43 protein-coding genes and 1 other RNA gene (2 of these 44 only partly in view) are annotated in these 57,671 nt (G+C 71.4%); 26 read left to right on the top strand and 18 right to left on the bottom strand.

Annotation, left to right across the window (positions count from 1 at the left end):
• The 3 genes from SGFS_RS24070 to SGFS_RS24060 form a co-directional block, all read right to left on the bottom strand.
• Positions 1-1,354 carry the 5' portion of a glycosyltransferase family A protein gene (locus SGFS_RS24070; protein WP_286253259.1) on the bottom strand. Its footprint begins 278 nt before the window's first position, so 1,354 of the gene's 1,632 nt are visible here — the first part of the coding sequence; the start codon lies at positions 1,352-1,354; its stop codon lies off the left edge, out of view.
• Between the two features lie 80 nt (positions 1,355-1,434).
• Positions 1,435-2,682, bottom strand: a complete 1,248-nt coding sequence (locus SGFS_RS24065; protein ID WP_286253256.1) for a glycosyltransferase 87 family protein — start codon at positions 2,680-2,682, stop codon at positions 1,435-1,437.
• Between the two features lie 116 nt (positions 2,683-2,798).
• On the bottom strand, positions 2,799-3,320 hold the full coding sequence (locus SGFS_RS24060; RefSeq protein WP_286253254.1) for a MarR family winged helix-turn-helix transcriptional regulator: 522 nt from the start codon (positions 3,318-3,320) through the stop codon (positions 2,799-2,801).
• 128 nt (positions 3,321-3,448) lie between these two features.
• On the opposite strand from SGFS_RS24060, the gene SGFS_RS24055 reads away from it, so the two are divergent.
• Complete coding sequence (locus SGFS_RS24055) at positions 3,449-3,862, top strand: organic hydroperoxide resistance protein (protein ID WP_286253252.1); 414 nt, start codon at positions 3,449-3,451, stop codon at positions 3,860-3,862.
• An 86-nt stretch (positions 3,863-3,948) separates the two neighbouring features.
• On the opposite strand, the gene SGFS_RS24050 is transcribed toward SGFS_RS24055, so the two are convergent.
• From SGFS_RS24050 to SGFS_RS24010, 9 genes are all read right to left on the bottom strand, one after another.
• Positions 3,949-5,601 (bottom strand): hypothetical protein, encoded by a 1,653-nt coding sequence (locus tag SGFS_RS24050; RefSeq protein WP_286253251.1) that lies wholly within the window; start codon positions 5,599-5,601, stop codon positions 3,949-3,951.
• A gap of 46 nt (positions 5,602-5,647) precedes the next feature.
• Positions 5,648-6,946, bottom strand: coding sequence for a hypothetical protein (locus tag SGFS_RS24045; RefSeq protein ID WP_286253250.1), 1,299 nt, complete (start codon positions 6,944-6,946; stop codon positions 5,648-5,650).
• Positions 6,943-9,147 (bottom strand): bifunctional glycosyltransferase/CDP-glycerol:glycerophosphate glycerophosphotransferase, encoded by a 2,205-nt coding sequence (locus SGFS_RS24040; RefSeq protein WP_286253248.1) that lies wholly within the window; start codon positions 9,145-9,147, stop codon positions 6,943-6,945. The genes SGFS_RS24045 and SGFS_RS24040 overlap by 4 nt, the downstream gene beginning before the upstream one ends.
• A gap of 5 nt (positions 9,148-9,152) precedes the next feature.
• Positions 9,153-11,297, bottom strand: coding sequence for a bifunctional glycosyltransferase/CDP-glycerol:glycerophosphate glycerophosphotransferase (locus tag SGFS_RS24035; protein WP_286253246.1), 2,145 nt, complete (start codon positions 11,295-11,297; stop codon positions 9,153-9,155).
• A 224-nt stretch (positions 11,298-11,521) separates the two neighbouring features.
• Entirely contained in the window at positions 11,522-13,813 is a 2,292-nt protein-coding gene (locus tag SGFS_RS24030) for a bifunctional glycosyltransferase/CDP-glycerol:glycerophosphate glycerophosphotransferase (RefSeq protein ID WP_286253245.1), read from the bottom strand.
• A 177-nt stretch (positions 13,814-13,990) separates the two neighbouring features.
• Positions 13,991-14,914 carry a carbohydrate ABC transporter permease gene (locus tag SGFS_RS24025; RefSeq protein ID WP_286253242.1) on the bottom strand — a complete coding sequence of 308 codons (924 nt, stop codon included), beginning with the start codon at positions 14,912-14,914 and terminating at the stop codon, positions 13,991-13,993.
• On the bottom strand, positions 14,911-16,254 hold the full coding sequence (locus SGFS_RS24020) for a carbohydrate ABC transporter permease (RefSeq protein ID WP_286253240.1): 1,344 nt from the start codon (positions 16,252-16,254) through the stop codon (positions 14,911-14,913). The genes SGFS_RS24025 and SGFS_RS24020 overlap by 4 nt, the downstream gene beginning before the upstream one ends.
• Before the next feature lie 9 nt (positions 16,255-16,263).
• Positions 16,264-17,655 (bottom strand): ABC transporter substrate-binding protein, encoded by a 1,392-nt coding sequence (locus SGFS_RS24015; protein WP_286253238.1) that lies wholly within the window; start codon positions 17,653-17,655, stop codon positions 16,264-16,266.
• 491 nt (positions 17,656-18,146) lie between these two features.
• The gene (locus tag SGFS_RS24010; protein ID WP_286253237.1) at positions 18,147-21,821 is read right to left on the bottom strand and encodes an FHA domain-containing protein; all 3,675 of its coding nucleotides are present in this window, start codon (positions 21,819-21,821) and stop codon (positions 18,147-18,149) included.
• Positions 21,822-22,223: 402 nt separating this feature from the next.
• Between SGFS_RS24010 and SGFS_RS24005 the strand changes: the two genes are divergently transcribed.
• From SGFS_RS24005 to SGFS_RS23990, 4 genes are all read left to right on the top strand, one after another.
• A complete protein-coding gene (locus SGFS_RS24005) occupies positions 22,224-23,984 on the top strand; it encodes a serine/threonine-protein kinase (protein ID WP_286253236.1) in 1,761 nt (586 codons plus the stop codon).
• A 161-nt stretch (positions 23,985-24,145) separates the two neighbouring features.
• Complete coding sequence (locus SGFS_RS24000) at positions 24,146-25,381, top strand: serine/threonine-protein kinase (RefSeq protein ID WP_286253235.1); 1,236 nt, start codon at positions 24,146-24,148, stop codon at positions 25,379-25,381.
• 307 nt (positions 25,382-25,688) lie between these two features.
• Positions 25,689-26,795: a peptide chain release factor 2 gene (gene prfB / locus SGFS_RS23995; RefSeq protein WP_286253234.1), complete on the top strand. Its 1,107-nt coding sequence runs from the start codon at positions 25,689-25,691 to the stop codon at positions 26,793-26,795.
• A gap of 324 nt (positions 26,796-27,119) precedes the next feature.
• Positions 27,120-27,953, top strand: a complete 834-nt coding sequence (locus tag SGFS_RS23990) for a hypothetical protein (RefSeq protein ID WP_286253232.1) — start codon at positions 27,120-27,122, stop codon at positions 27,951-27,953.
• Between the two features lie 88 nt (positions 27,954-28,041).
• Here the strand turns inward: SGFS_RS23990 and SGFS_RS23985 are convergent, their stop codons facing one another.
• Entirely contained in the window at positions 28,042-28,233 is a 192-nt protein-coding gene (locus SGFS_RS23985) for a hypothetical protein (RefSeq protein WP_286253231.1), read from the bottom strand.
• A 242-nt stretch (positions 28,234-28,475) separates the two neighbouring features.
• Here SGFS_RS23985 and ftsE point away from each other — a divergent pair, with 242 nt between their 5' ends.
• From ftsE to SGFS_RS23950, 7 genes are all read left to right on the top strand, one after another.
• Complete coding sequence (gene ftsE, locus SGFS_RS23980) at positions 28,476-29,165, top strand: cell division ATP-binding protein FtsE (RefSeq protein ID WP_286253230.1); 690 nt, start codon at positions 28,476-28,478, stop codon at positions 29,163-29,165.
• Positions 29,166-29,218: 53 nt separating this feature from the next.
• On the top strand, positions 29,219-30,130 hold the full coding sequence (ftsX, locus tag SGFS_RS23975) for a permease-like cell division protein FtsX (RefSeq protein WP_286253228.1): 912 nt from the start codon (positions 29,219-29,221) through the stop codon (positions 30,128-30,130).
• A 137-nt stretch (positions 30,131-30,267) separates the two neighbouring features.
• A complete protein-coding gene (locus SGFS_RS23970; protein ID WP_286253226.1) occupies positions 30,268-30,855 on the top strand; it encodes a hypothetical protein in 588 nt (195 codons plus the stop codon).
• Between the two features lie 126 nt (positions 30,856-30,981).
• Entirely contained in the window at positions 30,982-32,172 is a 1,191-nt protein-coding gene (locus SGFS_RS23965; RefSeq protein WP_286253224.1) for a S41 family peptidase, read from the top strand.
• Positions 32,173-32,265: 93 nt separating this feature from the next.
• Positions 32,266-32,805: an SsrA-binding protein SmpB gene (gene smpB / locus SGFS_RS23960; protein WP_286260032.1), complete on the top strand. Its 540-nt coding sequence runs from the start codon at positions 32,266-32,268 to the stop codon at positions 32,803-32,805.
• A gap of 114 nt (positions 32,806-32,919) precedes the next feature.
• Positions 32,920-33,319: a transfer-messenger RNA gene (ssrA, locus tag SGFS_RS23955) on the top strand.
• A 75-nt stretch (positions 33,320-33,394) separates the two neighbouring features.
• Entirely contained in the window at positions 33,395-34,027 is a 633-nt protein-coding gene (locus SGFS_RS23950) for a hypothetical protein (RefSeq protein WP_286253222.1), read from the top strand.
• 113 nt (positions 34,028-34,140) lie between these two features.
• On the opposite strand, the gene SGFS_RS23945 is transcribed toward SGFS_RS23950, so the two are convergent.
• The 3 genes from SGFS_RS23945 to SGFS_RS23935 form a co-directional block, all read right to left on the bottom strand.
• Positions 34,141-35,151 carry a LacI family DNA-binding transcriptional regulator gene (locus SGFS_RS23945; RefSeq protein ID WP_286253220.1) on the bottom strand — a complete coding sequence of 337 codons (1,011 nt, stop codon included), beginning with the start codon at positions 35,149-35,151 and terminating at the stop codon, positions 34,141-34,143.
• Positions 35,151-37,487, bottom strand: coding sequence for an alpha-xylosidase (yicI, locus tag SGFS_RS23940; RefSeq protein ID WP_286253218.1), 2,337 nt, complete (start codon positions 37,485-37,487; stop codon positions 35,151-35,153). Before yicI ends, SGFS_RS23945 begins: the two co-directional genes overlap by 1 nt.
• A 267-nt stretch (positions 37,488-37,754) precedes the next feature.
• Positions 37,755-39,068 carry an MFS transporter gene (locus tag SGFS_RS23935; protein ID WP_286253216.1) on the bottom strand — a complete coding sequence of 438 codons (1,314 nt, stop codon included), beginning with the start codon at positions 39,066-39,068 and terminating at the stop codon, positions 37,755-37,757.
• Positions 39,069-39,187: 119 nt separating this feature from the next.
• On the opposite strand from SGFS_RS23935, the gene SGFS_RS23930 reads away from it, so the two are divergent.
• From SGFS_RS23930 to argG, 6 genes are all read left to right on the top strand, one after another.
• Positions 39,188-40,171 (top strand): LysR family transcriptional regulator, encoded by a 984-nt coding sequence (locus SGFS_RS23930; protein WP_286253214.1) that lies wholly within the window; start codon positions 39,188-39,190, stop codon positions 40,169-40,171.
• A 320-nt stretch (positions 40,172-40,491) separates the two neighbouring features.
• The gene (locus tag SGFS_RS23925) at positions 40,492-41,373 is read left to right on the top strand and encodes a hypothetical protein (RefSeq protein WP_286253212.1); all 882 of its coding nucleotides are present in this window, start codon (positions 40,492-40,494) and stop codon (positions 41,371-41,373) included.
• Entirely contained in the window at positions 41,373-43,622 is a 2,250-nt protein-coding gene (locus tag SGFS_RS23920; protein ID WP_286253211.1) for a glycosyltransferase, read from the top strand. Before SGFS_RS23925 ends, SGFS_RS23920 begins: the two co-directional genes overlap by 1 nt.
• Positions 43,619-44,821, top strand: a complete 1,203-nt coding sequence (locus SGFS_RS23915; RefSeq protein ID WP_286253210.1) for an acyltransferase family protein — start codon at positions 43,619-43,621, stop codon at positions 44,819-44,821. Before SGFS_RS23920 ends, SGFS_RS23915 begins: the two co-directional genes overlap by 4 nt.
• A gap of 129 nt (positions 44,822-44,950) precedes the next feature.
• Complete coding sequence (locus SGFS_RS23910; protein WP_286253209.1) at positions 44,951-45,835, top strand: hypothetical protein; 885 nt, start codon at positions 44,951-44,953, stop codon at positions 45,833-45,835.
• Between the two features lie 161 nt (positions 45,836-45,996).
• Complete coding sequence (argG, locus tag SGFS_RS23905) at positions 45,997-47,451, top strand: argininosuccinate synthase (protein WP_286253208.1); 1,455 nt, start codon at positions 45,997-45,999, stop codon at positions 47,449-47,451.
• Positions 47,452-47,515: 64 nt separating this feature from the next.
• Here the strand turns inward: argG and SGFS_RS23900 are convergent, their stop codons facing one another.
• Positions 47,516-47,962, bottom strand: a complete 447-nt coding sequence (locus SGFS_RS23900; RefSeq protein WP_286253207.1) for a hypothetical protein — start codon at positions 47,960-47,962, stop codon at positions 47,516-47,518.
• On the opposite strand from SGFS_RS23900, the gene SGFS_RS23895 reads away from it, so the two are divergent.
• The gene (locus SGFS_RS23895; RefSeq protein ID WP_286253206.1) at positions 47,961-48,494 is read left to right on the top strand and encodes a DUF6924 domain-containing protein; all 534 of its coding nucleotides are present in this window, start codon (positions 47,961-47,963) and stop codon (positions 48,492-48,494) included. The two genes, SGFS_RS23900 and SGFS_RS23895, sit on opposite strands and share 2 nt — an antisense overlap.
• 24 nt (positions 48,495-48,518) lie before the next feature.
• Here the strand turns inward: SGFS_RS23895 and SGFS_RS23890 are convergent, their stop codons facing one another.
• Positions 48,519-48,764: a hypothetical protein gene (locus tag SGFS_RS23890; RefSeq protein ID WP_286253205.1), complete on the bottom strand. Its 246-nt coding sequence runs from the start codon at positions 48,762-48,764 to the stop codon at positions 48,519-48,521.
• 236 nt (positions 48,765-49,000) lie between these two features.
• Between SGFS_RS23890 and SGFS_RS23885 the strand changes: the two genes are divergently transcribed.
• From SGFS_RS23885 to SGFS_RS23855, 7 genes are all read left to right on the top strand, one after another.
• The gene (locus tag SGFS_RS23885; RefSeq protein ID WP_286253204.1) at positions 49,001-50,392 is read left to right on the top strand and encodes a serine hydrolase domain-containing protein; all 1,392 of its coding nucleotides are present in this window, start codon (positions 49,001-49,003) and stop codon (positions 50,390-50,392) included.
• A gap of 181 nt (positions 50,393-50,573) precedes the next feature.
• Complete coding sequence (locus SGFS_RS23880; protein WP_286253203.1) at positions 50,574-51,956, top strand: nitrate/nitrite transporter; 1,383 nt, start codon at positions 50,574-50,576, stop codon at positions 51,954-51,956.
• A 265-nt stretch (positions 51,957-52,221) separates the two neighbouring features.
• Positions 52,222-53,415: a uroporphyrinogen-III synthase gene (locus SGFS_RS23875; RefSeq protein WP_286253202.1), complete on the top strand. Its 1,194-nt coding sequence runs from the start codon at positions 52,222-52,224 to the stop codon at positions 53,413-53,415.
• 336 nt (positions 53,416-53,751) lie between these two features.
• Positions 53,752-54,417 carry a CGNR zinc finger domain-containing protein gene (locus SGFS_RS23870; RefSeq protein ID WP_286253201.1) on the top strand — a complete coding sequence of 222 codons (666 nt, stop codon included), beginning with the start codon at positions 53,752-53,754 and terminating at the stop codon, positions 54,415-54,417.
• Positions 54,418-54,747: 330 nt separating this feature from the next.
• Positions 54,748-55,323, top strand: coding sequence for a sigma-70 family RNA polymerase sigma factor (locus SGFS_RS23865; RefSeq protein WP_013003188.1), 576 nt, complete (start codon positions 54,748-54,750; stop codon positions 55,321-55,323).
• 29 nt (positions 55,324-55,352) lie between these two features.
• Positions 55,353-56,147, top strand: coding sequence for a zf-HC2 domain-containing protein (locus SGFS_RS23860; RefSeq protein WP_286253194.1), 795 nt, complete (start codon positions 55,353-55,355; stop codon positions 56,145-56,147).
• A gap of 116 nt (positions 56,148-56,263) precedes the next feature.
• Positions 56,264-57,671: the 5' portion of a HelD family protein gene (locus tag SGFS_RS23855; RefSeq protein WP_286253193.1), read on the top strand. The gene runs 890 nt beyond the window's last position; only the first 1,408 of its 2,298 coding nucleotides appear in the window; the start codon lies at positions 56,264-56,266; its stop codon lies off the right edge, out of view.

Below are 57,671 nucleotides of genomic sequence, written 5' to 3'. Positions count from 1 at the left end.
ACCAGGTGTCGAACTCCGGGTCGGCAACCAAGGACGCCGTACGGGCGAACCCGGCCCGCCCCTCCTCCCGGTGCCTGAACTCCACCTCCACCGCCTCCGGGCCCGCGTCCGCCATCCGCCCGTACAGCTCGTGCAGACGCAGCCGAAGGGTCGAGGCCCCGCGCGCGCGGGGGCGCAGTTCCGCGTCGACGGCGACCGGCAGCAGGTGCACGGGCCGGACGAGGAGGTGGCCCAGCTCCACCTCGGGCAGGTCCGGCGACCAGATCGGCGTGCCGTCGCCCGCGCGCGCGTACGGCGGGGTCAGCCGGGCCGGGCGGGCCGCGATCTCCTTGATCCGGGCCAGGTCGCGTGGTTCCTCGGAGGCGAGGAGGACCCGGGCGACGACGCGCCCGGGGGCGGGTGCCGGCACGAAGTCGGGCTCGTCGAACATCGCCAGGTACTTGCGCGTGACGCCCCACCACGCGCGCCGGTAGTCGTCCTCCCGCAGCTCCAGCTCGCGCGCGTACATCCGCAGCGAGTGGTCGAGGAAGCGGGCGCGCGTCGCCCGCGCGAGCCCCTTCTCGCCGGCGCCCAGCAGGATGTCGTACGACAGCCGGTGGGCCTCGATCCGGGCCCGCCAGTTGGCGATGCCGGAGCGGTCGAGGGAGATGGACAGCCGGGTCGCCGCCCGGCGCACGTGCCAGACGTACACCGGGTCGGGGACGAGCGCGATGCGCGGGCCGGCGGCCAGTACGCGCGCGGTGAACACGAAGTCCTCGTACGGGAAGCGGCCCTCGGGGAAGCGGATGCCGTGGGCGCGCAGGAAATCAGCGCGGTACAGCTTGTTGACGCACAGGGTGTCGTGCACGAGCCGGACCCGGCGCGCGGGTCGGGCCACGAGCGCCCGGCGCGCGTACAGCTCGGGCTGCCAGGGGGTCTCGCGCCCCGACGGCAGCTCCCGGCGCAGACACAGCCCGGACGCGACCGGCGCGTCCTGCGCGAGGGCCGCGCCCAGCAGCGCGTCCACGGCACCCGGCGGCAGCAGGTCGTCGCTGTCCAGGAACATCACGTACGGGGCGGAGGCGGCGTCCAGGCCGTCGTTGCGCGGGGTGCCGCAGCCGCCGCTGTTGGTGTGGCGCCGAACCACTCTCAGCCGCGGCTCCTCGGCGGCCAGCCGTTCCAGCAGCTCCGCGCTGCCGTCCGTCGAGCCGTCGTCGACCGCGATCACCTCGCGCACGGCGGACCCCTGCGCGAGTGCCGAACGCACCGCGTCCACGACATGGGCGGCGTCGTCGAACCCGATGACGACGACGCCGACCTGTGCGTGCGGGTGTGCGTGTGCGTGTGCCTGTGCGTGATGGTGATCCAGATCCATTGGACGCCTCGGGCCGAAGAGAGAGGTATGGGGGTTATTTTCTGTCAGTCTCGTAAATCCGTTTGAGTTCGCTTAATCCGTTAAAGGAGACTTCGTGGTTCTGTGGGGAAGATAGTGGGAATCGCGTCGGGGTTCCGTTCGGAAATGTCGGAGTTCGGTGAGGGTTCGGTCGTGGTGGCCCGCCACAGCCGGGCGAACGACAGGCCCGCCGCGGCCGCCAGCAGCCCGTTGCGGGCGAGCATCAGCAGACAGCCGGTCCAGGTGGAGGCGACGACCTCGTCGTACAGGAACGGGTAGACGACCGTGCTGAGCGCCGTCGCCGCGACGAGCAGCGCGGCCACCGGGCGCTGGGTGGTGTGCCGCGAGGTCAGGGACACGGCGGCCAGGCCGAGCAGCCACACCATGTACTGGGGGCTGATCACCCGGCTGGTCACGGTGAAGAGCAGTACGGCGGCGAGCGCGGCGTCGTACGGGGTCGCCGGCGACCAGCGGCGGGCCCGCAGCCGCCACAGCAGGAGCGCGCCGAGGGCGAGAACGGTGAGCGCGAGCGAGGCGGCGGCCACCGACGACACGTACGGGCCGACGAACTCCATGGAGCCGTACCGGTAGCGCACGACGCCCGGCCAGCCCGCCCGCCGTGCGAGTCCCAGCAGCGTGCCGCCGAACGACTCGATCTGCACACCCCGCCCGCCCTGCTGCCGCAGAAAGTCGAACGGATCCCTGAACAGCGCGGTGAGCGCGCCCAGCAGCACGGCCGCCGTGACGGCCGCCGCCGCCCATGTCTGCCGGGTCGTACGCCCCCTCGGGATGCCGATGAGCGCCAGCGCGGGCCACACCTTCACCAGGGCGCCGACCGCCGCGATCGCCCCGCACGCACGCGTGGAGCGCGAAAACGTCAACAGGGCGATGACGGCGAAGGCGGTGACCTGCACGTCGTAGCGCACGAGGGGGAGGAACAGCAGCAGGGGCAGGGCCCCGGTCCACAGGGCCGCTCCGGCGAGGCTGCGGCCCGGGCGCCGTCCCGCGCGCGTGAGGGCGATCGTGATCACCGCGTCGGTGGCGAGGGTGAGGCCGACGAAGGCCTCGAAGTACGTCAGGCCCGGCAGCATCCCGGGCGCGAGCAGCACCGGGCCCGCGCCCGGCGGGTACTGCCAGAGGCGGTCGCCCGAGGGGTACGCGCCGGTCGACAGGACGTCGTGCCAGCGCGCGTACAGCCGGTGCACCTCACTCGCGACCCCGCCCGCGCCGAGCGGACCGAGGTCATTGTGCGCGAGCAGCCACAGCATCAGGGCACGGGTGGTGAGCCAGGCGGCGGTGAGAGGTCTCATCACGGCGGATCGTAAGGCGAGTGAAAGCCATAAATGTGGCGATACGCCGTCAATATCGATCAAACGGCCACGATGGACGGTCGTGCAGCGGCTGTGCGGGCCCGGCGGCGAAACGCCTAGGCGTGGTCGGCGGGCTCGTCCAGTACCGCCGAGTCCAGCGTGGCCGTCAGGCGGTCCAGACGGGTGCGCAGCTCGCGGATCTCGTCGATGTCGAAGCCGGTCGCGGCGACGATCCGGCGCGGTACGGCCAGCGCGCGCTCACGCAGGGTTGTGCCCTCGTGGGTCAGTCGCACCTCCACCGACCGCTCGTCGCGGGTGCTGCGCTCACGCCGAACGAGACCGGCGGCCTCCAGGCGCTTCAGCAGCGGCGACAGCGTGCCCGAGTCGAGCCGCAGATGCTCGCCCAGCTTCTTCACCGGCAGCTCGCCGTGCTCCCACAGCACCAGCATCACCAGGTACTGCGGGTACGTGAGCTCCAGCTCCTTGAGGACCACGCGGTACACGCCGTTGAAGGCGCGCGACGCGGCGTGCAGGGAGAAGCAGATCTGTCGGTCGAGACGGAGGAAGTCCTCGGCGGACAGCTCTCCGGGGATCTGCCCGGACACTTCCTCCGGTGGGTGGGCGGCGCTCGTGGTCATGACTCCAGGGTAGCGCGAGTTCGCCATTTAGTTGTGGGCAATTGAATTGTGTGCTCTACTTGAGTCCGTGAACGGCGGTCGGACCGAACCGCCGGACGTGAGATGACCTGTGAAACGGATGGTTCCCCATGGACGCGCTGTACACCGCTGTCGCCACCGCCACCCACGGCCGCGAGGGCCGCGCCTTCACCAACGACGGCAAGCTGGACCTCGACCTGGCCCTCCCGGTGGAGCTCGGCGGCAACGGCCAGGGCACCAACCCGGAGCAGCTCTTCGCCGCCGGTTACGCGGCCTGTTTCGCCAGCGCCCTCGGCCTCGTCGGCCGCGCGGCGAAGACCGACGTCAGCGAGGCCGCGGTGACCGCCGAGGTCGGCATAGGCAAGCAGGGCGAGGGCTTCGCCCTCAAGGTCACGCTCCGCGTCGAGCTCCCCGACACGGTCGACGAGGCCACCGGCCGCAAGCTCGTCGAGCAGGCCCACCAGGTCTGCCCGTACTCCAACGCGACCCGCAACAACATCCCGGTGGAGCTGGTCGTCGAGTAAGGCGGACGGCTTCGTACGCCCCGCACCCCTCGCTCTTCAGGGGTGCGGGGCTGTCCCGTATGTGCGGCCCCGCCGCGAGGGCGCGATCAGCCCCCACCGGCCCGCGGTGTTCGAACTCGCGCGAGCACTTCCCCCGTCTCGGGGCTCCACGCCACCACCACGGCCTCCTCCGGCACCGGCCGCCACCGCGTGAGCAACAACCACCGCACCCCGTAGCGCCGAGCGATCACCGACCGCTGCGCCCGGGTCGACCCGGGGTCGAGATAAACCCGCACATCCGCGGCCCTCCGCACCCGCTCCCGCTCGTCCACCGCGGGATCCGGCCAAGCCGGCGCCGCCAGATTCACCCCGTACCCCGCGATCGCGTGCCCCGCGTAGTACCCGTCGGTGATCAACACCTCCCCCGGCCGAAAGTGCCGCGCGGCCCACGCGTACGAAGGCCACCGCGGCGGCTGATCGAACCCGACCGGATCCCACACCCGTGGCACCACCGCCCCCGCCTGCACGGTCAGAAACCCCACGCACGCCCCCACGACCGCCGCACACCCCAGCACGCGCCGTGCACGCCCCCACGGCCGGGCCGCCGCCAGCTCCACCGCGACCGCGAACTGCAACGGCACCAACGCCGCCCCCAGCACCCGCCCGTAGGTGTAGTGCCCGCTCACCCACCCGTACGCCACCACCAGGCACTCCAGGGCGAACAACAGCACGAGCGGATCCCGCCGCGACCGCCGCCACCGCGTCCACAGCGCCGGCACCCCCAACACCACCGCCAGCCAGAAGTGCCCGGCCAGCGCCCCGTACAGCCGCCGATGCATCCCGTCGACCGCCGGGTTCCCGGCCAGCGAGAGCACGTCGTAGTACGGCCACGACAGCGCGACCAGACCCGCCGCGCCCCCGGCGAGCGCCCACCGCCCCGCCACGGCCGCCCGCCGAGGGCCCCGCTGCCACCCCGCCACGCACGCCACCGCGCCCGCCCCCGCCGCCACGGCCGTGATCGGATGCACCAGCACGATCAGCCCGTACAGCGCCCCGAGCCCGGCGTACGCCCAGACGCACCCGAGCCCGCTCGGCCCGACGTACCGCACGACCTTCCGTGAAGCGACATCTCCACGCGCGCGTGCGCCCGTCCACCCCCACGCCCAGAACATCAGCCCGATCGCGAACGCCGACGGATACCCCAGGTTCCCCGTCATCGACATCAGCCCGAGATAGCCGCTCCACCAGGCTCGTTCGGTGCCCCACAACAGGGTCATCGACAGAAGCGCGAGGACGGGTGCCCACGGCCGGGGCGTGAGCACGCGCACGAAGCGGCCGATGCCGGTCAGCAGCACCAGCAGGTTCAGCGGACCTGCGAGCTTCACCACCGCCCAGCCGCTCAGCCCGGTCAGCTTGGCGAAGAGGCCCTGGGCGACGGCGTACGGCGAGTAGTACGGGCTGCCGGCGCCCGGCAGGGCCGCCGTCGGATGGGCCGGGTGGAGCAGGTCCCAGCGCAGCCGCTCGACGACCGCCGCGTGCTGCCCGGCGTCGCAGCACAGCGGGACCCGCCAGTACGCCAGCGTCATGACCAGCCAGAACAGCCCGCCGAAGACGACATACGGACTGGGCCGTCGGGCCGGCCAGAAGGTACGGCCACCGCACAGGGCGGTGGCGCCGAGCGCGATCCGCCGCCGTACGAGCTGTACCCCGCGTACACGAGAACCGGCGATATCGCGATCAGTATGGGCTGTCTGAGGCATTTGCCGTCTATTCCCGTACGGGGCAACCGCTTAGCCCGCCATCACCTCATCGAGTGGCCATGGGCTCCGGCTCGGCCTGCTCCGGTACAGCGGCGGAGCCCGCCCCGGGTGGCGTCCCGCTCCGCACCCGCTCCCACAGCAACGGCAGCCCCAGCACCGGCAGCAGCCACGCCAGCACGATCAGCCGGCCGCCCCAGATGGCGAGGTCCGGATGGCCCGCCTGGTTGAGGACACCGGTGCACGCGGCCGCCACCACGAACGCCGCGAACGCCGGCCGCTGCCGCCCCACGCCCCACGCGCCCGCCGCCAGCGCCGCCAGGAACAGCGGCTGCGCGAACTGCCGGCGTGACCACTCCACCCAGAAGTTGAACTCCAGCTGCAGGAACTCCGGCAGCGGCCGGGCACGGTCCGGGTGGGCGAAGTGATGGGTGAGCAGGTCCTGCACGCTCTCACCGGCCGACGGGTAGTGCAGCAGCTTGGCGGCCAGCAGGGTGCACACCACCGCCCAGGCCGCGACCGCGCCGATGGCCCGTACGGCCGGGTCGATCCGCCGCCGCCGTACGGCGATCGCCGCGCACGCCCCCACCAGACACACCCCCAGGAACAGCGCCTGCGAGTGCTTCACCGTGAACAGCAGGACCAAGGCCGTACCCACCAGCGCGGCCCCCGCCCGCACCCGCCCCTCCAATGCCAGCGCGCACCCCCACAGCGCGGCCAGCGTCAGGGCCAGCAGCAGCCCCTCGGTCATGGGCCGCATGGCGGTCGTGCCGCACGGCAGCACGTAGTACAGGGCCTGGCCGGCGAGGGCCGCGGCGGTCGGCGCGCGGACGGCCCGCAGGACCAGAAAGGCCAGGACACCCCCGGCCGCAGCGATCAGCACACTCGCCAGCCACACCCCCCACGTCACCCCGAACACCGTCACGAAGGGCACCAGCAGCACCGGATACCCGGGCCGCGCCTCGAAGATCCGCTGAAATCGGTCGACCGCGAACGGCACGGTGTGCCCGCCGGTCTGCCCGGCCGCCAGCCGCTCGTCGACCTTCTGCCACAGCTCACGACGGCACTCCTTGGCGACCCGCCGGGCCGGGTCCGGGGCGTGGAAGCGGACCACGTCCACGCTCTGGTCGCGCCGAGCGTTCGCGGCCCGGCTCACGCAGTAGTGCTCGATCGTCGCGGCGGCTGCCGCCCGCTTGCCGTCACCGCGCAGACTCAGGGCGTACGACACGTAGTTCTTGGTGTCGGGCGTGGCGCGCCCGGTGACGCCCGCGAGCTGGAGCAGCGCGAAGACACCCGCGAACAGCAGGACCCACGTACGCGCCCGCACGACGACGGTACGGGCGCTCATGACGAGACGAGCGCCGGCGCACGCGCCCCCGCGACAGCGGCCGGCTCCCTCAGCATCAGGGTCCGCACCACCCGCTCCGCCGCCAGCCCGTCGTCGAACTCGCAGTACCGCTCCCGGAACGCGGCCCGCAGCCGCGCCGACTCCGTGTCCCGCCACTGCCCGGAGGCGAACAGCCAGGCCAGCTCCCGGTAGGAGCGCGAGACATGGCCGGGCGCGTCGGCGGTGACGTCGAAGTACGCGCCCCGGCTCGCGGTGAAGACGTCCCAGTCGTCGGCGTGGACGACGATCGGCCGGTCGAGGTTGGCGTAGTCGAACATCAGGGCCGAGTAGTCGGTGACCAGCACGTCCGAGGCGAGCATCACCTCCTCGACATGCGGCTCGTCCGTCACGTCCAGCACCACACCCCGCCGATGCAGCTCGGCCAGCCCGAACCCGCGCGCCGGCCCGTCCGCGAGCGACGGATGCAGCCGTACGGCGAGGGTGTGGCCCTCGCCCAGACTCCGCCCCAGGTCCTCGGCGAACCGGGCCAGGTCGAACCGCTCGACGTACCCGCCGCGCCGGTAGTCGCGGGGCGTGGGCGCGTACAGCACGACCGTGTGCCCCGCCGGGATGCCGAGCCGTTCCCGGATCGCGGCGCCGCTGTCCGGCTTGGCGTTGACGAGGACGTCGTTGCGCGGGGAGCCCGTCCGCGCGGAGGCGAAGTCGCACGGGTACGCGCGGCTCCACACCAGCTCGGAGTGGCGGTTGGCGACGAGGCTGTGGTCCCAGCGGTCGGCCCGGCGCAGCATCCTCGGCACGTCGATCCCGTGCCGGGCGCCGGGCTTGCGCAGCAGATCGGCGGCCATGTACTTGAGCGGGGTGCCCTGGTGGGTGTGGATGTGCACGCTGCCCGGCCGCTTGGTGAGGGCACCCGGCCAGTTGACGTTGTTGACGAAGTACGTCGCCCGTGCTGCCAGCCGCAGATACTCCGGCGACCCCGGCGTCACATGCTCCACCCCCGGCGGCAGCGCCGCCACCCGCTCCGGCCGCACCACCCACACGCCCCGGATGTGCGGCGCGAGATCCCGCGCGGCCTGGTACACGGCCGCCGGGTCCCCGAGCACCCCGCGATGCGAGAACGCCGAGTACAGGGCGAGACCCGGGTCGAGCGGCAGCCGCTCGTGCACGAAGGACAGCCCACGCCCGGCCCGCGCGGCCCCGGCGGCCCGCACCCGCTCCGCACCCGCCCCGAGCGCGGCCCGCCCCCCGGAGGCCCGCTGCCGGAACCGATAGGCGGCCCAACCGCCTTCCAGGACACGGAATTCGGGCGCCACAGGTACCTCCGGGGCGGGCCGGTACTTCCGGAACAGCCCCGCCGTCCGCCGGAAGAACTCCGCCTTGTCCGTCCCCGGCACCCGACCGGGCTTGGCCAGGATGTCCAGGCAGTGCTCGCTCATCTTGTGCCGCACATACGGCCGCCAACGCGCGAGCTCCGGCCGCGAGTCGAGAAACGTGAAGACCCGCTCGTACTGGTCGTGCACGTCGAAGTGCTTACGGCTGGTGGTGGACAGGATGTTCCCCTGCCGCCGCTGCCGGTACGCCACACAGATCCGGTCCAGCGTGGCGACCCGCTCGGCGCTGAACAGCACCGGGAACGTCCACGGCGTGTCCTCGTAGTAGCCCGGCGGGAAGCGGAAGCCGTGCGTCTCGACGAACTCCCGCCGGTAGGCCTTGTTCCACACGACCATCAGCAGTTCGAGGACGCCCGGCCGCTCGGCGACGGTGAAGGTACCGTCCCCGGCCTCCGTGAGCAGATGCGCGAGGGCGTTGCGCCGGGTCCCGCCCCACCAGTACGTACGGGCGTAGTCGAAGACCAGCACATCCGGGTCGTCCGTCTCGTCCAGCCGGTCGGCGAGCGCGCGCAGGGCGCCCGGCGTGAGGGTGTCGTCGCTGTCGAGGAAGAGCAGGAAGTCCCCGCTGGCGTACGGGATCCCGGCGTTGCGGGCGCGGCCGAGGCCCACGTTCTGCGGCAGGTGCAGCACGCGGACGCGCGGGTCGCGGGCGGCGTACGCGTCGAGGATCTCGCCGCTGCCGTCCGGGGAGCAGTCGTCGACGGCGATCACTTCCAGATCGCGGTACGACTGCTCCAGCACCGAGTCGAGGCACTCGCGCAGAAAACCCCGGACCTTGAAGACGGGGACGATGACAGTGAAGCGGGGCACGTCCGTCAGCTCCTTACGAGGGTCGCGGTGGGCCGGGGCGCCGGGGTGCGCTCGGCGAGCGGGACGACGGGCGGCAACGCCTCGGGCGACTGCCCGAGGAACACCCGTCGTACGACCCGCTCGGCGGCCCGCCCGTCGTCGAACTGGCAGAACCGCTCCCGGAACGCGGCCCGCAGCGCGTCGGCCTCCAGGTCGTCGTACGAGCCGTCGCGGAGCAGGTCCGTCAACTCCCGTTCGGTACGGGCCACATGACCGGGCGGCGCGGACGGCAGGTCGAAGGTGACGCCCCGGGTCTCCCGGTAGACGTCCCAGTCGTCGGCGAGGACGACGATCGGCCGGTCGAGGTTGGCGTAGTCGAACATGATGGAGGAGTAGTCGGTGATCAGGGCGTCGGCGGCGAGGCAGAGGTCCTCGGTGGAGCGATGCCGGGTGACGTCGATGACGCGGCTGTCGCTCTTCGGTCTGCCGCCCCGGTCGTAGAAGTAGTGGGCGCGCAGCAGCACCACGAAGTCGTCGTCCAGCGCGTCGCAGAAGGCCTCCAGATCGAGGCGGGCGTCGAAGCCGCCGGCGTGGTCGCGGTGGGTCGGGGCGTAGAGCAGGGCGGTCCTGCCGTCGGGGATGCCCAGCTCGCGCCGGATTCGCGTCACGTCCTCCGCCGTGGCCGTGTAGTAGACGTCGTTGCGCGGATAGCCGTACTCGAGCTGCTCGTACGAGCCGGGGAACGCCCGCTCCCAGGTTTCCGTCGAGTGCCGGTTGGCGGAGAGGTTGAAGTCCCAGCGGTCGACGCGCTTCAGCAGCCCGGTGAAGCTGCCGGACGCGGCGGCCACCACCGGGTACGGGGACTGGTCGACGCCCATGGTCTTCAGCGGGGTGCCGTGCTGGGTCTGCAGGTGGACGCTGCCGGGGCGCTTGACGACGGCGTCGGCGAAGTTGGCGTTGTTGACGAGGTACTTGGCGCTGGCCAGGACCTCCCAGTACCGCCGGGAGCCGATGACGGCGTGGTCGATGCCGGGCGGCAGCTCGCCCACGGCCTCCGGTTCGACGAGCCAGACGCCCCGGATGTGGGGGGCGAGTTCGCGGGCCTTGGCGTGGACGGCGGCCGGGTTGCAGGTGTGGCCGCGGCCCCAGTACGCGCAGTACACGGCGAGGTTGTTGTCGAGGGGGAGGCGGCGCCGGGCGGCGTAGAGGGCGCGTGTGAGGGGCGCGCGGGGCCTGGGCACGGCCGCCATGGCTGTCGTCGCGGCCTGTTTGACGCCGCGCAGGGCCCGGAACGCGGCGTACGAGCCGGTCGCGAGGACGCGGTGCTGGACGCCGACGCTGCCGACGGGCGGTTTAAAGCCGGCCGGGCGGTAGGTCCGGTAGAGGTGGCAGGCGCGGCGGAAGTAGGCGCGGCGGGCGCGGGCGGGCAGCCGCTCGGGGCGGGCGGCGGTGCGCAGCACCATGGCGAAGAGCTGCTCGAACAGGGTCGGCGACAGCCCTTGCTCGGCGGTCGCCCGGGCGAGCACCAGCTCGACCTGGTCGAGGAGTTCGAGCTGATGCGGGCCGGGGGCGGCCAGCCGGCTGCCCTGCCGTCGCACCAGATGCCGTACGCAGACCGAGCGCAGCTCCGCGGCGCTGTCGGCGGCGAGGGTGACCAGGCCGTTCCAGCCGAGGTCGGTGAAGTGGCCGCTGGGGAAGGCCAGGCGGTGCTCGGCGACGAAGTCGCGGCGGTAGGCGGCGCTCCAGGCCGGGAGGTGGACGCCGGTGGGGTGGGGGACCGTGGTGCCGCCCTCCCACCAGTGGGCGCGCTCGTGCGCGAACCGGAGCACGTCGACGCCGGGGGTCTGGCGGAGCCGGGCGTCCAGCTCGGCGAGGGCGCCCGGGGTGAGGGTGTCGTCGCCGTCGAGGAAGAGGAGATAGGTGCCGGTGGCGGCGGCGATACCGGTGTTGCGGGCGGCGCCCAGGCCGCCGGAGGGGGGTGACTGGACGGGGGAGACGCGGGTGTCGCGGTCGGCGTAGGCGGTGGTGAGTGTGCCCGCGGGGGAGTCGGGGGCGTCGTGGACCGGGATCAGTTCGAAGTCGCCGAAGGACTGGGTGAGGATCGAGTCCAGGGCGAGCGGGAGGTGGGCTTCGACGCGGTGGGTGGGGACGATGACACTGAAGCGGGGCATTCTGTCCTTTGGGGTGGCTTGGTCTGTTGTTCGACTGCGGGTCGGTGGGGGCGCCCCGGGCTCTTCAAGGGCGCGGGGAACTGCGCGAGCAACCACGACGAACCCGCGCCCGCCGACGCACGACTGCCCCGAGCTCTCACGCATGACGGGGTCGAAGGGGCAGCGCCCCTGGGGATGGGACGGGTAGGGGCGGCGGGGGCGAGAAAAATGCGGGCCGGAAGCCGCTACGGGCGCAAGGCGTCACGCGCCCACGCGGGCGGCGACTGCCCCGGCACGGTCGCCAGCCCACCCCCCGGCCGCCCGGCGGCAGCCGACGGCACAGGATGCCGGTCGGACAGCGGCACGAACGAAGGCACCCTCAGCTCCCCCAGCACCACCCGCCGTACCACCCGCTCAGCCGCCAACCCGTCGTCGTACGGACAGAACCGCTCCCGAAACGCCGCCCGCAACTGCGCCGACCGCGACCCCCGCCAATGCCCCGTCGCGAAGATGTCGATCAGCTCGTCCTCGTTGCGGGCCACCGCTCCCGGCGGGAACGACCGCAGATCGAAGTACGTCCCCCGCGCCGCCTCGTACGCCTCCCAGTCCTCGTTGTGGATGACGATCGGCCGGTCGAGGTTGGCGTAGTCGAACATCAGGGACGAGTAGTCGGTGATCAGCGCGTCGGAGGCAAGACACAGGTTCTCGACGCTCGGGTGACCCGTCACATCCACCAGCCGCCCGTGGGCCGACTCCGTCAGCGGCGAGTCGTACACATGATGGGCCCGCGCCAGGATCACGAACCGCGGGCCCAGCTGGCGCAGGATCCGCTCCAGGTCCAGATGGGCGCGCTGGGAGTGCCGGTAGTCACGGTGCGTGGGGGCGTACAGCAGGGCCACCGAGCCCTCGGGCACGCCGAGCTGCTCGCGCAGCCGGGCCACGTCCGTCGACGTCGCCCGCACGAACACGTCGTTGCGCGGCGAACCGTACTCGAGGGTCGTGTACGGCGACGGGTACACCCGCTCCCAGACCAGCGTGGAGTGCCGGTTGCCGGACAGCACGAAGTCCCACTGGTCGCTGCCGCGCAGCAACGCCTCGAAGTCCGTGCCGCGCGCGGCCGCCGGCCGGTCCTTCAGGTCCAGGCCCATGCGCTTGAGCGGAGTGCCGTGCCGCGTCTGGAGCAGCACCTGGCCGGTGCGCTTGACGAGGCGGGGATCGAAGTCGGTGTTGCTGACGAGGTACTTGGCGCGGGCCAGCGCCGTGAAGTACGCCATCGAACCGGGCGTCACCCGCCGTGTCGCCACCGGCAGGGTGTGGTGGTGCTCGGGCCGCGCGGCCCAGAACGTGCGGATGCCCGGCGCGTACGTACGGAACGCGTTCTCCAGCGCGGCCGGGCTGCACTCGTACCCCCGCCCGTCGTACGCGGCGAACACCGCCCGGTCGGCGCGCACCGGCAGCAGCCGCTGGAGGCGGTAGTGGAGCCGCAGACCGCCGCCCCGGAGCAGCCGGGCCAGGCCAGCCGCCACCCGCCCGAGACCCCGGCCCAGCCGCGCCCCGGCCCACAGGGCGCGCAGCGTGCGGTGGCTGCCGAGACGCAGCAGCGCGTACCGCATCCGGGCGCGGGCGCGCACCGGTCCGCCGGGGGCGTGATAGCGGGCGCAGTGCGCACGGGCCGCGCGCAGGAACTCGGCGCGGGCGCGCCGCGGGAGCCGGGCGCCGCCCCTGGTGCACACGGAGGCGAGGTGATCGACCATGCGGCGGAACAGCAGGGGCCGCCAGTGGGCGAGTCGGGGGTGGTCCTCGATGTGGGTGAACAGCCGGTCGTACTGCTCGAAGACGTCGAAGTGCCGCCGGTCGGCCATCCCGGTCGCCTCGAGCAGACTGCCGTGGCGGCGCGCCCGGTGGTGCACACAGACCCGGTCGAGCGTGGCGAGCGACTCGGCGGTCAGCAGCACCGGGTACGTCCAGGGCACGTCCTCGTACACCCCGGACGGGAAGCGGAAGGCGTGCCGCTCGACGAACTCCCGGCGGTACGCCTTGTTCCACGCCACCGGGCGGAGCGTCAGCAGGCCGGGGCGGTCGTCGAGGCTGAAGGGGGCCGGGCCCTGCTCGGTGAGCCGGCGGTCGTGTTCGTCACGGACGGTGTCGCCGGACCAGGACGTGCGCGCGAAATCGTGCACGAGCACGTCCGGTTCGCCGCTCTCCTTGACGCGGTCGGCGATCGCCTGCAGCGCCCCCGGCGCGAAGGTGTCGTCGCCGTCGAGGAAGAGGAGGTAGTCGCCGGTCGCGTGCTCCATGCCCGCGTTGCGGGCGGGGCCGGGGCCGGCGTTGCGGGACAGGTGCACGGCCCGTACACGGGAGTCACGGGCCGCGACCTCGTCGGCGATCGCACCGCAGCCGTCCGGCGAGGCGTCGTCGACGACGATCAGTTCGAGATCGGTGAAGGGCTGGGACAGCACGGAGTCCAGGCACTCGTGCAGGTACGCCTGAACCTTGTACGCGGGGACGATGACACTGAACCTGGGCAAGGGGGACATCCATGGGTCGGCGCGGGCATACTGCCCGGAAACGGCCGATGGAGTGATTTGGTTACGCTGCGTGTTCCATACGGGGGATAACCTCACGGTACGGGGGCGCACGGGCGTGAACGCTCAGGCGCGTACGCGAGTGCGCGCCGCTGTTCGCGGCGCGCACCCCCGATCCTCCGCGATGTCCTACTTCACCGCGCCCGCCATCACGCCGGACACGAACTGCTTCTGGAACGCGAAGAACACGGCCAGCGGGATCACCATCGAGATGAACGCGCCGGGCGCCAGGACCTCGATGTTGCTGCCGAACTGCCGTACCTGCTGCTGGAGCGCGACCGTCAGCGGCTGCGAGCCGGAGCTGGAGAAGACCAGCGCGACCAGCATGTCGTTCCACACCCACAGGAACTGGAAGATCCCCAGGGAGGCCAGCGCCGGGGCGCCCAGCGGCAGCACGACCGTCGCGAACAGCCGCAGCTCGCCCGCCCCGTCGAGCCGGGCGGCCTCCAGCAGCTCACGCGGGATCTCCGCGAAGAAGTTCCGCAGCAGGAAGATCGCGAAGGGGAGCCCGAAGCCGACGTGGAAGAGGACGACACCGGTGATGTCACCGAAGATCCCGAGGTCGCCGAAGAGCCCCGAGAGCGGGATCAGCGCCACCTGCACCGGCACCACCAGCAGCCCCACCACGAGCATGAACCACCAGTCGCGGCCCTTGAAGTCCAGCCAGGCGAAGGCGTATCCGGCCATCGCGCCGATCAGGACGACGAGCAGTGTCGCGGGGACCGTGATCCAGATCGTGTTGAACAGCGCGCCGGTGATGTCGTCGTTCTCCAGCAGCGACTCGTAACTCCTGGTGGTGAGTTGGGCGGGCGCGGAGAACACCTTCCACCACCCGGAGTCGGCGATGTCGGTCGGGTCGCGGAACGACGAGACCAGCAGACCGAAGGTGGGCACCAGCCAGAACAGCGCCACGAGGAGCAGGAACACACGCAGCGCCCCGCCGGCCGCGCCGCTCGCGACCCGGGCGGCGAGGGAGCGTTCGGCGCGTACGGGGGCGTCGCGCTCGGGAGTGCGCGGCGCGGGCGCCGGGGCGGGGGGCTCGGTCGTCGTCACCGCTGACGCTCCTTCCTGAGGCGCCGGATGTTGACCCACATCACCGGCAGCACGAGCAGCAGCAGGACCACACCGATCGCGCTGCCGAGGCCGTTGTCGCCCCCACCGCCGTACGACACCAGATACAGCTGGAGGGCCAGGACGTTGGCCTCGTCCTGGCTGGGCTGGGGAGCGATGATGTAGACGAGGTCGAAGACCTTCATCACGTTGATCATCAGCGTGACGAGGACGACGACCAGGACCGGCGCGAGAAGGGGAACGGTCACGCGCCGGAACACCTGCCACTCGTTCGCGCCGTCCACGCGCGCCGCTTCGAGCAGATTGCGGTCGACCCCGGCCAGCCCCGCCGCGATCAGCACCATCGCGAAACCGGCCCACATCCACACGTACGACCCGATGATGGCCGGGGTGACCAGGGTCGGGCCGAGCCAGTCGATGCCGTTGTAGGGCGCCGCGAAGTTCGAGCCGGGGAGTCGGAGTCGCGCTCCCTCGGCCGCTGTGGGCAGCTTGAAGGTGCCGTCGGCGCCGCTGGTCGCGGTGGCGACGACCTCGCCGCCCTTCACCGCCTCGACCTTGACGCCCTCCAGCGCCTTCTCACCCGGGTCGACCGCGCCCTTCTCGCCGCCGCCCCCGAGCTTGAAGTCCAGCCAGACGGTGCCGGTGACGCCGCTCCCGGTGGCCGTCTTCGCGTCCTGCGGGTCGCCCGGCAGCCGATCGGGTGCGATACCGACGAGGGGGAGCAGGGCCGGGGTGCCCGCCCGCACGGTCCCCTCCGTGGTGAACGAACCGCCGCCGGACGCCCGCAGATCACTGACCTGGGCGTTCGGCCGCGCCTTCGGATACACGGACTCGTCGACGAAGACATCGTGCACGGACGTCACGATCGCGTTCGCGACACCCTGGTCCGGATCCTGCTCGTACACCAGCCGGAAGATGATCCCCGCGGCGAGCATCGAGATCGCCATGGGCATGAAGACGATCAGCTTGAACGCCGTTCCCCAGCGCACCCGTTCGGTGAGCACGGCGAAGATCAGCCCGAGCGCGGTGACGAACGCGGGCGCCACGGCGACCCAGATCGCCGTGTTCCGTACGGCGGTGAGCGTGTTGTCGTCGGAGAAGATCTCCGTGTAGTTGTCGAAGCCGACGAAGCCCGAGCCGGGCGCGTCGTACAGGCTCCGCCAGACCGAGTACCCGATCGGGTAGACCACGAGCGCGCCGAGCAGCACCAACGCGGGCAGCAGGAACAGCACCGCCACCCACAGCCGGGTGCCCGTCACGCTCTTGCGCGCTGCGGCCGGGGGCGCGCCCCCGGCCGCTTTCGCCACGGCGGACGACGGCATCGCGGGCCGTCAGCCCTTCCCGTAGGCCTTCGCCGCGTCGGCCTCCAGCTTGCGCTGGGCACCCGCCACGTCGTCGGGGTTCTTCAGGAAGTCCTGCAGATCCTTCCACTCACCCACGCCCTGGGTGCCGCCGAACGCCGCCGGGGCCTGGTCGGACATGTCGAAGCGGAAGTCGTCGCCGGCCGCGAGCAGCGCCTCGGCGATCTCGCGGGTCACGTCGTCCTTGTACGCCCCCGGGTCCAGCCCCATGTTGGGGGAGAGGAAGCCGCCCTGGGCCGCCCAGATCTCCGCCGCGTCGGTCGAGGCCAGGAAGGTCAGCAGGGCCTGGGCGCCCTTGCCGTCCTTCAGCGCCACGGCCGCGTCGCCGCCGGTGACCACCGGGGAGTCGCTGCCGACGGCCGGGAACGGGAAGACCTTGGCGTCGGTACCGAGCTTCGCCTTGGTGTCGCCGTTGATGGTGACGGCCACGAAGTCGCCCTCGAAGACCATGCCGGCCGGGGTGTCGGTGCCGAAGGTCTGCGTGATCGACTTCGGGTACTCGGTCTGCAGCGCGCCGGAGGCGCCACCGGCGATCAGGTCGTCCTTGCCCCACAGCTCGGCGAGCGTGGTGAGGGCCTGCTTCACGGACGGGTCGGTCCACTTGATCTCGTGCGCGGCGAGCTGGTCGTACTTCTCCGGGCCGGCCTGCGACAGATAGACGTTCTCGAACCAGTCGGTGAGGGTCCAGCCGTCGGCGCCGCCGATGGAGACGGCGGGGGCGCCGGAGTCGGAGATGGTCTGGGCGGTCTGGAGGAACTCGTCCCAGGTCTTGGGCTCTTCGCTGATCCCCGCCGCCTCGAAGGTCTGGGTGTTGTACCAGACGAGGGACTTGTTGGCGGCCTTCACATACACGCCGTACTGCTCGCCCTTGTACGCCCCGAGATCCCTCCAGCCCTGCGAGAAGTTCTTCTCCAACTGCGCCTTGGCCTCGCTGCCGAGCGGTTTGACCCAGCCCTTCTCGGCGAACTGGTGCAGCACGCCGACCTGGGGGAGGAACGCGACGTCCGGCGGCTTGCCGCCCTCGATCTTGGTGCCGAGGAAGGTGGAGGTGTTGTTGCCGGTCGGTACGAAGCTCACCTCGGCGCCGGTGCGCTTCTCGAACTCGTCCAGCACCTTCTGGAAGTTGTCCAGTTCCGGGCCGGTGAAGACGGCGGCGACTTCGAGCTTCTGCCCGTCGAGCTTGGGGAGCCGGACGCTGGATCCGGTGTTGGTGCCTCGGTCCTTGCCATCGTTGTCGTCGCCGCCGTCGTCACCGCCGCATGCGGTGAGGGAGAGAGCGAGGACACCCGCGGCGAGGGCGGCGAGGGCTTTGGCGGGCCTGCGTGGGTAAGGGGGTTGGAAGTCGGCGTTGGTCCTGGCCATGGATGTGGCTCGGTGCGTACGAAAAATGCTGCGCATCACTGACCCCGTTCTCCGTGCGTCTCGTCGAACGTTGTGGCGCTGTCCCGTGCGCTCTGGTCTACGCCGGGTGCCCGAACGCGGCAAGAGCGCCTGCGCCGTCAACTCGCTGATCGTGACCGCGTCGTGACCATGCGATGGGGTCGTTCAGGTGCCTGTTCGCCATGGGGATGGCTGGTTGTGGACGGCTTCCGGCTGATGGTCGTTTGCTCGCGCAGTTCCCCGCGCCCCTTACGGGGCCCGTCCTGGCTGCCGGCATTCGCCGCTAGGGGCGGCACGGGTGGGGCGCAGCGGCGCCCCGTGAGCGCCGGGTTGCGCGACTGCGCCCGCTCGGCACGGGCGTCGGGTGCCTGCTCGCCGTGGGATGGCTGGTTGTGGACGGCTTTCGGCCGGTGGCCGTTGCTCGCGCAGTTTCCCGCGCCCCCTGAAGGGCGCGGCCGCCACACAGCCGACCGTCACAGCAGCGACGGCACCCGCACGGCCGAAACCTCCCGCGCCGCCCTCTCCAACGCGCTCGCCAGCAGCGCCAGATCCGTCGGCCCGTTCCCCAGCTCACGCACCGGGCGCCGCGTCGGCGGATCCCCCATCCGGGCCCACTCCAACGGCACGACAGTGGGCCGGAGCGTCGCCGTACGCGGAATACGCCCCGTCACCCGCCCCGCCTGGAACGGCATCCTCCGCCCCTGCTCACCCACGACCAACTCCCCACGCCCGGGGCCGGGTTCGTCCGGCCCCGGCACCGGCGCGCTCAACGACGCCCGCAGCGACACCGCCCGCCCCAGCTCACCCGCCCCGGCACCCCACGCGGAGCCCTCCGCCGCGGCCGCGACGAGATGCACCCCGAGCCGCACGCCCTCCCGGACCACGGCCTCCAACGCCCGCACCACCGACCCGGCGGCAGGCCGTCCCGGCGAACCCAGCGCGGGCGACAGCAAGGCATCGAGATCGTCGACGATCACCACGAGACGCGGCAGCCCGACCGCCCTTTCGGCGCCACCCCGATCCTGCTCGGCACTCCTGCGCCCGGCCCCCGGCCGAAGCCGCACCGTCGCACTGGACGGCGCGTCGATGTCCGCCGCCCCGGCAGCACTCTCACCCACCTGCCCCCCGGCGGAGCCCGACCGCTGGCTCACGAGCCGCCCGGACACCTCCCGCCGGGTGTGCCAGTCGGCGAACCCGGACTCCCCGAGCAACTGCGCCCGCCGCTTGAGCTCGGCACTCAACGACTGCGCGAACTCCCGCATCCGCACCGGGTCGTTGGCCACGAGATGCGTACCGACGTGGGGCAGGTCCGTACAGACCCCCAGCCCGTCCCCGGGCCGCCCGCCCCCACCCGCACTCCCGCCACCACCGCCGCCGTCCCGGCCGTCGACCAGCGCGATCCCGAGCCGGTCGGGCCGCTCGGCGGCGGCCAGCGACGCGGCCACGGATCGCAGCAGCTCCGTACGGCCGCTCCCGGCCGGCCCCTCGATCAGCAGATGCGGGCCCTCGGCGACCAGGTCCACGGAGACCGGCCCGCGCGGCCCGGCGCCGAGCACGGCCCAGGCCCGCCCGCCGACCGCCGACCGGTCGTCGGCCGCGTCCGCCCAACGCGCCATCAGCGACGCGGGGGTGGCCCGCGCCAGCCCCAACTCGTCCAGCAGTCGGGCGGACTGGGGCAGCGGCGCCGACACCCGGGCCTGCCGGTCCCCGGCGGCCCCGTCCGTGCGCAGCGGCGCCAGTGCCCGCGCGAACCGCTCCGCCCAGGCCGCCGACACGGCGTCCAGCGTCGCGACCGTGCCGCCGTTCAGCAGACCGGGGGTCTCGGGCGCCAGGAACGAGGCGAGGTCCTCCGTGCCGGGATGCGTGCGATCGGCCTGCCCGGCCGTCAGGCCGGTACCGGTGTGCGTACGGCTCATGGCCTCGGGGTCCGCCTGCGCCGAACGACCGGCGCCGGGACGGACCACACGTATGGCATCGGCTTCAGGGTGCGAGCGGCTCGCCGGCACCGCCGCGTCGGCCTCGCGCGCGTGCACCTCGCCCCGCGCCTGGCCCCCGGCCCTGGGCTCCGCCGGCACCTGTCCGGGAGCGACCCGCAACAGCCGCAGCGCCGTCGCCACATCACCGCTGAGCAGGGCCACGGCCCCGCACGCTCGGAACGCGGGCGAGGCCTCGCAGGCCGCCGTGTAGGTCTCCGTCACCGGCGAGGCGGGCGACGCGGCCTCCGCCTCGGCGAGGCACACGACATGTATCCCGGCGCCGGGCCCCTCCTGCGCCAGCCGCACCACGGCCTCCCGCACGTCGGCGCCCCCGGGGTCCCCGTCCACGACCACCACCGTGTACGGCCCCGCGAAGCCACCGGCGGCCGGGTCGTCGTCCCGCGCCCAGGAGGGCCGGCGCGACGCCCGCCTGCCGGGCATGTCGGCCGAGTCCGCCGCACCCCGTGTGTCCCCGGTCCCGAGGCCCGCCGACGCCCTGTCCTGCGCGTGGTCCTCGACCCGGCGCAGCAGCTCGTCCAAGCGGGCCGTGGCCTGGTCGCGGTCGTAGGCGAGGAGGAGACGGCAGTCCTGGCCGTGGGCGGGGCGGAGGTGAGGGAGCCAGCCGAGCCAGGACCAGTCGGCCGTGCGCTCCTGGGCGGGGCGGTGGCGGTCCGCGCTGATCAGTACGAGCTCCAGCGTGTCGGGGGCGTGCAGCGCGGCGAGCTGGGCCACCACCGCGCGGGCCAGCCCCAGCAGCCGCGGGCGCGGCCCGGCCAGACCCAGCGCGCCGACCTCGCGCAGTGCCGTGGTCACCGGCACGGCGGGCAGCGTGCCGGAGCCGTCGGGCGCCGCCCGGTCGGTCGTCCCCAGCCGTACCGTCAGCGTCTCCGGGTGCCCCGGGCCCCGCTCCCACAGCCGGGGGCCGGGCCCGAGCGCGGTCAGCAGCAGCGCGGCGGGGTCCGGCCACGTCTCGGGCAGCCGCTGCACGGCGGTCGCCGACACCGAGGAGAGCGCCTCGTACGAGGCGTCGTCATCGTCGTAGTCGTACTCGTACGGGTCGTGCCCCGCGCCCGACTGCTCGCGCCCCCCGGTGAGCCGCCGAGCCCACGCGCCGAACCCCCCGCGTTTCCGCACCCCGCCCGGCACGTCCGTCCCCCGGAGGGGAGTGCCCTTGCGGGTGCCGGAGTCGAGCGCGTTCGGCGGGTCCTCGCCGAGACCGTCGGACCCGTCCCCAGCGCTGCCGGACCCCGCCGCGCGCGACGCCCGCTCGATCCCCGGAGCCCCGCCCTGCCCCGGCACCAACGGCTCCGAACGCCCATGCTCCGAGGCCCCTGAAGAGCCCCCCGCCGAACTCCGCCCGGACGCCACCTGCCGGGGCACACCCCCCGAGCCGGAGCCCACCCCTGTTCCGGACGAGGACGACGGCGCTGAGGACGACGGCGCTGAGGAGGACGGCGGCGCCGAGGAGGACGGCGAAGGCGACGAAGCCCCGCCCGCCACCCGAACATGCCCCTCCCCGTCCGGCGTGGTCCCCACCGCTGCCGAGCCCGAGGACGAGGCCAGCCGGAGCGTCGACTCGCCGATCTGGAGCAACGCGCCCGGGACCAGCCGCACCGGACGGTCCCCCACGCGCGCGCCGTCCAGGGTCGTGCCGTTCGTGGAGCCGAGGTCGGCGACCGAGACGCGGCCGTCGGCGGAGAGGGTGACCGCGCAGTGCAGCCGGGAGACGTCGGGGTCGTCGAGCGGGACGTCCGCGTCGGCGGAGCGGCCGATGTGGATCTTGCCGCCGTGCAGGAGGTGGACGCCGCCCGCGTCGGGGCCCGCCACCACATGCAGCTGGGCCGCGGCCTCGTCGGCCTCCGGGCCCGCCTCGGTGGGGGCGCCCAGGGAGAGCACGGCGCCGTCGATCAGGGGCGGCTCGCCCAGGGTGCAGCGCTGGGTGTCGAGGCGCTCGGCGCCCGCGTACAGCACCACCTGGGTGCCGCCGGGCTCGCGGCCCCGCTCGTGCGAAGAAACGCCGCCCTCGCCGCCCACGGCCGAGGCCAGGCCCGAGGCGACCGCGGCGAGCGCCGTCCCGGCCGGCGCCGTGACCAGCACATCGCAGGCCGTGGCACGGGCTCGCGGCTCCGAGGTCGGTCCCAGCGGGTCTATGACGGTCAGCCGGATCTGCATCGCCGTCAGCGGTCCCTTCCGCGCGGGCACCCGCGACGGCAAGGACGAGACTGCGCGGTCCCCACCGCAGACTTCCCCCACCGCTCACGGGCACGTCGGCCAGTAGTGGAGGCATCCTCCCACCTGCCGCTGACAACGCGCCCGCCGCCCACCGTCAAGTGATCTTGATTGGTCGGCTCTGCCCCCAAAAGTGCCTGACCAGCGTCCGCCAGTTGATCACTTGAGATCGGTCACGTCTGCTTCCGGGCAACCAACCGGTCAAGGACGAGCGTCTCTCCATCGAGCGAACGCGTCCGGGTTCTCGGAGACGACACCCCGGTCCTGCGGGCGGCGGCACTACAGTGGGTCGCAGCGTCCGCATCAGGACCAGGTCAGGCAAGCAAGCAACAGGGAGCGCATGACGTGCGGCCGGTAGGGAGCAAGTACCTCCTTGAGGAGCCGCTGGGACGCGGCGCCACAGGCACCGTCTGGCGCGCCCGCCAGCGGGAGACCGCGGGGGCAGAGGCGGCCGTGGCCGGCCAGCCCGGCGAGACCGTCGCGATCAAGGTCCTCAAGGAGGAGCTGGCGAGCGACCCGGACATCGTGATGCGCTTCCTGCGCGAGCGCTCCGTCCTGCTCCGGCTCACCCACCCGAACATCGTGCGGGTCCGCGACCTGGTCGTCGAGGGCGATCTGCTCGCGCTCGTCATGGACCTCGTCGACGGCCCGGACCTGCACCGCTATCTGCGCGAGAACGGCCCGCTCACCCCCGTCGGCGCCGCCCTGCTCACCGCCCAGGTCGCCGACGCGCTCGCCGCGAGCCACGCCGACCAGGTGGTCCACCGCGACCTGAAGCCCGCCAACGTCCTGCTGAAGCAGGGCGGCGGCCAGATGTACCCGATGCTGACCGACTTCGGCATCGCCCGCCTCGCCGACTCCCCGGGCCTCACCCGCACCAGCGAGTTCGTCGGCACACCCGCGTACGTCGCCCCCGAGTCCGCCGAGGGCCGCCCGCAGACCTCCGCCGTCGACATCTACGGCGCCGGGATCCTCCTCTACGAGGTGGTCACCGGACGCCCGCCGTTCAACGGCCAGACCGCGCTCGAAGTGCTCCACCAGCACCTCAGTGCCGAACCGCGCCGCCCCTCCACCGTTCCCGACCCGCTGTGGACGGTCATCGAGCGCTGCTTGCGCAAGAACCCCGACGAGCGGCCCAGCGCCGAGAACCTCGCGCGTGCGCTGCGCGTCGTCGCCGAGGGCGTGGGCGTGCACGCGAACTCCGCGCAGATCGCCGCCGCCGAGAGCGTGGGAGCCCTGTTGGCCCCCGACCCGGCGCCCGCGACGGTCCCGGTCACCCCGGGCGGCGTGCCCGGCGCGGCCGACGCGACACAGGTCCTGCCGCCGCACGGCGCGGGCGCGTACGACCCCAACGCCTACGACCCGAACGCCTACGACCCGAACGCCGCGACCAGCGTCCTCCCGAACACGTCAGGCGCGGCGGGTGCCGCCGACGCCACCACGGTGCTCCCCACGCACGGCGCCGCCGACCCGACCGCCGTCATGCCGCCGGTGCCGCCGCACCAGCCCGGCGGGCAGCAGCCGGAGCAGCCGCACCCCTGGCAGACCCAGCTGCGCGCGGCCCGCGACCGCAACGAGCAGACGCAGGTCCAGTACCTCGACCCGAACGAGGACCCGCTGCGCCGCCGCCCCCAGCGCCAGGTCGCCCGGCCGCAGCAGCAGCCCCCGCAGCAGCCACCCCAGCGCCCCCGCCAGCAGCAGCCGCCCCAGCGCAGGCAGCAGCAGCCACCGCCCCCCGCGGCCGCCGGTTACGGCTACCCCCAGCAGCAACAGCCGTACGCGCCCGCGCCCCAGCAGCAGCCGCAGCGGTACGCGCCGCCCCCGCAGCAGCCCCAGCAGCCGGCGCCGCGCCCGCAGCGCGAGCCCAGGCCGCCGCGCGAGCCGCGTCAGCGCAGCGCCAACCCGATGAGGATCCCCGGGCTCGGCTGCCTCAAGGGCTGCCTGTTCATGATCGTCATCCTTTTCGTCGCGGGCTGGCTGGTCTGGGAGTTCACCCCCCTCCAGAGCTGGATCGGCACGGGCAAGGGCTACTGGGCGCAGCTGACCGAATGGGGCGGCGACGCCGTCAAGTTCTTCAAGGACCTGGGCAGCGGCTCCGGCCAGTGACTGCCGCACCGCCACCGATAGCCGCACCGCCACCGATTCCGGTGCCGACGGCCGAGGTTGACGACATGTCGACATCTGAGGGGTGATTTCCGCCTCCGCGGTGAAGGTTGGCTCTTGGGACGCGTAGCTTTGTCGCCAACACGCGGCCTGTAGGAGCAGTCTTGGGACGGAAGATCGGAAGCCGGTACACCGCGAACCAGATTCTGGGGCGGGGCAGCGCCGGCACGGTGTGGCTCGGCGAGGGGCCGGAAGGCCCCGTCGCCATCAAGCTGCTGCGCGAGGACCTCTCGTCCGACCAGGAACTCGTCAGCCGCTTCGTCCAGGAGCGCACGGCGCTGCTCGGACTCGACCACCCCAACGTGGTCTCCGTACGGGACCTCGTGGTCGACGGCAACGACCTCGCCCTCGTCATGGACCTCGTCCGGGGCACGGATCTGCGGACCCGCCTCGACCGCGAGCGGCGGATGGCACCCGAGGCGGCGGTCGCCATAGTGGCCGACGTGGCGGACGGCCTGGCGGCGGCGCACGCGGCCGGGATCGTGCACCGGGACGTGAAGCCGGAGAACGTCCTGCTCGACATGCAGGGCCCGCTCGGCCCCGGCGGCGCGCATCCGGCGCTGCTGACGGACTTCGGCGTCGCCAAGCTGATCGACTCTCCTCGCCGTACCCGCGCGACGAAGATCATCGGCACGCCGGACTATCTGGCCCCGGAGATCGTGGAGGGCCTGCCGCCGCGCGCGGCCGTCGACATCTACGCACTCGCGACCGTGCTGTACGAGCTGCTCGCCGGCTTCACCCCGTTCGGCGGCGGGCACCCCGGCGCCGTACTGCGCCGCCATGTGACGGAGACGGTCGTCCCCCTCCCCGGCATCCCCGAGGAGCTGTGGCAGCTGCTGGTCCAGTGCCTGGCGAAGGCCCCCGCCTCCCGCCTGCGGGCGTCGGAGCTGGCGGCGCGGCTGCGGGAGCAGTTGCCGCTGCTGGTCGGGATGCCGCCGCTGGACGTCGACGAGCCGGGTTCGGAGGCCGCGGAAGCGCTGGAGGAGGAGGCCGCGCCGGTCGCTCCGCGGGAGCGGGTGCGGCGGGGGGCGGTGCCGCTGGTGCCCGGCGCGAAGCCGGACTCCAACCGGGACACGCACACGTCGATGAGGGTCCCCGGGCCGGACGAGCTGGCCGGCGGCGCCCGCGGCACGGCCCGGGTGCCACGCGCATCGGGCGCGCCCCGCCCCGGCTCGGCCCGCAACCGCGCGAGTGTGGCCCGCCGACGCCGGATCACGCTGAGCGCGGCGGCGGTGGCGTTGATCGCGGCGGTCGGGGTGGGCACATGGGCGGCCACGTCGGGCGACGACGGGGGCGGCACCCCCTCCGACACGAAGAACTCGGCACCGACGTCGCCGTAGAGCTCGGGTGGTCTGGGTGCGTCGGCGGGTGCGGGTACATCGCGGCTGATCGCGCAGTTCCCCGCGCCCCTGAAAAGCCCGGGCTGCGCCCCGCGCTTTTCAGGCCCGCAGGCCCGTCCGCTTTCATGCGGCGCAGGGCCTGTGCTTTTAAGGGGCGCGGGGAACTGCGCGACCAGCCCCCACCCACCCGCAGCCGCCAATGCACCCCCACCCCCCGACCCCCTGGGCACACTCACCCACCCCGAGCACCCCTCCACCCCGGGCCACCCCGCCCCAGCCCACCCGGCGGAGCCGTTACGCTGGGGGCGTGGCAGTCGTCGATGTATCCGAAGAGCTGAAGTCCCTCTCCTCGACCATGGAGTCGATCGAGGCCGTCCTGGACCTCGAGAAGCTGAGGGCAGACATCGCCGTGCTCGAGGAGCAGGCGGCCGCGCCGTCCCTGTGGGACAACCCCGATGAGGCGCAGAAGATCACCAGCAAGCTCTCCCACCTCCAGGCGGAGGTGAGGAAGGCCGAGGCCCTCCGCGGTCGTATCGACGACCTCGGCGTCCTCTTCGAGATGGCCGAGGAGGAGGACGACCCGGACACCCTCGCCGAGGCCGAGACGGAGCTGACCTCCGTCAGGAAGGCCCTCGACGAGATGGAGGTCCGTACCCTCCTCTCCGGCGAGTACGACGCCCGCGAGGCCCTCGTCAACATCCGCGCCGAGGCCGGTGGCGTCGACGCCGCCGACTTCGCGGAGAAGCTTCAGCGGATGTACCTGCGCTGGGCGGAGCAGAAGGGCTACAAGACCGAGATCTACGAGACGTCCTACGCGGAAGAGGCCGGCATCAAGTCGACCACCTTCGCCGTCCAGGTGCCGTACGCGTACGGGACGCTCTCCGTCGAGCAGGGCACGCACCGGCTCGTCCGTATCTCCCCCTTCGACAACCAGGGGCGTCGCCAGACCTCCTTCGCCGGTGTCGAGGTGCTCCCCGTGGTCGAGCAGACCGACCACGTCGAGATCGACGAGTCCGAGCTGCGCGTGGACGTGTACCGGTCCTCGGGGCCCGGCGGCCAGGGCGTCAACACCACCGACTCCGCGGTGCGCCTCACCCACCTCCCCACGGGCATCGTCGTCTCCTGCCAGAACGAGCGGTCGCAGATCCAGAACAAGGCGTCCGCGATGAACGTCCTCCAAGCGAAGCTGCTCGATCGGCGCCGGCAGGAGGAGCAGGCCAAGATGGACGCCCTCAAGGGCGACGGGGGCAACTCCTGGGGCAACCAGATGCGTTCGTACGTCCTGCACCCGTACCAGATGGTCAAGGACCTGCGCACGGAGCACGAAGTCGGTAACCCCGAGTCCGTGTTCAACGGCGAGATCGACGGTTTCCTGGAAGCCGGGATTCGCTGGCGCAAGCAGCAGGAGAAGTAGCGCGCCGCGCGCACAGCGCTTTGTCGACAAGGCAACTGCCGTCTACCGGACGGTAGTTGCCTTGTTCGTTTAGGTCGTGTGTGAGGGGATGTCTGGGTTTTACGTCACAGTCACATGACCTCACCACGACCAAACCCCAGTGAACAGGACATCGCGTACGCAACGACCTTGACGTTGCTGAGAAAACTGGGAAGGCTGGCGCGTGGCATGCGCATTACTGGGGCGCATGTGAACCGGGGGGCTTCGTACAGGAAGCGACCGCCCGTTGATCGCGGCCCCGGGCGCTGCTCCATTTACTGATGAGCTACTGGGGGTAGCAGCCATATGACGAAGAAGACGCGGATCCGCGTGGCGCGTATAGCCGCGGGTGCCGTGATCGCCGCCGGCGCCTCGCTGACCGCCGCGGGCGCCGCTTCCGCTCTCGACCTCGGCGTGGGCATCGGTGTGAGCGCCGACGACGGTGTCTCCGCCGACGTCGGCGTCTCGGTCGACACCGACGGCGACACCGACGGCAACACCAATGTGGGTACGTCCACGGGCACGACCGGCGGTGACACCACGACCGGCGGTGACACCACCACGGGCGGCGACACCACGACCGGTGGCGACACGACCACCGGTGGCGACACCACGACCGGCGGTGACACGACCACCGGCGGTGACACCGCGACCGGTGGCGACACGACCACCGGTGGCGACACCACCACGGGCGGTGACACCACCACGGGCGGTAACACCACCACGGGCGGCAACAGCTCGACCGGCGGCGACACCACCACGGGCGGTAACAGCTCGACGGGTGGCAACTCCTCCACGGGCGGTAACAGCTCGACCGGCGGCAACTCCTCCACGGGCGGTGGCTCCTCCACCGGAGGCGGTTCCTCCACCGGTGGCGACAGCTCGACCGGCGGCGACTCCTCCACCGGCGGCACCGACACCGACGGCGGCAACGACGAGGTCGTCCAGGAAGAGGGCTCCGCTCAGATCACCGACACCGGCTCGGACAGCCAGGCCCAGGGCTCCGGCAGCGGCGAGCTGGCCGAGACGGGTGCCGCCGAGACCACGTTCCTGCTGGTCGGCGCGGCCACGATGATCGCCGGCGGTATCGGCTTCCGTCTGCTGCCGCGCCTGATGGCCGGCCGCGGCGCCGCCGCCTGATCGCAGGCACGAAACAGAGAAGGCCCGGGGCAGCAAGCCCCGGGCCTTCGTCGTCGTACGCTCTGTCGTCCGGCTCTGCCGTCCGTCCCTACACCGTCTGATGGGCCAGCAGCGCCACGGCCGCTATCAGAATCGCCAGCAGGGCGATCAGGGTCACGGGACTCAGGCCCGCGAAGGGATTCTCCTGCTGGAGCCGCTCGCGACTGGCCCGGCACACATGGCAGCGGCCCTCGGCGACGGGCGCCGCGCAGTTCGCGCACACCAACCGGTCGTACGTCATGCGCCTCGCCCTCCTTGCAATGGCCTCACACATACCTCAACGCTTCGCGGAGCCGGACCGTTCCTCTCCTCCACTGTGCCAGGTTCCTCCGGAGGTTGCGCGGGCGCCTACGAAAGGGGCGGGGGCCCTTGTGGCGCGGCCGCGGGTGCGTCGCGGTCGCTCGCGCGGTTCCCCGCGCCCCTTACAAGGCGGGGGGACGGTACAGTCACGGTCATCCATCCCCGACGGCTTGTGGTGTATCCGTGATCCGATTCGACAACGTGTCCAAGGTCTACCCCAAGCAGACCCGCCCCGCACTCAGGGATGTGTCCCTGGAAGTGGAGAAGGGCGAGTTCGTGTTCCTCGTGGGGTCCTCCGGCTCCGGAAAGTCCACCTTCCTGCGGCTGATCCTCCGCGAGGAGCGGTGCAGTCAGGGGCAGGTGCACGTCCTGGGCAAGGACCTCGCGCGCCTCTCCAACTGGAAGGTGCCGCAGATGCGCCGCCAGCTGGGGACGGTGTTCCAGGACTTCCGGCTGCTGCCGAACAAGACTGTCGGCGAGAACGTCGCCTTCGCCCAGGAGGTCATCGGCAAGTCGCCCGGCGAGATCCGCAAGTCCGTGCCCCAGGTGCTGGAGCTGGTCGGCCTCGGCGGCAAGGAGGACCGGAGGCCGGGCGAGCTGTCCGGTGGTGAGCAGCAGCGTGTCGCCATCGCGCGGGCCTTCGTGAACCGGCCCAAGCTGCTGATCGCCGACGAGCCCACCGGCAACCTCGACCCGCAGACCTCCGTCGGCATCATGAAGCTGCTCGACCGCATCAACCGGACGGGCACCACCGTGGTGATGGCGACCCACGACCAGAACATCGTGGACCAGATGCGCAAGCGCGTCATCGAGCTGGAGCAGGGCCGTCTCGTCCGCGACCAGGCACGCGGCGTCTACGGCTACCAGCACTGACCCCGTCTGATCACCCTCCAGACGACGTCCACGGAAAGGCTTGACCAGACGCCATGCGCGCGCAGTTCGTCCTGTCGGAGATCGGTGTCGGTCTCCGCCGCAACCTCACGATGACCTTCGCGGTCGTCATCTCGGTGGCCCTCTCGCTCGCCCTCTTCGGCGGCTCCCTGCTGATGCGGGACCAGGTGAGCTCGATGAAGGGCTACTGGTACGACAAGGTCCAGGTGTCGATCTTCCTCTGCAACAAGGCGGACGCGGAGGCGGACGCCAACTGTGCCAGGGGCGCCGTCACGACCCAGCAGAAGGCGCAGATCAAGAACGACCTGGACAAGCTCTCCATCGTGGAGCACGTCTACTACGAGTCGTCGGACCAGGCCTACAAGCACTACAAGGAGCAGTTCAAGGACTCCCCGCTGGCGGCTTCCCTCACGCCGGACCAGATGCAGGAGTCGTACCGGATCAAGCTCAAGGACCCGGAGAAGTACAAGGTGATCGACACCGCGTTCTCCGGGCGGACCGGTGTGCAGTCGGTCGAGGACCAGCGGGACGTGCTGGAGAACCTGTTCGACCTGCTCGGCGGGATGAACGTCGCGGCCCTCGGTGTGATGGGGCTGATGCTGATCGTCGCGCTGCTGCTGATCGTCAACACCGTGCGTGTCTCGGCGTTCAGCCGCCGGCGGGAGATCGGCATCATGCGTCTCGTCGGCGCGTCCGGCTTCTACATCCAGGCGCCCTTCATCATGGAGGCCGCGATCGCGGGGCTGATCGGCGCGGGCTTCGCCATCGCGTTGCTCGTCGGCGGCAAGTACTTCCTGGTCGACTCCTGGCTCGCGGAACAGATCCCGCTGGTCAACTTCATCGGCTGGGACGTCGTGATCGCCAAGCTGCCGCTGGTGCTGGCGATCGGTCTGCTGATGCCGGGTCTCGCCGCTTTCGTTGCGTTGCGGAAGTATCTGAAGGTCTGACCGTTGTTGCATGCCCATGACGATCTAGAGACGCGACGCTTACCACCTGCGCGAATGTTGATCGATAAGCTCTTCTCGACCGATCGGGCTTCCGGTTCTCGGAAGCAACGTCAGTGAACGAGGAGATCCACAAGATCATGCGTGACATCAACGGGGGCATGGGCAAGCGGGTGGCCGGTACGGCCGTGACGGCGGCGCTCGGCGCGGCCCTGCTGCTGCCCGCCGTCCCGGCCTCGGCCGCACCGGCCGCCGGCGCCCAGAACGCGGCGGCCACGACGGCCGTCGCCGCGAAGGCCGACTACAAGTACCACTTCACCTACCGGGTCATCCGCAAGACGACCCCGGCCGAAGTGTCCTTCAAGAAGATGAACAAGATCATGAACGGTGTGTTCCCGATCAAGGGCATGCCGAAGACCGTCAAGCAGGGCCAGAAGATCTGCCTGAAGATGGTCAAGGACTGCAACCCGGTCAAGGTGACGAAGGTCGGGAAGACGTACTTCACCCTGAAGTCCCTCCCCGGGCACCTGGAGGGGGCGGGCAAGAACATCACCTTCAAGCTGGTGAAGAGGAACGGCTACCTCGTCCTCGACGTGACCGCCTCCGGCCCCAAGGCCGTCTGGCAGAAGCACCCCCTCACCGAGAAGGGCAACCGACTCTTCGCCAAGGGCATGTGGGGCGCCTACGCGGTGAACCTGGCCAAGGCCGCCGAGTACAACCTGGTGTGACGCGCGGGGCCGCGTTCCTCGCACCGAACACGTACCCGCGCAAGTACCTGAAGGTGTGACGCACGCCAATGGGGCCGTACCGGCATCGGCCGGTGCGGCCCTTCGCGTTGTCCTAGACTCGCCGACATGCCGGGCCGCGACCTGTTCTCCCAGCCCCGCCGCTTCGGCCGCGGGGCGGCCCTGACATTGGTCTTCGCGAGCGTCCTCGCGGCCGGTGCCGCGACCGGCTCCTTCGAGGACCCGAACCGGAAGACGCCCTCCGCCACGGGCACGTCCCGCGCCACCCCGGCCGCGCAGGGCGAGGACGTCGCCGACGCCGCCGCCGAGGCCATGGCCGAGGGCAAGTCCCCGCTGGAGGCCGCCGAAGGCGCGGTCAGCCGCAGCGGCGACCGCTGGGGCGCGGTCTACTCCGAGGGCGAGTACGAGGAGTTCGAGGAGGCGCTCGACGGCGAGTACACCGGCGTCGGCCTCTGGGCCCGCCGCGACAGCGACGGCCGGATCGAGGTGAGCCGGGTCCGCGCGGGCTCGCCCGCCGCCGAGGCCGGCATCCGCGCGGGCGACCTGCTGCTCACCGTCGACGGCGAGAAGGTCGACGGCCGCCCGGTCACGGACGTCGTCTCGTTACTCCGCGGCGACGCGCTCGACGGCAAGGACAAGAACGCCGAGGACGCGGGCGCCGGTACGACGGTGGTGCTCGGTCTGCGGCGCGGCACCCACCGGTGGAGCGAGACCCTGCGCCGGGCCCGGCTGACCACCGACGACGTCACCGTCAGCAAGCTCACCGGCGGGATCACCGTGATCAGGATCGCCGCCTTCACCAAGGGCTCCGGCGATCTCGTGAAGGCCGCCGTGGAGCAGGCCTCCAAGGCCTCCGGGATCATCCTCGACCTGCGCGGCAACTCCGGCGGACTGGTCGCCGAGGCCGTCACCTCCGCCTCCGCCTTCCTCGACGGCGGCCTCGTCGCCACCTACGACGTCAACGGCGAGCAGCAGGCCCTGCACGCCGACCCCGGCGGCGACACCACCAGGCCCCTCGTCACGCTGGTGGACGGCGGCACGATGAGCGCGGCCGAGCTGCTCACCGGGGCCCTCCAGGACCGTGGCCGCGCGGTGGTCGTGGGATCCCGCACCTTCGGCAAGGGCTCGGTGCAGCTGCCGAGCCGCCTCCCCGACGGCTCCGTCGCCGAACTGACCGTCGGCCACTACCGCACCCCCTCCGGCCACGGCGTCGACGGCACGGGCATCACCCCGGACCTGGAGGCCGACCAGCAGGTGCTCCAGCGCGCGGAGACGGTCCTCAGCGGACTGGGCCAGTGAGCCCCCGCCCCACCCCCGCGAGCCTCCCTCGTTAATCGGCTTCCCGTGGACCCCCTCCGTAGTGCGAAAATGGACGGCACTATGAGCAAGGGAATGTACGTACCCAAGGAGTCCCAGCCCAAGCAGGGCGGAGGGGCCGGCAAGGCCAGGGAAGGCGAGAAGGGCGGCAAGCGCAAGATCGTCGCCCAGAACAAGAAGGCCCGGCACGACTACGCGATCATCGACACCTTCGAGGCCGGTCTGGTGCTCACCGGCACCGAGGTGAAGTCGCTGCGCCAGGGCCGGACCTCGCTGACCGACGGCTTCGTCCAGATCGACCGGGGCGAGGCGTGGCTGCACAACGCCCACATCCCCGAGTACAACCAGGGCAGCTGGACCAACCACTCCGCGCGCCGCAAGCGCAAGCTGCTGCTGCACCGTGAGGAGATCGACAAGCTGGAGTCCAAGGCCCAGGAGACGGGCCACACGATCGTGCCCCTCGCCCTGTACTTCAAGGACGGCCGCGCGAAGGCCGAGATCGCCCTCGCGCGAGGCAAGAAGGAGTACGACAAGCGCCAGACCCTGCGGGAGCAGCAGGACCGGCGGGAGTCGGACCGCGCCATCGCGGCGGCGAAGCGCAAGCAGCGGGCGTAGCCACACGGAATGCGGTGGCACACGCTCGCGTCGGTCACGTACGATGGCTCCGTACCTCACAGCGGGTGCGTGACTCTCTCCGGATTTTTCCGGAGGGAATTGAAAAAACAACATGGGGATGATCGGTTTCGACAGCGGATGTCGAGGCAGGGGAAGCGTGTCGAGGAAGCGGCCATGATCTCGTAAACCACAGGCCGAAAAAAATAATCGCCACTGTTAAGAGCGATTCTCCCAAGTCGTTCGCCCTCGCCGCCTGATCTCAGGTAGCGACTCGCGAACTCCTTACTAAAGGGAGTGTCAGCCCGGGAGTGTTCCCGACCCGGATCCTGGCATCAGCTAGGGGACTAAACCTTGATCCCGGTCACGGGGTGAAGAGGGAAATCTAACAGTGACTGAGCCCGTCGGCGACTTGTTCGCGTGATCGCCGGGGCTGAGAAAATCACAGCGAACTGCACACGGAGAAGCCCTGGTTCTGCACCGTTGGACGCGGGTTCGATTCCCGCCATCTCCACGATCGGGAGGGTTGCTGACCTCCCAACCCATGTGGGCAAGGCCCCGTCGCTTTCGAGCGGCGGGGCTTTTGCCGTGTATGAGCCACGCACCCGAACCGCGGCATGTGCTCGTCCGTCCGCAGGGCGGCCCGTCGCCGCTGTACCTGATCCCGTACGCGGAGCAGAGCGAAGCCCTCGCGGACCTCGACGACTTCACGTACCTCGTCCCGCTCGACGACCCCGAACTGGCGCTCCCGGAAGCCCTGTCGGAGTACAGGCCGGGCCTGGAGTACGCCCGGGCGCTGGCGAAGCACCTGGGCGCGGCCTGGGTGGTGCGCTACTGGGACGAGCGGCACGGCACGACGAAGTTCGTGTGCTGGGGCTGCGACGGCCTGCACTGGGCCGCCGAGCTCCACCCCGTCCCACCGCACCCGGTCCGCATCACCATGCTGGCCGAGTTCAAGTGGTACCCCCTGCGCGCCGAGGGCTTCGGCGACTTCGCCCCCGACGACCCCACGGCCGCGCTCGGCCTCTCCGACGATCTCGTCGCCGGCCTGTACCGCTGGGCGGCGGACTTCGACGCCGCGATGAACGACTACGTGTCGGCCCGCGACGAGGACGAGTTCGACGCCAGGAAACGGGAGTTGGAGCGGGTGGGCGAAAGCCTGGCCGAACGCCTCGCCGCCGAGCTCGGGCCGGGCCGGACGGTGAACTACCTGGGGGTCGTCTAGGGCGTGTTTCGAAAGTGGCGTCGTCCGCCCGGAGGGCAGACGGGACTTTCGAAACACGCCCTAGAGCCTGTCGTCAAATTCCCGTCTGCCGTGCGGGGCTGTGAGGCCGCTCGTCACCCGGTCACACGGCGTGCTGTGCTCGCTCTCACCGTCAGCCGGGGCGGCAGGAGCGTGGACTGCGGTACGGGGGCGCCTTCCAGTTTCCGCATCAGCAGTCGCACCGCCCGCTCGCCCACCTCGGTGGTCGGGATGGCGATGGAGGTGACGGGGACAGGGAGGTTCGCGGCCAGCTCGTCCGGGCAGAGGGCGGTGACCGACAGGTCGCCCGGGACCCGTAGGCCGAGCTGTTCGAACGCCTCCAGGAGGGGTTCCAGGATCGCCTCGTTGTGGACGACGACCCCGGTCAGCGCCGGCTGTTCGCGCAGCAGCCGCTCGGCGACCTTGTGGGCCGCGGCCGGTGTGGCCTCGCAGGGGTGGACCGTGGAGGACATGCCGTGGCGGGCGGCGGCGGCCGTGAAGCCCTGGACGACGCGTTGCGCGAACGCGGTCTGGCGGACGTAGACCTCCGGCGGTGAGCCGATGAGCCCGACGACCCGGTGGCCCAGGCCCGCCAGATGCTCCACGCACAGTTCGCCCGCCGCCTTGAAGTCCAGGTCGATGCAGGTCAGCCCTTCGGTGTCGGCGGGGAAGCCGATCAGTACCGACGGGCGGTCGAGGGCGCGCAGCAGTGGCAGCCGGGGGTCGTGGAGCTGGACGTCCATCACGATCAGGGCGTCCGCCAGGGCAGTGTCGGCGACCCGGCGCAGGCACTCCTCGCCCTCCTCCCGCGTCAGCAGCAGTACGTCGTGGTCGTGCGCGCGGGCCGTCGTCACCGCCGACACCGCGAACTGCATCACCACCGGCACATTGATCCCGGCCCGTAACGGCACGACTATCGCCAGCACATGGGACTTGCTGCTGGCCAGGGCGCGGGCGCCCGCGTGCGGACGGTAGCCCAGTTCGCGGACGGACGCCTCGACCCGGGCCCTGGTCTCCGCCGAGATCGGCCGTTTGCCGCTGAGGGCGTAGGAGACCGTGCTGGGGGAGACGCCCGCGTGCCGTGCCACATCGGTGATCTTCACCATCACGCCGACCCCTTCGTCGCGGAGTCCGAGCCAGGGTCCGAGACCGAAAGGTCCCCGTCCCCGTCCCCGTCCCCGTCCAGGTCCCGGTCCAGGTCCATGGTCAGGAAGCCCGTGCCCGCCTTCGCCCGTACCTCCCTGCCGCCCACCGCCAGGCCCCAGGGCGCCCTCGGCTCGCCGCACGAGGCCCGCAGGGTGTCGCCCTCGCGTACCACCGTGAACGTCGAGTCGCCGACGACGCACGTCACCTGGGCGCCGCGTTCGAGGCCGTACGCCCGCAGCGTGACCCCGTCGGCGTGGTCGTAGTCGGGGCGGTCGGCCACCGCGCCGACCGGGATCACCGAGCCGGGCCGGACGAGGAGCGGCACGCTCAGGAACCCGTGGCTCTCGCGCACCCAGCGGGGGCCGGTCACCGTCCCGCCGGTCAGGAGGTGCGTCCAGGTGCCCTCGGGGACGTAGTACGCGACCTCGCCGGAATCGTCGAACACGGGCGCGACCAGCAGGTCGGGGCCGAGCATGTACTGCCGTTCCAGATGCGCGCAGCCGGGGTCGTCCGGGAACTCCAGGACCATCGCCCGCATCATCGGCACCCCCTCGGTGTGGGCGGCGCGCGCGGCCTCGTACAGATACGGCATCAGGCTCAGCTTCAGCCGGGTGAAGTGGCGGAGTACGTCCACGGACTCCTCGTCGAAGAGCCAGGGCACGCGGTACGAGGAGCTGCCGTGCAGTCGGCTGTGCGAGGAGAGCAGGCCGAAGGCCAGCCAGCGCTTGAACAGTGCCGGGGCCGGCGTGCCCTCGAAGCCGCCGATGTCGTGGCTCCAGTACCCGAAGCCGGAGAGCCCGAGGGAGAGCCCGCCGCGCAGTGACTCCGCCATCGACTCGTACGTGGCCTCGCAGTCACCGCCCCAGTGCACGGGGAACTTCTGGCTCCCGGCGGTCGCCGAGCGCGCGAAGACGACCGCCTCGCCCTCTCCCCGCTGCTTGCGCAGCACGTCGAAGACCGTGCGGTTGTAGAGGTACGTGTAGTGGTTGTGCATCCGCTCCGGGTCCGAGCCGTCGGACCACAGCACGTCCAGGGGCACCCGCTCGCCGAAGTCGGTCTTGAAGCAGTCGACGCCCTGGGCGAGCAGCGCCTCCAGCTTGGACGCGTACCAGTCGCGGGCCGCCGGGCTGGTGAAGTCGACCAGTGCCATGCCCGGCTGCCACATGTCCCACTGCCAGACGCTCCCGTCGGGCCTGCGCAGCAGATGGCCGAGCGCCTTGCCCTCCGCGAAGAGCGGCGAGCGCTGCGCGATGTACGGGTTGATCCAGACGCAGACACGCAGCCCGCGTTCCTTGAGGCGGGCCAGCATGCCCTCCGGGTCGGGGAAGACCCGTGGGTCCCATCGGAAGTCGCACCACTGGAACTCCCGCATCCAGAAGCAGTCGAAGTGGAAGACGGAGAGGGGGAGTTCGCGCTCCCGCATCCCCTCTATGAAGGAGGTGACGGTCTCCTCGTCGTACGACGTGGTGAAGGACGTGGAGAGCCACAGGCCGAACGACCAGGCGGGGGGCAGGGCCGGGCGTCCCGTCAGGGCCGTGTACTTGCGGAGGATGTCCTTCGGGGTCGGGCCGTGGATGACGTAGTACGTCAACTCCTGGGTCTCCGCGCTGAACTGGACCCGTGAGACCGCCTCCGAGCCGACCTCGAAGGAGACCTTGCCCGGGTGGTCGACGAAGACGCCGTAGCCCGCGTCGGTGAGGTAGAAGGGGATGTTCTTGTAGGCCTGTTCGGTGGCCGTGCCGCCGTCGGCGTTCCAGATGTCGACGACCTGGCCGTTCTTGACGAGGGGACCGAACCGTTCGCCGAGGCCGTAGACGGAGGTGCCGACGCCGAGGTTCAGCTGTTCGCGCAGATAGTGGGCGCCGGTCGGGTCCGTCAGGATGCCCATGTTCTTGGGGCCGCTGGAGGTGAGGGTGCGGCCGTGGGCGAGGAACTCGACCTGCCAGGGGCCGGAGCGGGCGAACCGGACGGACAGCGTGCCGGAGGTGAGGGTGGCGTGCCCGTCGTCGTACGAGACCTGGGGGACGGCATGGCTCCCGGTGAGGTCGAACTCGGGGCCGCGTGGCTGTTCGCCCGTGAGGTGGGTGAGGGTGAGGCCGATGACGTCGGGCATCGGGGTGTGCGCGCGGATCGTCATGACCGGCCCTGTCATCAGGTCGCCACGGCCGCGGATGGGCCGGGTCGGCGCATGGATCTCCAGCGCGCCGTCCTCCGACTCGACGACGTCGAGGACCTCGGCCGGATGAGCGGCGGTCACGCCCTCGCGCAGCAGCCAGTAGCCGTCTGTGAACTTCACTTGTCGCCTCCCGAAGCGGTCCGGCGGGGAAATCGGTCACAGCGGGGAAATCGTTCTCGGGGTGTGGGCGAACCGTTTCGACGAGTGATGTCGAAGCGCTTCGACGGGCGAAGGTATGGGTGAGGTGTGATCGCGTCAATGGGAGGCGCGGAAATAGGGTGACACGTGCGAGTGGTCGAACGGGTGAGGCGTTCCGGGGTGCCGCTTCACGGGCCGCTGACAGGAATGGGACGGGTAGGGGCGGCGGGGGCGATGAGCGACCCGGGGTCACGAGGGGCGGCGCCATGTGCCCCCGAGCAGTGCCACCCCGAGCGCGACCCCCGCCGCCCCAACCGGCACGCCGAACCCCAGAGCTCCCGACCCGGCGGTGTGCTCCACGACCCAGCCGCCCAGTGCCGAGCCTCCGGCGACCCCGCCGAGCAGGCCCGTGACCGCCAGGGTCATGCCCTCGTTCAACTGGCCCTCGGGGGTGAGCCGTTGGACCAGGGCCATGGACGTGATCATCGTCGGCGCGGTGGCCATGCCGGCCAGGAGGAGGGCCGGGGCCAGGGCCAGGAGCGAGTCCGTCGTGGAGGCCGCGAGCCAGGGGAGGGTCATCAGGGTCGTCATGGCCGCCAGGCACAGGGGGAAGCGGCGTTCGGCGGGGGCCGTCACCCGGAGCGCGCCGTACGCCAGCCCCGCCGCGCACGAACCCGCGGCCTGCAGGCCCAGGACCACGCCCGCCGCCGAGGCCTGGCCGCGCGCGTCCGCGTAGGCGATGGTGACGACCTCCAGCGAGCCGAAGACCGCGCCCGTGGCGAGGAAGGCCAGGAGGAGAGGGGCGATACCCGGGGTGCGGATCGGGGACTTCACCGGCGTACGACCCCGAGGCGGCGGCTCCGTCGCGCGCTGGGCGGCGAAGATCAGTACGCCGGTCATACAGACGAGGCCGCCGATCAGCGTGCCCGCCTCCGGGAACAAGGCCGTGCACACGAACGCCGCCACCACCGGGCCCAGCATGAAGCACAGCTCGTCCGCCGCCTGTTCGAAGGAGTTCGCGGTGTGCAGGGCCGCCGGGTCGTCCTTCAGGAGGTGCGCCCAGCGGGCACGGGACATGCCGCCGGTGTTGGGGGCGGTGGCGGTGGCCGCGTAGGAGGCGAACAGGGTCCAGTCGGGGGCGTCCCAGTGCACGCAGGCCACCAGGGCCGAGCCGCCGAGCAGTGCCATCGCCGTCGCCGGGACCGCCACCCTCGCCTGGCCGTGACGGTCCACCATCCGCGCGGTCCAGGGGGCCACCAGCGCCGTGGCCCCCAGCCCCGTCGCGACGACGGCACCGGCAAGCGCGTACGAGCCGCGCGACCCGGCGATCATGATGACCGCGCTCACGCTGAACATGCCCATGGGCAGTCGGGCTATCAGGTTGCCGACGGTGAAAGCGAGGGCCCCGGGGTGGGTGAAGAGACGGCGGTACGGGCCCGGAGGGCGACGCGGGGCGCGGGGCTGCCCGGCCGGTCCGCGCCGCCCGCGAGGACCGAAGTCGGCGGCCACCAACGTGTCAGCGGTGACCGTGAGCAGGGGAGCCGTCCTCCCGGACGGAGGCATGGTCGAAGAGGCCCTGTCGGGCGAGGAGTGCGGCATGCGTCAACCGTCGCCCCTCACGTCAACGCACGTCCAAGACTTACTCCGTGGCGATTAAGTCGAGTCGGTTATAAGTTCCCGGGGTGTCCGACGACCCCGCATCCACCAAGACGGTCGACCCCCGCCTCCTGCGCGCGTTCCTCGCCGTCGCCGAAGAGCTGCACTTCACCCGTGCCGCCGCCCGCCTCTACGTAGCCCAGCCGGCGCTCAGCCGGGACATCCGGAAACTGGAGTGGGACCTCGGCGTCGAACTCTTCGTACGGTCGACCCGGCAGGTGACGCCGACACCCGACGCGGAGCGGCTCGTGCCGTACGCGCGGCGGGTGGTGGAGGCCCATGACGCGCTGGTCGGCGCGTTCGCGCAGCCCCGGCCCCTGCTGGTGGACCTCAACTCGGAAGGGCTGGCCACCAACCGCCGCGTGCTGGAACGGGCCCGCGAACTCGCCCCCGAGCACGAGCTGATGGCCCGCTACGAGAGCGGACTCACCCACGCCTCCTACGAGATGCTCGCGGGACGGCTCGACGTGTCGTTCGGCCGGTTCGCGGGGCTCGGCCCGGCGGCCCGCGCCCGGCTCTCCCAACAGCCCGTGCGGTACGAGCCGATGGCCGTGCTCCTGCCCGAGGACCACCCCCTGGCCGAGCTCGACGCCGTACCGATGCCGAAGCTGCGGGGCGAGAGCGTGTACGCGGGGGCCGGGAACCCCCGGACGCCGGAGTGGACGGAGCTGGCGCGCCTGCTCTTCGAGCTGCACGGCGCCAGGCTGGCGCCGCCCGCGCCGCTCGCCGTGGGGGCCGAGGAGTTCCGGCGGATCATGGCGAAGACCCGGACCCCCGTGCTCGCCGTGGTGGGCATGCCCGCGCTGGACGGGATGGTCTCGCGGCCGCTCGTCGACCCCGTGCCGCTCTCGCCCGTCTCGTTGGTGTGGCGCAAGGGGCTCGTGCATCCCGGGCTCGATGCGCTCCGCGAGGCGGCGGCCGAGCTGGCGCGCGCGGAAGTATGGCTGTCGCGTCCCCAGAACGGGTGGATTCCGGCCGCAGATGCACTCATCATGATGAGTTCGAGCTGACTTCGGGCGCACGAGCTTCCCTCGCACCCCTACATTCGGGACCCGGGTGCGTGTGATGGGCGGGGCGCCCCGGACCGGGTGGGGGCCCGGTCCGGTACAGGAAAGTGCGACGGCCCGCCATCGAACACGCACCCCGAACTGTCCCCGGGGGGATGTGCGTGCAAGCGAAGAAGTGGCCGAAGGACCGGCAGGCGAAGCGGTCGAGGTCTGATTCCGGTACCGATGCTGATTCCGGTACCGATGCCGGTTCTGCTGCCGGTTCTGGCTCCGTTTCTGGTTCCGGTTCTGGTTCGAACGTCGGTGCGGGTTCCGGTGGCGACGTGGTCTGGCCCGAGGCCGGCGGCAGAACAGCCGCCTCGCTCGCCCTGGGCCGTGACGGGGGAGTACTGCGACAACCGACCGCGTCCGAACGGGAGTTCCGCGGCGACCGCGACCCCGTACTCCCCGCCACCCCTCAGGACCCGTGGGACCAGCTCGGCCGGCCCGGCCACACCCACGACCCCCATGAGGTGACCGTCCGACTCGACGACGCGGGGGCGCCGGACTCCGACCGGCCCGTGTTCGTCGACGAGTCCGGGCGGCGCAGGAACCGCTACCGGCGGCTCGGCATCTTCGTCGGCGGCGCCTGCGCGACATACGCCGCCGTCATCGTCGTCACCCTCCTGTCGGGCAACTCCGACGCGCCCTGGCTGCCGGTGCCGGGCCAGAAGGACGACAAGCCCGCGGGCAAGGTCGACACCCCTCCTCCGCCGGACGAGTCGGCCGGCTCGTCCGGCGGAGGAGGCGTCTTCCCCGGTCTGGACATCGGCGCGGGCGCGTCGGTCGGTCCGGGCGGGGTGACGCTCTCGCCGGGCGGCGGTGCGAAGCCGTCGGGCAAGCCCTCGGCCAGTGCCTCGGCGCCGGGAGCGTCCGCCGGCCCGAAGCCCTCGGTGAGCGCCAGCGCGAAGCCCGGCCCGAGCGGCAGCGCGCAGAACCCCGGGCCCTCGCCCTCCGCGTCCACCCCGCCGGGCGGCGACCCCAGCCCCTCCGGCTCGCCCTCGCCGGGCCCCTCGGACTCCGGCGGCTCCGACCCCGCCCCGGGCCCCGACACCGTCGCCGACGGCCCGGCCGCCCCGGCGCCCGTCGAGCCCGTCGCCGCCGAGACCGCGTCCCCGTCCCCGAACGCCCCGGACCCCGAGCCCAATCCGGAGACCGCCGCCTGATGCCCCGTTCCAAGCGCCGCGGCTCGCCCTCGCGAGCCGCCGGTCGCCGACCCCTGTCCCCACGCCCGTCCCCGGGCGGGCGCACACGCCGGCGCATACCCCTGCGCCATCTGCTCCCCTGCCTCGTACTCGTCGCCCTCATGGCCATGCTCATGCTGCGCGGCTACGTCCACAGCGAGATCCTCGCGGACCACCGCGTCCAGCCGCCCGTGTCGAACGACCGGGTGCCGAAGAAGATCCTCAAGGGCGGCCCGGTCATCGACTCCCGGTCCCCGAAAGGGGCGACCAGCCATGACCTCCCGGACCGTGAGCTGGTGCTGACCTTCGACGACGGCCCGGACCCCGAGTGGACCCCGAAAGTCCTCGACGTCCTCGCCAAGCACGACGCGCACGCCGTCTTCTTCATCACCGGCACGATGGCCTCCCGCTACCCGGACCTCGTCGAGCGCATGGTCGAGGAAGGCCACGAGATCGGCCTGCACACCTTCAACCACCCGGACCTGTCCCTCCAGACCAGGCAGCGCATCGACTGGGAGCTGTCGCAGAACCAGCTCGCCCTCGCGGGCGCGGCCGGCATCCGCACCTCGCTGTTCCGGCCGCCGTACTCGTCGTTCGCCAAGGTCATGGACAACCAGTCGTGGCCGGTCACCCAGTACATCGGCAGCCGCGGCTATCTCACCGTCGTCAGCGACACCGACAGCCACGACTGGGCGCGGCCCGGCGTCGACGAGATCATCCGCCGGGCCACGCCCGAGGACGGCAAGGGCGCGGTCGTCCTGATGCACGACTCCGGCGGCGACCGCTCGCAGACCGTCGCCGCGCTCGACCGTTTCATCGCCGGGCTCAAGAAGAAGGGCTACGCGTTCGACACCATCACCCGGGCCCTGAACGCACCCAGCGCGCACACCGAGGTCACGGGCCCGGAGCTGTGGAAGGGCAAGGCCTGGGTGGTCCTCGTCCAGGCCTCGGAGAAGATCACCGCCGTACTCGTCGTCGCGCTCGCCGTGATCGGTGTCCTCGTCCTCACCCGCTTCGGCCTGATGCTGGTCCTGTCCGTGCTGCACGCCCGCAAGGTCCGCCGCCGGGACTTCCGGTGGGGCCCGAACGGGCCGGTCACCGAACCGGTGTCGGTGCTCGTCCCGGCGTACAACGAGGCCAAGTGCATCGAGAAGACGGTCCGTTCACTTGTGGCGAGCGACCACCCCGTCGAGGTGCTGGTCGTCGACGACGGTTCGAGCGACGGCACGGCCGGCATCGTCGAGGAGCTGGGACTCCCGGATGTGCGTGTCGTCCGGCAGACCAACGCGGGCAAGCCCGCCGCCCTCAACCGGGGCATCGCGCACGCCCGCCACGACCTGATCGTGATGATGGACGGCGACACGGTCTTCGAGCCGTCCACCGTCCGTGAGCTGGTCCAGCCCTTCGCCGACCCGCGCGTGGGCGCGGTCGCCGGCAACGCCAAGGTCGGCAACCGCGATCTGCTCATCGGCGCCTGGCAGCACATCGAGTACGTGATGGGCTTCAACCTCGACCGTCGGATGTACGACGTCCTGCGCTGTATGCCGACGATCCCCGGCGCGGTCGGGGCGTTCCGCCGCGAGGCGCTGAGGCGGGTCGGCGGCATGAGCGAGGACACCCTCGCCGAGGACACCGACATCACGATGGCCATGCACCGCGACGGCTGGCACGTGGTCTACGCCGAGAAGGCCCGGGCGTGGACGGAGGCCCCGGAGTCGGTCCAGCAGTTGTGGTCACAGCGCTACCGGTGGTCGTACGGGACGATGCAGGCGATCTGGAAGCACCGGGGCGCGTTCGTGGAGAAGGGGCCGTCGGGCCGCTTCGGCCGGGTCGGACTGCCGCTGGTGTCCCTGTTCATGGTGGTGGCCCCGCTGCTGGCCCCGCTGATCGATGTGTTCCTCCTCTACGGGCTGGTCTTCGGCCCGACCGAGAGGACGGTCGGCGCCTGGCTGGGCGTCCTGGCCGTGCAGGTGGTGTGCGCGGCGTACGCGTTCCACCTGGACAAGGAGCGGATGACGCACCTGGTCTCCCTGCCGCTCCAGCAACTGCTGTACCGCCAGCTGATGTATGTCGTCCTGCTCCAGTCCTGGATCACGGCCCTGACGGGTGGCCGGCTGCGCTGGCAGAAGCTGCGGCGGACGGGGGCGGTGGGGCTTCCCGGTGCGTCCGGTGCGTCCGGCGTCTCCGGTTCGGAACAGCAGCAGGTGAAGGAAGGGAGCCCGGTCGCATGAGCACGCTGACGCAGGACACCGCCGTCGGGCAGACCCCGCCGGCCCCCCGGACCGGCCCGGTCCGTGACCGTTACTTCGACCTCCTCCGGGCCCTGGCGATCTTCCGGGTGGTCCTCTACCACCTCACGGGCTGGGCCTGGCTGCCGCTCGTCTTCCCGTCCATGGGCGTGATGTTCGCGCTGGCGGGCAACCTGATGGCCCGTTCGCTGAAACGCCCGGCGGCGCAGGTCGTCAGGGGCCGCATCCGTCGTCTGCTGCCGCCGCTGTGGCTGTTGGGTGTGGTGGGCGTGACGGGCATGGTGGCGCAGGGCTGGGGCCCCGGCGACGAGGGCCATCCGCTGTGGTGGTGGCTCCACCTCACCTACTGGGTCCTCCCGCTGAGCGACCCGCCGTACGCGGAGGGCCTCCCCGGCGTGCACGGCTTCATCGGCGAGAACTGGGCGGCCGACCTGGCGGGCCCGCTCTGGTACCTCCGCGCGTACCTCTGGTACGTACTGCTCTCCCCGTTCCTGCTGAAGGCCCTGCGCGCCCTCCCGGTGGCGACGATCCTCGCTCCGATCGCCCTCTCGGCGGCCTTCGACCAGGGGTACATCACGCTCCCCGGCGAGCGGATCCCGTCCGCCCTCACGGACTTCAGCACCTTCGGTGCCTGCTGGATCGTGGGCATGGCCCACCAGGAGGGCATCCTCGAACGCCTCCCGAGGTACGTCGTCCCGTCGGTGGCCCCGGCGATCGCGCTGCTCGGCCTCTGGTACGCCATGAACCACGACTTCGGTTACGGCAACGACCTGGACAGCATGCCGTTCGCCCAGTCGTTGTGGTCGCTGGGGACCGTGCTGCTGCTTCTGCACGTCAGCCCGTCGTGGTCGGAGTGGCCGAGGCGGATGCGCCGCTGGGACGGTGTGATCACGTTCCTGAACTCCCGAGCGGTGACGATCTACCTCTGGCACAACACCTGCATCCTCGTGGCGGCGACGCAGTGGGACCGGCTCTGGGAGTTCGACGTGATGTGGATGCACTTCGCGTGGTTCCTGGAGAGCCCCTGGGGTGTGCTGGTCGTGACATGGATCCTCATCGTCGGCTGTGTGCTGGCCTTCGGCTGGACGGAGGACCTGGCGGCACAGCGAACGCCCAGGTTGTGGCCGAACGGTGGGAAGAAGGGGAGGGCCGGGAGGAAGGTCGTGTCCCAAGCGTCTTAACCCCGTAACCAAGCGGTATACGCACTTGCGTACGGGTGTTCGGTGGTGGTTGTTTGGCCGGGTGGGGCGGATGTCGGGGGTTTCCGCGTTCCTCGCCTCGCCAAGCGACTTGAGGAGTGACACCCGCCGATGACTCAGCCTCCCGGCCCGCCGCCGCAGGACGGTTACGGAGCCCAGCCGCCCCAGCAGCCTTACCCCGGCCCGTACTCGCCGCCGCCCGGCCAGGTCCCGGGACAGCAGCCCATGCCGGGCGCGATACCCGGCGGGCCGCCGAACCCGTACGCGGCGGGACCTCAGCAGCCGTACGGGGCGGGACCTCAGCAGCAGCCGTACGGGGCGCCGGGGCAGCAGCCGTACGGAGGCGCCCCCGGTTATGGGCAGCAGCCGTACGGGGGCGCCCCCGGCTATGGCGAGCAGCAGCCGTACGGGGGTTACCCGCCCCCGCCTCCGCCGAGTGGTGGTGGGGGCGGCAGGCTGGCGCTGATCATCGTGGCGGCGGTCGCGGCGGTGGCGGTCCTCAGCGGCGGCATCTTCCTTCTCACCAGCGACGACAGCGGTGAGGCGAAGCCCAGGGCCGACAAGAGCGTGTCGGCGAGCCCGAGCGAGTCCGAGACGCCGACCGAGGAGCCCACCCAGGAGGAGACGGACGCGCCGGACGACACCACGGGTGGCGGCACCTCCGAGGAGGCGCCCGGCACGGGTGTCGAGGGCCAGTGGCAGGACGAGGACGCGAAGACGCTGACCATCGGCGAGGAGGAGACCTCGGGCGACCTCAAGGGCAAGCACACCCTGTCGTACATCGACACCCTCGGCGGCAAGGGCATCATGACGGGCGTCGGCGCCTACCGCGACTCGAACTCCTTCCGCATGGTCCTGCGCCCGATGGCCTCACCCGACATCGACGACGAGGACCTGACGTACGCGACGGTCAAGCGCTCCGGCGACAGCGTGATCATCACGTGGGACGACGGCGGCACGGACGAGCTCCCGTACATCGGCGAGGTCTCGAGCTGACGTCCGCCGCGCCACCGCGACATCGCTGAGCGCCGGGGAGCCACAGGGCACCCCGGCGCTTCGCGCTCCTGGCACCCCGGACGAGCGCGTGAAGTGACTGTGACGGAGGCTACCCGGGAAGCGACTTTGCATGATCATGCGTTCTGATGCATACTCTTCCTATGTCTAAGGTCCTCACCTCCCTTCCCGCCGGCGAGCGTGTCGGCATCGCCTTCTCCGGCGGTCTCGACACCTCCGTCGCGGTCGCGTGGATGCGCGACAAGGGAGCCATCCCGTGCACCTACACGGCCGACATCGGCCAGTACGACGAGCCCGACATCGCCTCGGTGCCCGGCCGCGCGAAGGCCTACGGTGCCGAGATCGCGCGCCTGGTCGACTGCCGGGCCGCGCTGGTCGAGGAGGGCCTGGCCGCGCTCACCTGCGGCGCGTTCCACATCCGCTCCGGCGGGCGTGCCTACTTCAACACCACGCCCCTGGGCCGTGCCGTCACCGGCACGCTCCTGGTCCGGGCGATGCTCGAGGACAACGTCCAGATCTGGGGCGACGGCTCGACCTACAAGGGCAACGACATCGAGCGGTTCTACCGCTACGGCCTGCTCGCCAACCCGCACCTGCGGATCTACAAGCCCTGGCTCGACGCCGACTTCGTCACCGAGCTCGGCGGCCGCAAGGAGATGTCCGAGTGGCTGGTCGCGCACCAGCTGCCGTACCGGGACAGTACGGAGAAGGCGTACTCCACCGACGCCAACATCTGGGGCGCCACCCACGAGGCCAAGACGCTGGAGCACCTCGACACCGGCGTCGAGACCGTCGAGCCGATCATGGGCGTGCGGTTCTGGGACTCCGAGGTCGAGATCCTCCCCGAGGACGTCACCATCGGCTTCGACCAGGGTCGGCCGGTGACGATCAACGGCAAGGAGTTCGCCTCCCCCGTCGACCTCGTCATGGAGGCCAACGCGATCGGCGGCCGCCACGGGCTCGGCATGTCCGACCAGATCGAGAACCGGATCATCGAGGCCAAGAGCCGCGGCATCTACGAGGCCCCCGGCATGGCCCTCCTGCACGCCGCGTACGAGCGTCTCGTCAACGCGATCCACAACGAGGACACCCTCGCCCAGTACCACAACGAGGGCCGGCGGCTCGGTCGGCTGATGTACGAGGGCCGCTGGCTGGACCCGCAGGCGCTCATGATCCGGGAGTCGCTCCAGCGCTGGGTCGGCTCGGCCGTCACCGGCGAGGTCACCCTGAGGCTGCGGCGCGGCGAGGACTACTCGCTCCTCGACACCACCGGCCCGGCGTTCAGCTACCACCCGGACAAGCTCTCCATGGAGCGTACTGAGGACTCCGCGTTCGGCCCGCTGGACCGGATCGGCCAGCTCACCATGCGCAACCTCGACATCGCCGACTCCCGCGCCAAGCTGGAGCAGTACGCCGGCCTCGGCCTCATCGGCGGCTCCAACCCCGCGATCGGCGCCGACCAGGCCGCCGCGACCGGGCTGATCGGCACGATGCCGGAGATGCCGGAGGGCGGCGCCGAGGCCATCGCCTCCCGCGGCGAGGTCTCCGACGAGGACGCCCTGCTGGACCGCGCCGCGATGGAACTCGGCACGGACTGACACACCCACGGCTGACGACAGGGGCCGGCCCGACGCCAACGCGTCGGGCCGGCCCCTGTCGTTGTCACAGCTCCGTGCTCGGCGTCCGCCGCCAGTCCCACTCCGGGTGCCGGGCCAGAACCGCGAGGAACTCCTGTGCCGACAGGACCTCGAAGTGATTGGTGTCGATCAGGCCGTCGAAGCCGCGCAGGACCTCCCGGAGGAGGGCGCGGGCCGCGTCCATGGACTGGCAGGACACATAAACCCCGTACGGTTCCCCGATCCGGGCCGTGATCTCGTCCAGGTCCTCGGGCTCGAAGTCGGCCAGGATGTCGCCCGACAGATCGAGGCTGTAGGAGTAGCCCCGCCGGTGCAGGAACTCGCCGCCCTCGCGCAGGGGGTCGGGAACGAGTCCGAAGGAACGGATCCGGGCTTCCAGCGCACGGCGCTGTCCCACCGGAGCAAGAATGATCACGGACGGCCAGGACACGACAACCATCACCTCCCCGGCGACCGTAACGGATGAGACCATGCCCCTTCGCCTGCCCCGGCACCAGGACCTCGGAACCCCCGTCATACGCACCGACTTCACCGACCCCCAGGGCTGGGAACGCCTCGAACGGGCCCTGGAGACACCGGTGGCGATCGACGAGGTGCCCGACTCCGCGGACCACTACGACCGTGCCGTGCACTACGTCACGACCCTGTCCGACGAGAAGTTCCGGGGGGTGCGGGCGGCCGACGTGCTCGCCGCGGCGCCCCCGGAGCACACCCTGCCGTACGGTCACCTCTATCTCGCCGACGCCGAGACCTTCGCCTCGGACGACCTCCCGCTGCTCGGCATCGACCTCGACCCCGACCTCGAACCCTTCGCCGGCGAGCGGGCGAAGCCCTTCCGGATTCCGGCTCTGCACGTCGCGAGCGTCGAGGCCAATGTCTCGATCGCCAACCTGTTCTTCTGCGAGTTCCACGGCTTCACCTGGGACACTTCACCCGTGTACGTGGCGGCTCCCGGGTCGGCCGCGTACGAGGAGTTCCGGCAGATGGATCAGCACGAGGAGTGAGGATCTTCCGGTGGGCTCATGAGCTCATGGGCTCTGGGCTCTGGGCTCATGGGCGTGTGGGGGCGGAGGTCCGTCCCCGCCCCTCGTGTTCCGAGAGGGTCTTGTCCGTATGGACATCAGGCGGCTGAGGGCGGTGGCCGCCGCGACGAGGGTCGCGTAGCCCGGCAGGTCGGCCACCCCGGGGCTGTCCGCGAGCAGCGGGACGGCGGCCGCCACCGCCAACAGGGCCTGGGGCGCCGTACGTACGGCTCTGCGGTTCGAGTCGGTCATCTTGTTCACCTGTGCCGCCAGGCGGCGTACGAGCGGCGGTCGGCGGCCGTCCAGGTCGGGCCGGGGCCCACCTCGTAGCGACCGCGGCTTTTCTTGCCAGCGGCTTTTCGCGCCCACCTGAGAACGCCGTACGGTCTTGCGCACACTGTTCGCAATGCGTACGGTGTTCCACATGGCCGCACGGCGTGCGGCGCACACCTCCAGCCAAGCCACTCCTCCCTCTGAAAGGCACCCTCATGCCGCAGCTCACCCGGACCGCCGACCTCGGGACCCCCGACCTCGCCCACTGGCAGCACCGCCTCGACACCCTCCGCGCCACCCACGACGTCCCCGGCGCGACCCTCGCCTTCCTCGTCGACGGCGAGATCCACGAGCTGGCGAGCGGCGTGCTGAGCCGGGCGACCGGCGTGGAGGCGACGGCCGACTCCGTCTTCCAGCTCGGCTCGATCGCGAAGGTCTACACGGCCGCCCTCGTCATGCAGCTGGTGGAGACCGGCGAACTCGACCTGGACGTCCCGGTGGTGAAGGTGCTGCCGGAGTTCGCGACGGTCGACCCGGCGGCCACCGAGGTCATCACCCCCCGCATGCTCCTGTCCCACACCAGCGGCCTGACCTGCGACTTCCACCTCGACACGGGACGCGGAGACGACGCGATCGCCAAGTACGTCGAGGCCGCCAAGGGCGTGGCGATGGACTGCCCGCCGGGTACGGCGGTGTCGTACAGCGGGATCGGGTACGTCGTGCTCGGCCGGATCGTCGAGGTGCTGACCGGGCTGACCTGGGACCAGGCGCTGAAGGAGCGGGTGCTGGCGCCGCTCGGGCTCACGCACACGATGACGCTGCCGGAGGAGGCGCTGCCGTTCCGGGCGGCCATGGGGCATCTGGCGGGGGAGGACGGGCAGCAGACCCCGGCCCCGGCCTGGGACCTGATGCCGCGCGCGGCGGGCCCGGGCGCCCGGGTGCTCGCCACCGCCGGCGACGTGGTCCGGTACGCGAAGGCCCACCTCGACGGCGGTGCCGGGATCCTCCGCCCGGAGACGGCCGCCGCCATGCAGCGGCGCGAGACCGACGTACCCGACAAGTGGACGGTCAGCGCCGACGGCTGGGGTCTCGGCTGGACCCTCTACGACTGGGACGGCGTCCCGGGCTACGGCCACGACGGCGCCGCCACCGGCCAGTACGCCTTCCTCCGCGTCGTCCCCACCGCCGGTGTCGCCGTCGCGCTGCTCACCAACGGCGGCTCCTCGCGGCTCCTGTACGCCGATCTGCTGCGCGAGCTGATGGCGGAGCTGGCCGGGATCACGATGCCCGCGCCGTTCGCCCCGGCGGAGCACCCGCCCACCGTCGACATCACTCCCTGGCTCGGTACGTACAAGAGGGAGGGAGTCGTCATCACGATCAGCGAGAGGAACGGCACACCGCACCTCGTCTACGCCTTCGTCGGCGGGATGGTGGGCTACTCGCCGGACCTGGAGATGGAGCTCGTGCCCCTGTCGGACACGGTGTTCGCGGGCGCCGGCGGCGGTGCCTCGTTCGCCGAGGACTGGATGCCTGTGGTCTTCGCCACGCTGAAGGACGGCACGCGGTGCGCCTACATTGGCATGAGGGCCGCGCCCAAGGCGGCATGACCGCCGGGTATGACGCTCCGCTCACCGAATCCTCACCAGCCGGTCCACGCCCTCGTGAGAGCAAAGTTCCTTCCCGGTGACTCGGTGCCACAGGCAGGAAACGCGCTCTCCCTACCTTCAGGACTCATCACCCCTCATCACCGCATCGCAACACTTGAGCCCGGAGAACCGTGGAGGCGTCATGACAGCCCCGAGCACAGCCCCCGCCGCGAGCAGGGGAGGCCGCTGGATCGAGCAGTGGGATCCCGAGGACGAGGCCTTCTGGAACGAGACCGGTGAGAAGGTCGCCCGCCGCAACCTCCTCTTCTCGGTCCTCTCCGAGCACATCGGCTTCTCCATCTGGACCGTATGGTCGGTGATGGTCCTGTTCATGGGCCCCGAGTACGGGCTCACCCCGGCCGACAAGTTCTTCCTCGTCTCGATGGCCACGCTGGTCGGCGCCATCGTCCGCATCCCGTACACCTTCGCGGTGGCGATCTTCGGCGGGCGCAACTGGACGGTCGTCTCCGCGAGCCTGCTGCTCATCCCGACCGTCGCGGCCTTCATCGTGATGGAGCCGGGGACGTCGTTCAACACGTTCCTGATCTGCGCGATGCTCGCCGGCATCGGCGGCGGCAACTTCGCCTCCTCCATGACCAACATCAACGCCTTCTTCCCGCTGCGGAAGAAGGGCTGGGCGCTCGGTCTCAACGCGGGCGGCGGCAACATCGGTGTCCCGGTCGTGCAGCTCATCGGTCTCGCCGTCATCGGAGCCAGTGGCGGCCCGCGCGTGCTGCTCGGGATCTACATCCCCTTCATCGTCATCGCCGCCGTGCTCGCCGCGGTCTACATGGACAACATCTCGTCCGTGAAGAACGACACCGGTGCCGCCAAGGACGCCGTGAAGGAGGCCCACACCTGGATCATGTCCTTCCTCTACATCGGCACCTTCGGCTCCTTCATCGGCTACAGCTTCGCCTTCGGCCTCGTCCTGCAGACCCAGTTCGGCCGTACGCCCCTGGAGTCCGCGTACGTCACCTTCATCGGCCCGCTGCTCGGCTCGCTGATCCGGCCGGTGGGCGGCGCACTCGCCGACAAGTACGGCGGCGCCAAGATCACCCTGTGGAACTACGTCGGCATGGCCGCCGCCACCGGGATCATCGTCATCGCCTCCATGCAGAAGTCGCTGCCGCTCTTCACCACCGCGTTCATCGTGCTCTTCGTCCTCAGCGGCCTCGGCAACGGCTCCACCTTCAAGATGATCCCGGGCATCTTCCAGGCCAAGGCCCTCGCCAAGGGCCTGGAGGGCGAGGAGGCAGCGGCCTACGGTCGCCGTCTCTCCGGTGCCTCGATGGGCATCATCGGGGCGGTGGGCGCGCTCGGCGGTCTCGGCATCAACCTGGCCTTCCGCCAGTCCTTCCTCTCGGTCGGCTCCGGCACCGGCGCCTTCGTCGCCTTCCTCGCCTTCTACGGCCTCTGCTTCGCGGTCACCTGGGCCGTATACCTTCGCCGCCCGGCCGCCGCGGTGGCCCAGAACGCGGCAGCGACGGAGGCGAAGCCGCAGCTCAGCTACGCCGAGGTGTGACATCGCCCATGTCGCCACACCGGTGACGTAACACCAGCGACATCAAGTCGAACCGAGCCTGTCACGCGCCGTTGACAGGCTCGTTCGGCATGAAGGTGCACCACCCGGAGCACTGACCAGGTCTGTCCGGCGGATCAGGCCGACTTCTGACAACGGCGCTTGATGAGCGCCAGTGAGCGGGATCCGGCGCGTGCCGGCCCCCGCGGCCCAGGCCTGCTCCGCCGGACAGGCCTCAGGTGCAAGACTCGAGTGCGGGACGAGAGCCATGTACGAGGAACAGCAGCGACCTGAACGGACCGAGCGACCGGAGCGACCAGCCCAGCGGGAGTCGGAACACGGCCCACTGGCCGGATTCACCGTGGGTGTGACTGCCGCGCGCCGGGCGGACGAACTCGGCGCCCTGCTCCAGCGGCGCGGGGCCGCGGTCCTGCACGCCCCTGCCCTGCGGATCGTGCCGCTCTCCGACGACGGTGAACTGCTCGCCGCCACGAAGGACCTGCTCGACCAGGTGCCGGACATCGTGGTCGCGACCACGGCGATCGGCTTCCGTGGCTGGATCGAGGCGGCGGACGGCTGGGGTGTGGGCGAGGCGCTGCTGGAGAAGCTGAGAGGCGTGGAGGTGCTGGCGCGCGGCCCGAAGGTGAAGGGCGCGATCCGGGCCGCGGGCCTCACCGAGGAATGGTCCCCCTCCTCCGAATCGATGGCCGAGGTACTGGACCGCCTGCTGGAGCAAGGAGTGGAGGGTCGCCGGATCGCGGTCCAGCTCCACGGCGAGCCGCTCCCCGGCTTCGTCGAGGCACTGCGCGCAGGCGGAGCGGAGGTGGTGGGCGTCCCCGTCTACCGCTGGATGCCCCCGGAGGACATCACCCCCGTCGACCGCCTCCTGGATGCCACGGTGAGCAGGGGCCTGGACGCCCTGACGTTCACCAGCGCCCCCGCGGCGGCCTCACTCCTGTCCAGGGCCGAGGACCGCGGCCTGCTCCCCGAACTGCTGAACGCCCTGAACCACGACGTACTCCCGGCCTGCGTGGGCCCGGTGACGGCACTGCCGCTCCAGTCCCACGGCGTCGACACGGTCCAGCCGGAACGCTTCCGTCTGGGCCCCCTGGTCCAACTCCTCTGCCAGGAACTCCCGTCGCGCGCCCGGTCCCTCCCCATCGCCGGCCACCGGGTGGAGATCCGGGGCCACGCGGTCCTCGTCGACGGCGCGCTACGGCCGGTCCCGCCGGCCGGAATGTCCCTGCTCCGGGCCCTGTGCCGCCGCCCCGGCTGGGTGGTACCCCGCTCGGACCTCCTCCGAGCCCTCCCCGGCGCGGGCCGCGACGAACACGCCGTGGAAACGGCGATGGCCCGCCTGCGTACGTCCCTGGGCACCCCCAAACTCATCCAGACGGTGGTCAAACGCGGCTACCGCCTGGCCCTGGACCCGGCGGCGGACACGAAGTACGCGGACGTGTGACGAAGTCGCCCGGTTCCCCGCGCTCCTCATAGGGGCGCGGGGAACTGCGCTACCAGCCCCCGCCCACCCGCACCCGACCGACCCGAATCACCCGGCTCTGCACCCCCCAAGGGGCCCAGGGGCCGGAGCCCGGAGGCTGTCCGGGGTCGAAGGGGCAGCGCCCCTGGGGGACAGGAGGGGACGGGCGGGGACGGGTAGGGGCGGCGGGGGCGAGGCAAATCCAGGGACCATCAACCACAGACTTCCCGCCACACGTGAGCCCCGGCACTGTAAGGGGTACCAACCTCCCAGTCCCCCCGGACCCGGGCGCGCCGACCCCAAGGCGGTGACAGACGGATGGCACCGGCCAGACCCACACCCACCCCCGCGACCCCACCCCGCTTCGACGCCGGCCGCCCCTGCCTGGACCTCCTGGCCACCACCCACCCCCACGAACGCCTCACCTCCCTCGACCACCTCCGCACCTGGATCACCACCACCGGCCTGGTCCCCACCCACACCCCCCTGGACCACGCCACCCCGGACTGGCTGACCGCCTTCCAGGAACTCCGCACCCACATAGCCCAGTTGATCCACACGGCAACCGGCCCCCACACGGAACACCCCCCACCGCCCACCACCCCCCACCCCTTCGACACGTCCCTGGCCCACATCAACGACATCGCCCGCACCGCACCCCCCGCGCCCCAGGCGACCCGCACAACGACCAGCGGTACCAGCGGCAGCAACACCAACGGCAGCGCCCCGTTCGCACTCACCCGCACCCTGGCCGCACCCCCCACCTGCCCCGCCCTCCTCGCCGTACTGGCCCGAGACACCGTCGAGTTGCTCACCGACCCGACCGCCTACGCGAGCCTGCGCCGGTGCGCCGGCGACAACTGCCCCCTCGTGTACGTCGACACCTCCCGCGGCCGACGCCGCCGCTGGTGCTCGAGCGAGGTCTGCGGCAACAGGGAACGAGTGGCCCGCCACCGCCGCCGAACGGCCCTGCCCCGCGCCTGAGTCACCTCCGCGGAGCCCCGCTCGCCCCATTTCCCCCCGCTTGGCGCCGTATTGCCCATCTCCCCTGCGCCGACCGGCAGTTGGGCAACCACCCCGCTCCCGTAAAGAAGCAGCCGTGCTGTTTTTCACATCACGGGAGTGATCTCTTCACAATTCCCGCCCGTGTGTGCCGGGTTTGAAACCGATATGGGCGTGCTTGTCCCCCAGCTGCCCCACCGGTCACAAGTTGAATCGAGAAAGTTGTGGCTCAACTCTGAACACACAACTGATTACCTACGTATCCCGATGTGAGCGACCGACTGGGGGAACCCCCGGACACCGGAGGTAGCCGTGCGCAAGGATTCCGCTGTGGCCGATGAACGCCCGCACAGGGCCCGACATCGCGCATCACAGCCCTCAGAGCCAGACGAGGAGCTGATGCGCGCGCTGTACCGCGAGCACGCTGGACCCTTGCTCGCGTACGTGCTGCGTCTGGTCGCGGGCGACCGTCAACGCGCCGAAGACGTGGTGCAGGAAACTCTCATCCGGGCCTGGAAGAACGCCGGTCAGCTCAATCGAGCGACCGGATCGGTACGCCCCTGGCTGGTGACGGTCGCACGCCGAATCGTCATCGACGGCCACCGCAGCCGGCAGGCCCGGCCGCAGGAGGTCGACCCGTCGCCGCTGGAGGTCATCCCCGCGGAGGACGAGATCGACAAGGCGTTGTGGCTGATGACACTGTCGGACGCGCTGGACGACCTGACCCCTGCCCATCGGGAGGTCCTGGTCGAGACGTATTTCAAAGGGCGTACGGTCAATGAGGCGGCCGAGACGCTTGGCATCCCCAGTGGAACCGTCCGCTCCCGGGTGTTCTACGCCCTGCGGTCGATGAAGCTGGCTCTCGAGGAGCGCGGGGTGACGGCATGAGCAACATCTACGGGGGGTATGGACCGGGAATGCCCGGGTCTGTGCAAGGAGCCCAAGGTTCCGGCGACAACAACATCCACGAGACCGTCGGCGCGTACGCCCTCGGCCTGCTGGATGACGCCGAGGCCACACAATTCGAAGCCCATCTGGCCACCTGCGAGTGGTGCGGTCAGCAGCTCGACGAGCTGGCCGGCATGGAACCGATACTGGCCGCACTGGCGGACCTGCCGGCGGCCCAGGGCACACCCGCCATCGGCGAGTCCCTGGCCGCGAAGCCCAGCTCACGACTCGCGGACCGGCTGGTCGGCGAAGTCGTCGAACACCGGGCCAAGCGAAGCCGGCGGAACTTCTTCGCACTGGCGGCCGGTATCGCGGCGATCGTCGCGGGCCCGACGGCGGTGTTCGCGACGACGGGCGGGGACGACGGGTCGAAGACCGCTGACACGCTTGCGGCCAGCCCGGCCAAGGAGTCCTTCATTCACATGAAGGCCAAGGACAAGGTCTCGTCCACGGACGCGTCCACCCAGGTCACCGCCACGGTCGGCATGGAGTCCAAGGCCTGGGGCACGCACGCGGTCCTGGAGCTGAAGAACGTCAAGGGTCCGAAGAAGTGCTCGCTCATCGCCGTCGGCAAGAACGGCGAGCGCGAGACGGTGACCTCCTGGTCCGTCCCCACCTGGGGTTACGGCATCAAGAACGCCAAGACCGAGCAGGCCAGGAACCCGCTCTACGTCCACGGCGGCGCCGCCTTCAGCCCGGACCAGATCGACCACTTCGAGGTCCTGACCTTCGACGGTAAGAAGCTCGTGTCGGTCCAGGCGTAGCGCATACGGCGCTCTCGCAGCGGAGCGGTGAACGGGACCCCGGACAGGCGCGTAGCCTCCCGGGGTCCTTTTCGCGTACGGTTGACGGCTGCCCAGCACGTCAGAAGGGGGCCCGGGTGGCCGCTCAGGTTCAGCAGGAAACGCTCGACTCCGCTCACGACTCCGCGCGTGAGAAGGAGATCGGCGTCGAACAGGAACATCTGGACCGGGTGTACCGGCGTCTTGAGGAGAAGATCCACGAGGCCGAGTTCCTGATGAACGACGCGGCCAAGCGCGGTCAGGTCGGCACGCCCGGCGCCCTGGCCGAGCGGGACGCCCAGGTCTTCCGCGCGGGTGTCCATCTGAATCGGCTCAACAACGAGTTCGAGGACTTCCTCTTCGGCAGGATCGATCTGCTGCCGGGCAAGGACGGCAAGAAGGGCCCGGACGGCGCGTACACCGCCGTCGAGCCCGCGGAAGGCGCCGTACGCGCCGACAACACCGCCGACATCGCCGAGACCCTCCACATCGGCCGCATCGGCGTCCTGGACTCGGAGTACGCGCCGCTGGTCATCGACTGGCGGGCCCCGGCGGCCGCCCCCTTCTACCGCTCGACGCCCGTCGACCCCGGCCGGGTCGTACGCCGTCGGGTCATCCGCTCCAAGGGCCGCAGGGTGCTCGGCGTCGAGGACGACCTGATGCGCCCCGAGCTGAACGCCTTCCTCGACGGCGCCGAGCTGCCCGTCATCGGCGACGGCGCCCTGATGGCCGCACTCGGCCAGGCCCGCAGCCACACCATGCGGGACATCGTCGCCTCCATCCAGGCCGAACAGGACCTGGTCATCCGCGCCCCCGCCGCCTCCGTGACATACGTCGAGGGCGGCCCGGGCACGGGCAAGACGGCCGTCGCCCTGCACCGGGCCGCCTACCTCCTCTACCAGGACCGCCGCCGGTACGCGGGCGGCATCCTGATCGTCTCGCCGACCCCTCTGCTGGTCGCGTACACCGAGGGTGTCCTCCCCTCCCTCGGCGAGGAGGGCCAGGTCGCCATCCGCGCCATCGGCTCGCTCGTCGACGGCGCCGAGGCCACGCTGTACGACTCCCCGTCCGTGGCCCGCGCCAAGGGTTCGTACCGCATGCTGAAGGTGCTGCGGAAGGCGGCCAGGGGCGCCCTGGAACTGGGCGACGCGCCCAGCCGCCTCCGGGTCGTCGCCTTCGGCCGCCGACTCGAACTCGAGGCCGAGGAACTGGACCGCGTACGCCAGAGCGCCCTCAGCGGCACGGCCCCGGTCAACCTGCTCCGCCCCCGCGCCCGCAAGCTCCTCCTGGACGCCCTGTGGGCCAGGTCCGGAGCCGCCGGCCGGCACACGGACCCCGAACTGGCCGCCGAGCTGCGCTCCTCCTTCGACGAGGACATCACCACCGAGGACGCCTTCATCGCCTTCCTCGACGCCTGGTGGCCCGAGCTGACCCCGCGCGCCGTCCTCAACGCCATGGCCGACGAGCGCCGCCTCGGCCGCTGGGCCCGCCGCATCCTCAACCCCG

The sequence above is a fragment of the Streptomyces graminofaciens genome, from assembly GCF_030294945.1.
GTDB lineage: Bacteria > Actinomycetota > Actinomycetes > Streptomycetales > Streptomycetaceae > Streptomyces > Streptomyces graminofaciens.
Note: the sequence above shows the minus strand (reverse complement) of the source record. Positions and strands in the feature narration are given on the sequence as shown.

Coding starts and splice junctions, on each gene's coding strand:
- SGFS_RS24065 (WP_286253256.1), bottom strand. CDS start 2,682: ATGAGACCTCTCACCGCCGCCTGGCTCACCACCCGTGCCCTGATGCTG.
- SGFS_RS24060 (WP_286253254.1), bottom strand. CDS start 3,320: ATGACCACGAGCGCCGCCCACCCACCGGAGGAAGTGTCCGGGCAGATC.
- SGFS_RS24055 (WP_286253252.1), top strand. CDS start 3,449: ATGGACGCGCTGTACACCGCTGTCGCCACCGCCACCCACGGCCGCGAG.
- SGFS_RS24050 (WP_286253251.1), bottom strand. CDS start 5,601: ATGCCTCAGACAGCCCATACTGATCGCGATATCGCCGGTTCTCGTGTA.
- SGFS_RS24045 (WP_286253250.1), bottom strand. CDS start 6,946: ATGAGCGCCCGTACCGTCGTCGTGCGGGCGCGTACGTGGGTCCTGCTG.
- SGFS_RS24035 (WP_286253246.1), bottom strand. CDS start 11,297: ATGCCCCGCTTCAGTGTCATCGTCCCCACCCACCGCGTCGAAGCCCAC.
- SGFS_RS24030 (WP_286253245.1), bottom strand. CDS start 13,813: ATGTCCCCCTTGCCCAGGTTCAGTGTCATCGTCCCCGCGTACAAGGTT.
- SGFS_RS24020 (WP_286253240.1), bottom strand. CDS start 16,254: ATGCCGTCGTCCGCCGTGGCGAAAGCGGCCGGGGGCGCGCCCCCGGCC.
- SGFS_RS24015 (WP_286253238.1), bottom strand. CDS start 17,655: ATGGCCAGGACCAACGCCGACTTCCAACCCCCTTACCCACGCAGGCCC.
- SGFS_RS24010 (WP_286253237.1), bottom strand. CDS start 21,821: ATGCAGATCCGGCTGACCGTCATAGACCCGCTGGGACCGACCTCGGAG.
- SGFS_RS23990 (WP_286253232.1), top strand. CDS start 27,120: ATGACGAAGAAGACGCGGATCCGCGTGGCGCGTATAGCCGCGGGTGCC.
- SGFS_RS23985 (WP_286253231.1), bottom strand. CDS start 28,233: ATGACGTACGACCGGTTGGTGTGCGCGAACTGCGCGGCGCCCGTCGCC.
- ftsX (WP_286253228.1), top strand. CDS start 29,219: ATGCGCGCGCAGTTCGTCCTGTCGGAGATCGGTGTCGGTCTCCGCCGC.
- SGFS_RS23970 (WP_286253226.1), top strand. CDS start 30,268: ATGCGTGACATCAACGGGGGCATGGGCAAGCGGGTGGCCGGTACGGCC.
- SGFS_RS23965 (WP_286253224.1), top strand. CDS start 30,982: ATGCCGGGCCGCGACCTGTTCTCCCAGCCCCGCCGCTTCGGCCGCGGG.
- smpB (WP_286260032.1), top strand. CDS start 32,266: ATGTACGTACCCAAGGAGTCCCAGCCCAAGCAGGGCGGAGGGGCCGGC.
- SGFS_RS23950 (WP_286253222.1), top strand. CDS start 33,395: ATGAGCCACGCACCCGAACCGCGGCATGTGCTCGTCCGTCCGCAGGGC.
- SGFS_RS23945 (WP_286253220.1), bottom strand. CDS start 35,151: ATGGTGAAGATCACCGATGTGGCACGGCACGCGGGCGTCTCCCCCAGC.
- SGFS_RS23935 (WP_286253216.1), bottom strand. CDS start 39,068: ATGCCTCCGTCCGGGAGGACGGCTCCCCTGCTCACGGTCACCGCTGAC.
- SGFS_RS23920 (WP_286253211.1), top strand. CDS start 41,373: ATGCCCCGTTCCAAGCGCCGCGGCTCGCCCTCGCGAGCCGCCGGTCGC.
- SGFS_RS23915 (WP_286253210.1), top strand. CDS start 43,619: ATGAGCACGCTGACGCAGGACACCGCCGTCGGGCAGACCCCGCCGGCC.
- SGFS_RS23910 (WP_286253209.1), top strand. CDS start 44,951: ATGACTCAGCCTCCCGGCCCGCCGCCGCAGGACGGTTACGGAGCCCAG.
- argG (WP_286253208.1), top strand. CDS start 45,997: ATGTCTAAGGTCCTCACCTCCCTTCCCGCCGGCGAGCGTGTCGGCATC.
- SGFS_RS23895 (WP_286253206.1), top strand. CDS start 47,961: ATGCCCCTTCGCCTGCCCCGGCACCAGGACCTCGGAACCCCCGTCATA.
- SGFS_RS23900 (WP_286253207.1), bottom strand. CDS start 47,962: ATGGTCTCATCCGTTACGGTCGCCGGGGAGGTGATGGTTGTCGTGTCC.
- SGFS_RS23890 (WP_286253205.1), bottom strand. CDS start 48,764: ATGACCGACTCGAACCGCAGAGCCGTACGTACGGCGCCCCAGGCCCTG.
- SGFS_RS23885 (WP_286253204.1), top strand. CDS start 49,001: ATGCCGCAGCTCACCCGGACCGCCGACCTCGGGACCCCCGACCTCGCC.
- SGFS_RS23880 (WP_286253203.1), top strand. CDS start 50,574: ATGACAGCCCCGAGCACAGCCCCCGCCGCGAGCAGGGGAGGCCGCTGG.
- SGFS_RS23875 (WP_286253202.1), top strand. CDS start 52,222: ATGTACGAGGAACAGCAGCGACCTGAACGGACCGAGCGACCGGAGCGA.
- SGFS_RS23870 (WP_286253201.1), top strand. CDS start 53,752: ATGGCACCGGCCAGACCCACACCCACCCCCGCGACCCCACCCCGCTTC.
- SGFS_RS23860 (WP_286253194.1), top strand. CDS start 55,353: ATGCCCGGGTCTGTGCAAGGAGCCCAAGGTTCCGGCGACAACAACATC.